General features: G+C 58.6%; 49 protein-coding genes, 2 tRNA genes and 1 pseudogene (2 of these 52 cut by a window edge). 24 read left to right on the top strand and 28 right to left on the bottom strand.

The features are described from left to right. Together GBK02_RS05570 and GBK02_RS05565 are read right to left on the bottom strand one after the other, a co-directional pair. Window positions 1-1,582 carry the 5' portion of a response regulator gene (locus GBK02_RS05570; protein ID WP_203468750.1) on the bottom strand. The gene continues 1,163 nt to the left of window position 1, outside the view, so only the first 1,582 of its 2,745 coding nucleotides appear in the window; its start codon is at window positions 1,580-1,582; its stop codon lies beyond the left edge, outside the window. Then, window positions 1,579-1,968: a hypothetical protein gene (locus GBK02_RS05565; protein WP_203468749.1), complete on the bottom strand. Its 390-nt coding sequence runs from the start codon at window positions 1,966-1,968 to the stop codon at window positions 1,579-1,581. Before GBK02_RS05565 ends, GBK02_RS05570 begins: the two co-directional genes overlap by 4 nt. Window positions 1,969-2,132: 164 nt before the next feature. On the opposite strand from GBK02_RS05565, the gene GBK02_RS05560 reads away from it, so the two are divergent. Beyond that, on the top strand, window positions 2,133-2,843 hold the full coding sequence (locus tag GBK02_RS05560) for a response regulator transcription factor (protein ID WP_203468748.1): 711 nt from the start codon (window positions 2,133-2,135) through the stop codon (window positions 2,841-2,843). A 94-nt stretch (window positions 2,844-2,937) separates the two neighbouring features. Here GBK02_RS05560 and GBK02_RS05555 read toward each other — a convergent pair whose 3' ends face one another. Then, window positions 2,938-4,800, bottom strand: coding sequence for a TolC family outer membrane protein (locus GBK02_RS05555; protein ID WP_203468747.1), 1,863 nt, complete (start codon window positions 4,798-4,800; stop codon window positions 2,938-2,940). A 325-nt stretch (window positions 4,801-5,125) separates the two neighbouring features. On the opposite strand from GBK02_RS05555, the gene GBK02_RS05550 reads away from it, so the two are divergent. The 4 genes from GBK02_RS05550 to ppk2 all read left to right on the top strand — a co-directional run bounded on the left by GBK02_RS05550 (window position 5,126) and on the right by ppk2 (window position 9,785). Beyond that, window positions 5,126-5,587 carry a PaaI family thioesterase gene (locus tag GBK02_RS05550; RefSeq protein WP_203468746.1) on the top strand — a complete coding sequence of 154 codons (462 nt, stop codon included), beginning with the start codon at window positions 5,126-5,128 and terminating at the stop codon, window positions 5,585-5,587. Window positions 5,588-5,706: 119 nt separating this feature from the next. After that, window positions 5,707-8,058 (top strand): fatty acid cis/trans isomerase, encoded by a 2,352-nt coding sequence (locus tag GBK02_RS05545; protein WP_203468745.1) that lies wholly within the window; start codon window positions 5,707-5,709, stop codon window positions 8,056-8,058. Between the two features lie 86 nt (window positions 8,059-8,144). After that, window positions 8,145-8,600, top strand: a complete 456-nt coding sequence (locus GBK02_RS05540; RefSeq protein ID WP_203469309.1) for a histidine phosphatase family protein — start codon at window positions 8,145-8,147, stop codon at window positions 8,598-8,600. A 57-nt stretch (window positions 8,601-8,657) separates the two neighbouring features. Then, window positions 8,658-9,785: a polyphosphate kinase 2 gene (gene ppk2 / locus GBK02_RS05535; RefSeq protein ID WP_203468744.1), complete on the top strand. Its 1,128-nt coding sequence runs from the start codon at window positions 8,658-8,660 to the stop codon at window positions 9,783-9,785. On the opposite strand, the gene GBK02_RS05530 is transcribed toward ppk2, so the two are convergent. From GBK02_RS05530 to aceE, 4 genes are all read right to left on the bottom strand, one after another. After that, complete coding sequence (locus GBK02_RS05530; protein ID WP_203468743.1) at window positions 9,786-10,274, bottom strand: thioesterase family protein; 489 nt, start codon at window positions 10,272-10,274, stop codon at window positions 9,786-9,788. Window positions 10,275-10,358: 84 nt separating this feature from the next. Continuing rightward, entirely contained in the window at window positions 10,359-12,128 is a 1,770-nt protein-coding gene (lpdA, locus tag GBK02_RS05525; protein ID WP_203468742.1) for a dihydrolipoyl dehydrogenase, read from the bottom strand. A 10-nt stretch (window positions 12,129-12,138) separates the two neighbouring features. Further along, complete coding sequence (aceF, locus tag GBK02_RS05520) at window positions 12,139-13,770, bottom strand: dihydrolipoyllysine-residue acetyltransferase (RefSeq protein ID WP_203468741.1); 1,632 nt, start codon at window positions 13,768-13,770, stop codon at window positions 12,139-12,141. A 12-nt stretch (window positions 13,771-13,782) separates the two neighbouring features. Beyond that, on the bottom strand, window positions 13,783-16,458 hold the full coding sequence (gene aceE / locus GBK02_RS05515) for a pyruvate dehydrogenase (acetyl-transferring), homodimeric type (protein ID WP_203468740.1): 2,676 nt from the start codon (window positions 16,456-16,458) through the stop codon (window positions 13,783-13,785). Between the two features lie 281 nt (window positions 16,459-16,739). On the opposite strand from aceE, the gene GBK02_RS05510 reads away from it, so the two are divergent. The 7 genes from GBK02_RS05510 to GBK02_RS05480 all read left to right on the top strand — a co-directional run bounded on the left by GBK02_RS05510 (window position 16,740) and on the right by GBK02_RS05480 (window position 22,926). After that, the gene (locus GBK02_RS05510) at window positions 16,740-18,611 is read left to right on the top strand and encodes a thiamine pyrophosphate-dependent enzyme (protein ID WP_203468739.1); all 1,872 of its coding nucleotides are present in this window, start codon (window positions 16,740-16,742) and stop codon (window positions 18,609-18,611) included. 2 nt (window positions 18,612-18,613) lie between these two features. After that, entirely contained in the window at window positions 18,614-19,225 is a 612-nt protein-coding gene (locus GBK02_RS05505) for an indolepyruvate oxidoreductase subunit beta (protein WP_203468738.1), read from the top strand. Between the two features lie 74 nt (window positions 19,226-19,299). Continuing rightward, window positions 19,300-20,154, top strand: a complete 855-nt coding sequence (folD, locus tag GBK02_RS05500) for a bifunctional methylenetetrahydrofolate dehydrogenase/methenyltetrahydrofolate cyclohydrolase FolD (protein ID WP_203468737.1) — start codon at window positions 19,300-19,302, stop codon at window positions 20,152-20,154. After that, window positions 20,155-20,652 (top strand): 5-(carboxyamino)imidazole ribonucleotide mutase, encoded by a 498-nt coding sequence (gene purE, locus GBK02_RS05495; RefSeq protein ID WP_203468736.1) that lies wholly within the window; start codon window positions 20,155-20,157, stop codon window positions 20,650-20,652. Between the two features lie 16 nt (window positions 20,653-20,668). Next, window positions 20,669-21,811 carry a 5-(carboxyamino)imidazole ribonucleotide synthase gene (locus GBK02_RS05490; protein WP_203469308.1) on the top strand — a complete coding sequence of 381 codons (1,143 nt, stop codon included), beginning with the start codon at window positions 20,669-20,671 and terminating at the stop codon, window positions 21,809-21,811. Further along, window positions 21,808-22,803 carry an L-threonylcarbamoyladenylate synthase gene (locus tag GBK02_RS05485; RefSeq protein ID WP_203468735.1) on the top strand — a complete coding sequence of 332 codons (996 nt, stop codon included), beginning with the start codon at window positions 21,808-21,810 and terminating at the stop codon, window positions 22,801-22,803. The genes GBK02_RS05490 and GBK02_RS05485 overlap by 4 nt, the downstream gene beginning before the upstream one ends. Before the next feature lie 47 nt (window positions 22,804-22,850). Continuing rightward, window positions 22,851-22,926 (top strand) — tRNA-Ala (locus GBK02_RS05480). Window positions 22,927-23,186: 260 nt separating this feature from the next. Here GBK02_RS05480 and GBK02_RS05475 read toward each other — a convergent pair. Further along, window positions 23,187-23,561 (bottom strand): KilA-N domain-containing protein, encoded by a 375-nt coding sequence (locus GBK02_RS05475; RefSeq protein WP_256435916.1) that lies wholly within the window; start codon window positions 23,559-23,561, stop codon window positions 23,187-23,189. 127 nt (window positions 23,562-23,688) lie between these two features. On the opposite strand from GBK02_RS05475, the gene GBK02_RS05470 reads away from it, so the two are divergent. Together GBK02_RS05470 and GBK02_RS05465 are read left to right on the top strand one after the other, a co-directional pair. After that, window positions 23,689-24,147 carry a hypothetical protein gene (locus tag GBK02_RS05470; RefSeq protein WP_203468733.1) on the top strand — a complete coding sequence of 153 codons (459 nt, stop codon included), beginning with the start codon at window positions 23,689-23,691 and terminating at the stop codon, window positions 24,145-24,147. A 383-nt stretch (window positions 24,148-24,530) separates the two neighbouring features. After that, window positions 24,531-24,794: a hypothetical protein gene (locus tag GBK02_RS05465; RefSeq protein WP_203468732.1), complete on the top strand. Its 264-nt coding sequence runs from the start codon at window positions 24,531-24,533 to the stop codon at window positions 24,792-24,794. A 104-nt stretch (window positions 24,795-24,898) separates the two neighbouring features. Here the strand turns inward: GBK02_RS05465 and GBK02_RS05460 are convergent. The 3 genes and pseudogenes from GBK02_RS05460 to GBK02_RS05450 form a co-directional block, all read right to left on the bottom strand. Continuing rightward, window positions 24,899-25,081, bottom strand: a pseudogene (locus tag GBK02_RS05460) (Bro-N domain-containing protein); the annotation flags it as partial. A gap of 133 nt (window positions 25,082-25,214) precedes the next feature. Next, complete coding sequence (locus GBK02_RS05455) at window positions 25,215-25,988, bottom strand: sulfite exporter TauE/SafE family protein (protein ID WP_203468730.1); 774 nt, start codon at window positions 25,986-25,988, stop codon at window positions 25,215-25,217. A gap of 29 nt (window positions 25,989-26,017) precedes the next feature. Further along, on the bottom strand, window positions 26,018-27,106 hold the full coding sequence (locus GBK02_RS05450) for a tartrate dehydrogenase (protein ID WP_203468729.1): 1,089 nt from the start codon (window positions 27,104-27,106) through the stop codon (window positions 26,018-26,020). Window positions 27,107-27,206: 100 nt separating this feature from the next. Between GBK02_RS05450 and GBK02_RS05445 the strand changes: the two genes are divergently transcribed. Next, window positions 27,207-28,139, top strand: a complete 933-nt coding sequence (locus tag GBK02_RS05445) for a LysR family transcriptional regulator (RefSeq protein WP_203468728.1) — start codon at window positions 27,207-27,209, stop codon at window positions 28,137-28,139. An 18-nt stretch (window positions 28,140-28,157) separates the two neighbouring features. Here GBK02_RS05445 and GBK02_RS05440 read toward each other — a convergent pair whose 3' ends face one another. Then, complete coding sequence (locus GBK02_RS05440; protein ID WP_203468727.1) at window positions 28,158-29,048, bottom strand: LysR family transcriptional regulator; 891 nt, start codon at window positions 29,046-29,048, stop codon at window positions 28,158-28,160. Continuing rightward, complete coding sequence (locus tag GBK02_RS05435; protein ID WP_203468726.1) at window positions 29,045-30,385, bottom strand: sigma-54-dependent Fis family transcriptional regulator; 1,341 nt, start codon at window positions 30,383-30,385, stop codon at window positions 29,045-29,047. The genes GBK02_RS05440 and GBK02_RS05435 overlap by 4 nt, the downstream gene beginning before the upstream one ends. Before the next feature lie 340 nt (window positions 30,386-30,725). Between GBK02_RS05435 and ccoG the strand changes: the two genes are divergently transcribed. The 3 genes from ccoG to GBK02_RS05420 are packed head-to-tail and all read left to right on the top strand — an operon-like array spanning window position 30,726 to window position 35,537. Beyond that, window positions 30,726-32,138 (top strand): cytochrome c oxidase accessory protein CcoG, encoded by a 1,413-nt coding sequence (ccoG, locus tag GBK02_RS05430; RefSeq protein ID WP_203468725.1) that lies wholly within the window; start codon window positions 30,726-30,728, stop codon window positions 32,136-32,138. A 10-nt stretch (window positions 32,139-32,148) separates the two neighbouring features. After that, on the top strand, window positions 32,149-32,400 hold the full coding sequence (locus GBK02_RS05425) for a hypothetical protein (protein WP_203468724.1): 252 nt from the start codon (window positions 32,149-32,151) through the stop codon (window positions 32,398-32,400). Next, a complete protein-coding gene (locus GBK02_RS05420) occupies window positions 32,400-35,537 on the top strand; it encodes an EAL domain-containing protein (protein ID WP_203468723.1) in 3,138 nt (1,045 codons plus the stop codon). The genes GBK02_RS05425 and GBK02_RS05420 overlap by 1 nt, the downstream gene beginning before the upstream one ends. Before the next feature lie 41 nt (window positions 35,538-35,578). Here the strand turns inward: GBK02_RS05420 and GBK02_RS05415 are convergent, their stop codons facing one another. The 6 genes from GBK02_RS05415 to GBK02_RS05390 are packed head-to-tail and all read right to left on the bottom strand — an operon-like array spanning window position 35,579 to window position 40,268. Next, on the bottom strand, window positions 35,579-35,794 hold the full coding sequence (locus GBK02_RS05415; RefSeq protein ID WP_203468722.1) for an RNA-binding S4 domain-containing protein: 216 nt from the start codon (window positions 35,792-35,794) through the stop codon (window positions 35,579-35,581). Further along, window positions 35,791-36,441: a lactate utilization protein C gene (locus GBK02_RS05410; protein WP_203468721.1), complete on the bottom strand. Its 651-nt coding sequence runs from the start codon at window positions 36,439-36,441 to the stop codon at window positions 35,791-35,793. Before GBK02_RS05410 ends, GBK02_RS05415 begins: the two co-directional genes overlap by 4 nt. After that, window positions 36,438-37,394, bottom strand: coding sequence for a D-2-hydroxyacid dehydrogenase (locus GBK02_RS05405; RefSeq protein ID WP_203468720.1), 957 nt, complete (start codon window positions 37,392-37,394; stop codon window positions 36,438-36,440). The genes GBK02_RS05410 and GBK02_RS05405 overlap by 4 nt, the downstream gene beginning before the upstream one ends. After that, window positions 37,394-38,092, bottom strand: coding sequence for an aldehyde dehydrogenase family protein (locus GBK02_RS05400; protein WP_203468719.1), 699 nt, complete (start codon window positions 38,090-38,092; stop codon window positions 37,394-37,396). The genes GBK02_RS05405 and GBK02_RS05400 overlap by 1 nt, the downstream gene beginning before the upstream one ends. A 2-nt stretch (window positions 38,093-38,094) precedes the next feature. Next, window positions 38,095-39,537 carry a LutB/LldF family L-lactate oxidation iron-sulfur protein gene (locus GBK02_RS05395; protein WP_203468718.1) on the bottom strand — a complete coding sequence of 481 codons (1,443 nt, stop codon included), beginning with the start codon at window positions 39,535-39,537 and terminating at the stop codon, window positions 38,095-38,097. Continuing rightward, a complete protein-coding gene (locus tag GBK02_RS05390; RefSeq protein WP_203468717.1) occupies window positions 39,537-40,268 on the bottom strand; it encodes a (Fe-S)-binding protein in 732 nt (243 codons plus the stop codon). The genes GBK02_RS05395 and GBK02_RS05390 overlap by 1 nt, the downstream gene beginning before the upstream one ends. A gap of 130 nt (window positions 40,269-40,398) precedes the next feature. Here GBK02_RS05390 and GBK02_RS05385 point away from each other — a divergent pair, with 130 nt between their 5' ends. Beyond that, a complete protein-coding gene (locus tag GBK02_RS05385) occupies window positions 40,399-41,127 on the top strand; it encodes an IclR family transcriptional regulator (RefSeq protein ID WP_203469307.1) in 729 nt (242 codons plus the stop codon). A gap of 44 nt (window positions 41,128-41,171) precedes the next feature. Here GBK02_RS05385 and pbpG read toward each other — a convergent pair whose 3' ends face one another. Both pbpG and GBK02_RS05375 read right to left on the bottom strand, forming a co-directional pair. Beyond that, complete coding sequence (gene pbpG / locus GBK02_RS05380; protein WP_203468716.1) at window positions 41,172-42,281, bottom strand: D-alanyl-D-alanine endopeptidase; 1,110 nt, start codon at window positions 42,279-42,281, stop codon at window positions 41,172-41,174. 103 nt (window positions 42,282-42,384) lie between these two features. Beyond that, on the bottom strand, window positions 42,385-44,664 hold the full coding sequence (locus tag GBK02_RS05375) for an NADP-dependent malic enzyme (protein ID WP_203468715.1): 2,280 nt from the start codon (window positions 44,662-44,664) through the stop codon (window positions 42,385-42,387). Between the two features lie 244 nt (window positions 44,665-44,908). Here GBK02_RS05375 and GBK02_RS05370 point away from each other — a divergent pair, with 244 nt between their 5' ends. Beyond that, window positions 44,909-46,753, top strand: a complete 1,845-nt coding sequence (locus GBK02_RS05370; RefSeq protein WP_203468714.1) for a phosphoenolpyruvate carboxykinase (GTP) — start codon at window positions 44,909-44,911, stop codon at window positions 46,751-46,753. A 60-nt stretch (window positions 46,754-46,813) separates the two neighbouring features. Beyond that, window positions 46,814-47,974: a pyridoxal phosphate-dependent aminotransferase gene (locus GBK02_RS05365; protein WP_203468713.1), complete on the top strand. Its 1,161-nt coding sequence runs from the start codon at window positions 46,814-46,816 to the stop codon at window positions 47,972-47,974. Here GBK02_RS05365 and ampD read toward each other — a convergent pair. From ampD to ispB, 7 genes are all read right to left on the bottom strand, one after another. Further along, window positions 47,951-48,520 (bottom strand): 1,6-anhydro-N-acetylmuramyl-L-alanine amidase AmpD, encoded by a 570-nt coding sequence (gene ampD / locus GBK02_RS05360; RefSeq protein WP_203468712.1) that lies wholly within the window; start codon window positions 48,518-48,520, stop codon window positions 47,951-47,953. The genes GBK02_RS05365 and ampD overlap by 24 nt on opposite strands. Then, complete coding sequence (locus GBK02_RS05355) at window positions 48,517-49,866, bottom strand: sigma-54 dependent transcriptional regulator (protein WP_203468711.1); 1,350 nt, start codon at window positions 49,864-49,866, stop codon at window positions 48,517-48,519. Before GBK02_RS05355 ends, ampD begins: the two co-directional genes overlap by 4 nt. Beyond that, window positions 49,824-51,431: a nitrogen regulation protein NR(II) gene (locus GBK02_RS05350; RefSeq protein ID WP_203468710.1), complete on the bottom strand. Its 1,608-nt coding sequence runs from the start codon at window positions 51,429-51,431 to the stop codon at window positions 49,824-49,826. Before GBK02_RS05350 ends, GBK02_RS05355 begins: the two co-directional genes overlap by 43 nt. Continuing rightward, complete coding sequence (locus GBK02_RS05345; RefSeq protein WP_203468709.1) at window positions 51,431-51,646, bottom strand: PP0621 family protein; 216 nt, start codon at window positions 51,644-51,646, stop codon at window positions 51,431-51,433. The genes GBK02_RS05350 and GBK02_RS05345 overlap by 1 nt, the downstream gene beginning before the upstream one ends. A 120-nt stretch (window positions 51,647-51,766) precedes the next feature. Continuing rightward, the gene (locus GBK02_RS05340) at window positions 51,767-53,614 is read right to left on the bottom strand and encodes an ATP-binding protein (RefSeq protein ID WP_203468708.1); all 1,848 of its coding nucleotides are present in this window, start codon (window positions 53,612-53,614) and stop codon (window positions 51,767-51,769) included. A 279-nt stretch (window positions 53,615-53,893) separates the two neighbouring features. Next, window positions 53,894-53,970, bottom strand: a tRNA-Pro gene (locus tag GBK02_RS05335). Between the two features lie 17 nt (window positions 53,971-53,987). Further along, window positions 53,988-54,956, bottom strand: a complete 969-nt coding sequence (gene ispB, locus GBK02_RS05330) for an octaprenyl diphosphate synthase (RefSeq protein WP_203468707.1) — start codon at window positions 54,954-54,956, stop codon at window positions 53,988-53,990. A 142-nt stretch (window positions 54,957-55,098) separates the two neighbouring features. Here ispB and GBK02_RS05325 point away from each other — a divergent pair, with 142 nt between their 5' ends. The 3 genes in view from GBK02_RS05325 to corA are tightly spaced (at most 2 nt apart) and all read left to right on the top strand, a layout consistent with a single transcriptional unit that may run on beyond the window. After that, entirely contained in the window at window positions 55,099-56,202 is a 1,104-nt protein-coding gene (locus tag GBK02_RS05325; RefSeq protein WP_203468706.1) for an HD domain-containing phosphohydrolase, read from the top strand. Further along, window positions 56,202-56,966 carry a tRNA cyclic N6-threonylcarbamoyladenosine(37) synthase TcdA gene (gene tcdA / locus GBK02_RS05320; RefSeq protein ID WP_203468705.1) on the top strand — a complete coding sequence of 255 codons (765 nt, stop codon included), beginning with the start codon at window positions 56,202-56,204 and terminating at the stop codon, window positions 56,964-56,966. Before GBK02_RS05325 ends, tcdA begins: the two co-directional genes overlap by 1 nt. A gap of 2 nt (window positions 56,967-56,968) precedes the next feature. After that, window positions 56,969-57,671: the 5' portion of a magnesium/cobalt transporter CorA gene (corA, locus tag GBK02_RS05315; RefSeq protein ID WP_203468704.1), read on the top strand. 362 nt of this gene lie beyond the right edge of the window; 703 of the gene's 1,065 nt are visible here — the first part of the coding sequence; the start codon lies at window positions 56,969-56,971; its stop codon lies off the right edge, out of view.

Raw genomic sequence — 57,671 nt, 5'->3', positions numbered from 1 at the left:
TGCGGTGCGTCGAATGATCATCGACCACCAGCAGACGCGCCCCGCTCATTGCGGCTTCGGGCAAGGCGGCAGGAAGGATAGGCGCAGCCGCGACAGGCAGGCACAAATCGACACCAAAACATGATCCCTGGCCAAGCAAGCTGGTCAGCCTGAAACTTCCGCCCATCATTTCAACCAGGCGCCGACAAATAGCCAGCCCCAAACCTGTCCCGCCATATTTTCGCGTCGTTGAACCATCGGCCTGGGAGAAATGCTCGAATATCTTCTCCTGTGCCTCGGGAGCAATACCAATCCCCGTATCTGACACGGTCAACGTGAATTTCAGGTGTTTTTCTGTTTGCTCAGTCAAACTCAAGCGAAGGATCACCTCGCCACGCTCGGTAAACTTGACGGCATTGCTCAGCAAATTGGCCACAATCTGGCGCAGTCGCAACGAGTCTCCGCAAACAAACGGACCATCGCCCGGCGGCAGGTCGGCCAGCAATTCGAGCCCCTTCTTCCTGGCCCCCTGGGCAAACAACTCGATCGACTCTTCAAGCACTCGCCGCAGACTGAAATCTGCAGCCTCAAGCTCCAGCTTGCCCGATTCAATTTTTGAAAAGTCGAGAATGTCGTTGATGATGCCAAGCAGGTGCTTGCCGGAACGCTCAACGGCCTCGACGAATTTCCGCTGGCTGCTGTCGAGAGGCGTGTTGAGCAACAACTCGGTCATCCCGAGTACGCCATTCATCGGGGTGCGGATTTCATGGCTCATCGTTGCCAGAAATTCGCTTTTTGCACGACTCCCCGCCTCGGCGGCGTCCTTGGCGTGCCGCAATTCGCGCGTCCGCTGTTCGACCAATTGCTCCAGGCTGCCGAGATGGGCCGCCAGCCAGTGGTCGCGCTCCTGAATCTGCTCCAGCATGCTGTTGAAGCCATGGGCCAAAACATCGAACTCGGAGATTCCGGTGGCCATCGCCCGAATGTCAGGATGACCGGTCGACGCCTGCGTCATGCAACGGGTGAACTCCTGCAACGGAGCGATCAACCGGTCAAGCTCCCGGGCCTGGAGGCGCAGGGCAAGTAGCAGGGCAATCACGAAACTGACCAGGATAAGCGCCAGATACAGCAGCAATTCGTGATAAAAATCTTCCAGATCAAGGCTCAGGCCTATCCAGCCGACCTGTTGCCCGCCGAGCTGCGCGGGGGCCATGAAGTCAAGTTTCGACCAGCCAAATTTGTAACCTGCGGGTAAATGGATCAATGTCGGTATCGAGGAGTTCTCCCCGGCTTTTTTTTCGTCCGAGAACAATACGGAACGATCCTGCCGCAGCAAGACGACGGCAGTGACATCATGCAAGGTTCGCAGGGATGCAAACGCTGCACCGACCGCAACCTGATCATTGGCCGACAAGCCAGCTGCCAGTTGCTCATTCAGGTGCGAAACATATCGCCGACCATCATCAAGCGAGCGATGGAACCCGACACCGGCAGCCGCCAACAGTACGGCAACCGAAACAAAGGCAATCGCCACGGCCAGCATGCGTAAATTGATCCGCGCCAAACGGGCTCGCAACGAAAAATGTTTTTCCAGCAAACTCACACTGAACCTCCGGTATCGTGCGCCAGCGAAACCAATGCGGCGGAAGCTGTTTTCCATGTCCCCTTGAATTCATCAAGCAGAAGCTGGCGCAAGGCATCCAGGCCATGGGCTGGCTCACCCTTCAATACGGATGTCACGGCCAACTCCAGATCAGCCGCCCGCGAGGCCAGGCGAATCGCCCCCACATTGGCCGCAGCACTGCGCAATGCATGCACCTGCTTACGCTCCTGAATCAAATCGTCACCTGCCTCGTGCCAACACGCTTCCCAATCCGCAAAATGATCGACAAACAAAGCCAGGGCTTGCTGCCACAACGCTGGCTGACCGAGCATGCGGTCAACCGCAGCGGAGACATCAAAACCATCAAGTACATCGGGCATGGACATTGGATAACCAAAATGGAGAGGGAAGGAAAAGGGCGATAAACACCGAGCAGCCGATATTATTATTCAGTCAGGCACAAGCAGAGCAGCTTTAAGATTCGTAAAATATTCCTAATGCTTTTCGTTGCATTACAATTCGCCCTTTACTCTTGGCCAAATCGAGCATCATGCGTCAGACAGCGCTCATTGTTGAAGACGATCCTGGCACACGGCACGTCCTTCGGACCACCCTGGCCTCCGCAGGAATCGAATGCCTCTTTGCCGAAAATGGTGCTGCAATGTGGCGCCAGCTGGGTGAAAACCCGGACGTTATCATTCTCGACCTAAGCCTTCCCGACGCAGATGGCATGGAACTGCTTAGACAACTGAGGCAGCAATCCGAAATTCCCGTCTTGATTCACTCGACACGTTCCGATGAAATCGAACGCATCATTGGCATAGAAATCGGCGCCGATGATTTCATGCCCAAACCTTGCAATATGCGCGAACTGCTGGCTCGAGTCCGCGGCTTGCTGCGCCGCAGTCAGGCCCGCACTGCTCTACCGACGCGCAACGATGCACGGCATATCCGTTTCGGACAATGGACGCTGGATACAGCCTCACGCGAACTGATCAATCAGGACGGCCGCCCGACACCGATCGGTGTGCCTGGCTATGCCCTGCTCTCATCCTTTCTCGACCACCCATTCGAACCCCTCTCACGCGAACATCTCTCCCGGGTCCTGAAACGCGAGCACACCCCTTACGACCGGATCATTGACGTACACGTCAGCCAGATCCGACGCATTCTTGGCAAGCAAGCCGATGGCAGCAGCTTCATCAAGACATTGCGCCTGCAAGGCTATGTCTTCATCGCACCGGTTGAAACATCCCCCTGAGAATATTTTTTCGAAACAAAGAAAAGGCCACGCAACTGCGTGGCCTTTTCTTTGAAAGCATCCGGTTCCGAAGAAAATCAGAACCGGAAACGGATCACTTGACGGACTTGCACCCACCGGTGGTGCTACCGCCGCAAGGCACCGAGCTCTCCCGGTTGATCAACCACTTGCCGCCCACCAGAATCATTTCCAGGGCTTTCTGCGTCGTGTCGTTATAGCGGTTCGACTGATAGATCTGGCGGAAGCTGACCCGCGCACGATCGGCACCTTCCATCCGAACGTTAACATCCTGCAACTCAACATTGATGTGCTCACGCGTCGAGATCCGGCTGCGACGCAATTGCGCCCAGTCTTCCCGCGACAGCCCACCATCCGGCGTGAAGGTCGGGGCATAGAAGCCGCTGTAGGCGTTGTAGTCTTTTGCTGCCCAAGCGGCGGCCCAGCCCTTGACGCGCGAAAGGACTTCGCTGTCCGCCACAGGGGCTGCCACTGGCGAGGCTGCCGGGACGAAGGGGACCGGTTTGACTTGCAGTTGGGCCATCGCACGGGCATTCAGCGCTTCACGGTCCGGGACCGGTACGCCGGCGGTTTCGTTCGGGCAGAGTTCTGCCAGGTCGACCTGGGCGAGTTCTTTCGCTTCCGGGGTCGGCGTGTCGAGCTTTTGCAGGCCCAGGTGTTCGAGGAGCGTGCCCATGCCGGCGTAGGTCCGCAGGTAGGCGAGGCTCAGGTCGGAGTCTGCATTGACGGCGTTGCGACGCGCACTGAGCAACTCGTTTTCGGTGTCGAGCAGGTCGAGCAGGGTGCGCTGACCGACGTTGAACTGGTCGCGATAGGCGTCGCGGGTCTTTTCCAGCAGGCTGACTTGTGTGGCCAGGGCGGTGGCTTGTTCGCGCAGCCGGGCGACGTCGTTGTAGGCGATGGCCAGGGTTTGCCGGGTATCGCGGCAGGCTTTTTCCCGCAGGTCGAGCGAGAGGTTCTTGCGCTCGATGTATTGCTTTTCCCGGGCTCGGTCGGCGCCGCCGTTGAAGAGGTTGAAGCTGACGACGAGTTCGCCGACGGTGTAGTTCCGTTCGCCTTTGGCGCCCAGGTAGTTGTCGGTGCTGTCAGTTCGGGCGCGCAGGTCTAGTTTGGGGGAGTAGGCGGCGCGGCGGACGTCCAGTTCGCTTTGGGCAGCTTCGGTGTTCTCGACGGCGGCGAGCAGGGTCGGGTTTTTCTTGTACAGAACGTCCAGTGCGGCTTTCTGGCTGGCGGGCAAGCCGCTGCTGACCTGGCTGGGCGGTACGATCACGCTGGGTGGCTGGCTGTTCACGATGCGCTGGTAGCGGGCCGTGACGTCGTGCAAATTAGCCGTTTCGGTGGTCAGGTTGATTTCGGCCAGGGCCAGGCGGCTGCCGGCTTGTTCAAGGTCGACCCGACGACCAACGCCTGATTGTGTGCGACGCAGCAGTTGTTCGTGGGTCGCTTTGTGCTGGACGTAGTTGTCTTCGGCCAGATTGACCAGGAAGCGGTAGCGCAGCACATCAAGGTAGGCGCGCGAGGCTTCCAGGGCAACGGCTTCCGAGGCGTCCAGCAGTTCGTAGTAACGAACCAGCCGGGCCTTGTCCAGGCGGCGAACTTCGTTGCGCGTGGCAAAGCCGTCGAACAGGATCTGGTTCAGGCTCAGGCCGTAGCCGCTGCGCGTGTATTTGTTCGTCGTGCTGCTCGGCGCCTGTTCCAGGCTTTCCCGGCCGGTCCCGGCCGTGAAATCAACCCGCGGAAAGTAGCCGCCCCGGCCGACGCCGATTTCTTCTTCCGCTGCCTTGTAGTTGTGCCACTTCGACGTCACTTCAGGACTGTTCAGCACTGCCTTCTGCGCAATCTCCTTCAACGTCCCCTGTGCCTCCGAACTCGGCGCACTGTGGCCAAGGCTGGGAAAAACAACTGAAAGGAGCAGAACGAGAAATGCATTCGGTTTCATATATGCGGACAATCCAAAAAGTCTTCAATCGAGCCAAAGGGCCTTGAACGTACCAAACAGCTAAAACCCGTCGGCAAAGAGTCGTTCAGCTAACCCCGGATGGGCTATACAGGAGGCAGTATAGGGGAGCCAAGCGCCTCATTTGTAAGAAATAGTAAAGGGCGCATGGTAACACTTGTCATAAACTCAAACGCAGAGCACTCCCTTTCAAAACCTCGAAAATTGCGATTGTCAGAATCTGCATCTTTCCTGTCTGGCTTGGCAATGGGCACCTCAGGATGACTGACCTAGCATGCATCCGGATCAACAATGAACAGGATTACCCATGCAAGCCTTTCAGGAGTATTACCCCGAGAACGTCGCACACTGCTACGGCTGCGGCCGACTGAATCACGACGGCCATCAAATCAAGACAGTCTGGGAAGGCGACGAAACGGTAACCCGCTTCCAGCCACGTCCTGAACACACCGCCATTCCGGGGTTTGTCTATGGCGGCCTGCTGGCCTCGCTGATTGACTGCCATGGCACGGGAACCGCCGCCGCAGCGATGTACCGTGCGGAAAACAGGGCAATGGATAGCTTGCCGGCCTTTCGCTTTGTCACCGGTTCGCTGCAAGTCAGCTACCTGAAACCCACGCCGCTCGGCCCGCAACTGGAGATTCGCGGACGTATCAAGGAAATCAAGGGGCGCAAAGTGGTTGTCGAAGCTACGGTCTACGCGGAAGGCATCGCCACGGCACGCGGCGAAGTCATCGCCCTGCAAATGCCCGACACTTTTACGTCATGACCTGAAGCATCACCCCGGGAGGGTGCAGGGCAAGCAGCTGCCCTCCCCTCGCATCTTTACTTCCCGCGATGAAGAAAATAGACTTTTGAGCCACTTGAACATCGACTCGAAAATCAGCCATGCGCCGCCTGCTCACGTTGTTCATCGTTCTATTGTTGGCAGGCTGTGCCACCGTCGTTGCCCTGCAGCTTGAAGATCGCTACGGTCCGGCCGATCCGGCACGCTTTGACCTACGCCCAACAGGCGCTCCGGCCTCCGCGCCGGACTATCAAAAAGATATCCAGCCAATTCTCGATCAGCGCTGTGTCACTTGCCACGCCTGCTATGACGCCCCCTGCCAACTCAACTTGACCAGTTACGCCGGCCTGACCCGTGGCGCCAACCCGGAAGTCGTCTATGCCGCCGCCCGCCTACTTGCAGCCCAGCCAACGCGGCTCGGCATTGATGCACAAAGCAATGTCGAATGGCGGCAGATGGGCTTCTTCCCGGTCCTCAACGAACGCCAACCCAGCCTTGAAGCCAATCGTGAAGCGGGCGTCATGCACCGCTTGCTGACCCTGAAACAGGAAAACCCCGGCCCCCGGATCGGACCGCAGAATGATCCGGATATTGATTTTTCACTCGATCGCAGCGCTCAGTGCGTGGCCGCCGAGGGACTCGATCTCTACACCCGCAGCCATCCAACCCGCGGCATGCCCTTCGGCCTGCCACCAATCTCCAGCGCAGAACATCGTACGCTGACCCGCTGGATCGAAGCCGGCGCCCCTTATTCCCCACCACCCCCGGTGCCACAAGCGGTACAAACCCAGGTTGCCGACTGGGAAAGCTTTCTCAACGGGGACGACCTGAAGTCACGCCTGATGGCGCGCTATATCTTCGAGCATTGGTACATCGGGCATTTCCACTTTGATGAATGGCCCGGACATTTTTTCGAACTGGTCCGCAGCAGCACGCCACCCGGTCAGCCAATTCGCCTGATCGCCACCCGTCGACCGTACGACGACCCGGCGACCGATCGTGTGTATTACCGCCTGAAGCGCATGGAAGCCACCTCGGTGGCCAAAAAGCACATGCCGCTCAAACTCGACGCCGCACGCATGGCCCGTTTGCGCGAGTGGTTCATTACGGCGGATTACCCGGTTGTCGAACTCCCCGGTTATGCCCCGGAACAAGCATCGAATCCTTTTGTCACCTTCCGTTCGCTCCCGGTCGATGCCCGCTACCGTTTCATGCTCGACGAAGCCCAGTTCACGCTGATGGGCTTCATGAAAGGGCCGGTTTGTCGCGGACAAGTCGCTCTGAATGTGATCAACGATCATTTCTGGGTGGTCTTCGTTGCCCCGGACAGCAAGGAAACAAAGCTGATGAATGCCATGCTCGATGCCGCCACCCCAGCGCTACGCCTGCCAGCCGAACATGAAAGCACAGCCGGGCTCCTCGCATGGCGCCAGTATGCAAAACTCGAAAGCCAGTATCTCGAAACAAAAAGCAACATCCTGGCGCGCTCGGCAACACGCGAATTCCTGCCCAATGTCCGTAATCTGTGGGATGGTGACGGCAAGAACCCGAATGCCGCGCTAACCGTTTTCCGCCACTTCGACAGTGCCTCGGTTGTCCGCGGCCTGGCGGGAGAGCGCCCGCAAACCACCTTGCTCCTCGGCTACCCGCTGTTCGAACGGATGCATTACTTGCTGGTTGCCGGCTTCGATGTCTATGGCAACCTCGGCCATCAGGTTGCCACCCGGCTGTACATGGATTTCCTGCGCATGGAAGGCGAACAGAATTTCCTCACCCTGCTGCCGCTCAAGGCACGCCAACCGGTACTCGACCGCTGGTATCGCGGACGCAGCGAACCCCACATCCGGTATTTTGCCGATGCAACCAGTTACTTCCCCAAGGAAAGCGGCATGCGCTATCGCAGCAAATCGCCGCTCGACGAGCTGTACCAAATCCTGCAGCAACGCATGTCGGAGATTCGTGACAGCACGCTCGATTTCAAGGCCAGCGAATGGTCGGCGATTGCTCTGGGAGCACTTCGACAACTATCGGCAACGCACGGCATCGCGGCTTCCCACATGCCTGAAAACAGCCTGCTGGCGATCACTCAGAACGATGGCCGGCTTCATGTCGTATCGCTGATTCGCAACAGCGCACACAGCAACGTCGCCGAACTTTTCAGGGAGGCGACGCGGCGCTTGCCGCAAGAAGATACGCTGCTTGCACTCGATGGCGTGGTCGGCGCCTATCCGAACGCCATTTTTGCGGTCGACGCATCGGAACTGTCATTTTTCAGCCAGGCAGTTGCCGGCCTGTCGAGTAATGAAGACTTGGTTCGCCTGACCGAACGCTTCGGCATTCGCCGGACCGATCCGCGCTTCTGGCCATTGAGCGACGCCATTCATGCCGACTGGCGCCAGAGAACGCCCAATGAGGCAGCCATTCTTGATTACAGCCGACTCGAAAATAACTGACCGGGACAGCGGGCACCAGCGATGAAATATCCCCGTAACATGAAACCTTCATCATGCGGCCTTTGACCCAGAGTACGAGCACGACCATGGATTTGTTGTTGTGGCGCCACGCTGAAGCGGAGGATGGCGAAGAAGACATGAAACGCCGGCTCACCGAGCGCGGCGAAAAGCAGGCCCGGTTGATGGCCGCGTGGATTCACGCCCACCAACCGAAGGATTTGCGCATCATCGTCAGCCCGTCGGTCCGCACTCAGCAAACAGCCGAAGCGCTCAAACTGCCTTTCGAAACCCACCGCAAGATCGGTCCGGAAGCCTGTGTATCCGAATTGATTGCCGCCTCGGGCTGGCCCAATGCCAATGGCTCGGTGCTGATCATCGGCCACCAGCCTTCACTCGGCCGCATGGCATCGCTACTGCTCGCCGGCCATGAAGCCGAATGGACGATCAAGAAAGGCGCCTTGTGGTGGCTCAGCAACCGCGTTCGACGCGGTGAAACGCAAACCGTTCTGCGCGCTGTACTCCCGGCAGAATTACTGGACTAGACAAGCGCCCCGCTTAGGCGTGAAATGAACCTTTTCCCATTAACGTCAGGAGAGGGCATGGTCACTACAAAAAAAACAAGTACGAAACCGCTGGTCGCAACGACTGCGACCGCGCCGAAAAAACCGGCAGCACGCCAGGTCAAGGCCAGGCCGGCCAACCTGGGTGACCGCCCGCCCAGCCTGAGTCAGTCGGGTATCGAATCCTTCACCGTGAAAGCTGCGGTCGACGGCGCCCAGGAGTCAAAACTCGGCGCCATGCGCGACGTCATCGCCGGCATGCCGCCGGAAGAATCCGCCGCACTGCTCAAAAACCTGCTCAAGCAGCAAGGCATCCTGACCGGCGAGCAACCGACAACGCCGGATGAAGAACTGGCCAAGGACTGGCGCGACGGCGGCTATCCGTACAAAAACCTGATGCAGCGCCGCAACTATGAGCGGCAGAAATACCGCCTGCAGGTCGAGTTGCTCAAGTTGCAAGCGTGGGTCAAGGAAACCGGGCAGAAGGTCGTCATCCTGTTCGAAGGCCGCGATGCAGCCGGCAAGGGCGGCACCATCAAGCGCTTCATGGAACACCTGAACCCACGCGGCGCACGTGTCGTCGCACTGGAAAAACCGAGCGAAATCGAACGCGGCCAATGGTACTTCCAGCGTTACGTGCAGCACCTGCCGACCAACGGCGAAATCGTGCTATTCGACCGCTCGTGGTACAACCGCTCCGGTGTCGAACGGGTAATGGGTTTCTGCTCCGACCAGGAATACGCCGAATTTGTCCGTCAGGCGCCGGAATTCGAGCGTATGCTGGCGCGCAACGGCACCCATCTGATCAAGTTCTGGTTCTCGGTCAGCCGAGAAGAGCAACGTCGTCGTTTCGGCGAACGCAAGGTACATCCGCTCAAGCAGTGGAAGTTGTCGCCGATCGACATGGCCTCACTCGACAAATGGGACGACTACACCAAGGCCAAGGAAGCGATGTTCTTCCATACCGATACCGCCGATGCGCCGTGGACGGTGATCAAGTCGAATTGCAAGAAGCGCGCACGACTCAACGCCATGCGCTATGTCCTGCACAAACTGCCTTACACCAACAAGGATACGGACCGGATCGGCAATCTCGACCCGCTGATCGTCGGCCGCGCCAACGTGGTGTATGAACGTGGCGAACAGCAGGGGCTGCCGATTCTGTAACTAGCTGATGACGTAGGAGGCGCAGCCGGTTGCAATCAACTGACCGGCATCGTTCTCCAGGGTCATCTGGACCGAAGCAATACGGCCGCCGAGACGGGTAATCCGTCCGGTGGCCGTAAATTTTTTACCGATCCCCTGATGCAGATAATCGGTTCGTAGATCGATGGTACCGATCCGGCCAAAACGATGACCGACCTGTTCGGTTGTTTCGCTGTTGAATTTTTCGGCGATGGCGACCGTTGCCGCCAGGCCGCCGACGGTGTCGAGCACCGTGGCAATTACGCCGCCGTGCAGGCGCCCATGCAGGAAGTGCCCGATCAGGTCGGGGCGCATGGCAAAACTGATTTTCGGGGCTGCCGGATCGAGCGATTCGACCTTGAAGCCGAGCAGTTCGTTGAAACAGAGCTTATGTTCGAAAACATCGCGCAGCGTAGCCTCAAGGCGGGCTTGCTCTTCAGGAGAGCGACGGGGAAGCGGAATGGAAGTCATCGCCGGTTTTTAGCATAAAAAAGGGCGACGGTGTCACCGTCGCCCAAACCGAACGCCTTGCGGCGCAGAGAAGAACCGTAAAAACTATTTCTTGCGTGGCGCCGGCACGTCGGTACAAGTACCGTGCGCCACTTCGGCCGCCATGCCCACTGTTTCGCCCAGCGTCGGGTGCGGGTGAATGGTTTTGCCGATATCGACCGAGTCGCAACCCATTTCAATGGCCAGACAAACTTCGCCGATCATGTCGCCGGCGTTCGGGCCGACAATCGCCCCGCCGATGACGCGATGCGTTTCGGCATCGAAGATCAGCTTGGTAAAGCCGTAATCGGCACCATTGGCGATGGCGCGGCCAGAGGCTGCCCACGGGAACTTGGCGGACTCGACCTTGCGGCCTTCCTTCTTGGCCTGTTCCTCGGTATAGCCAACCCATGCCACTTCCGGATGGGTGTAGGCAACGCCCGGGATCACGGTCGCGTCGAAAGCGGCCTTGTGACCAGCCGCCACTTCGGCCGCGACGTGGGCTTCATGCACGGCTTTGTGCGCCAGCATCGGGTTGCCGACGACGTCGCCGATGGCGAAGATGTGCGGCACATTGGTCCGCATCTGGGCATCGACATTGATGAAGCCACGGTCAGTAACCGCAACGCCCGCCTTGTCGGCACCGATCTTCTTGCCATTCGGCGCGCGGCCGGCGGCTTGCAGGATCATGTCGTACTTGACCGGCTCGGACGACACGCCTTCGCCTTCGAACGTCACGTAAAGACCGTCTTCCTTGGCGTCGACCGCGACAGTCTTGGTTTTCAGCATGATCTTGTCGAAGCGATGCGTATTCTGCTTTTCCCAGACCTTGACGGCATCGCGATCAGGGCCTTGCATCAGGCCATCCATCATTTCGACGACATCGACCTTGGCGCCCAGCGTCGAGTAGACGGTGGCCATTTCCAGGCCGATGATGCCGCCGCCGATGACCAGCATCTTCTGCGGCACGAAACGCAGTTCGAGCGCGCCGGTCGAATCGACAATGCGCGGGTCCTTCGGGATGAAAGGCAGATGCACCGCAGCTGAACCGGCAGCAATGATGCACTTCTGGAACTTGATGACCTTCTTGCTACCGGTCTTGTCCTGCCCCGTACCTTCGGTGACTTCAACCTCGATGTGGTGCGGGTCGAGGAAGGTGCCGAAACCGCGCACGATGTCGACCTTGCGACCCTTGGCCATACCGGCCAGACCGCCGGTCAGCTTGCCGACAACCTTGTCCTTGTGGGCGCGCAGCTTGTCGATATCGACTTGCGGCGCGGCGAAGGTAACGCCGAGATCGTTGGCATGCTCTGCCTCCTCGATCACCGCAGCAACGTGCAGCAGCGCCTTGGACGGGATGCAGCCAACGTTCAGGCAGACACCGCCGAGGGTGGCGTAACGCTCGACGATCACGGTCTTCATCCCGAGGTCGGCCGAGCGGAAAGCGGCCGAATAGCCACCGGGGCCGGCGCCGAGGACGAGCATCTCGCACTCGATGTCGGCACCGCCGGCATGGCTGCCGGCGACCGGAGCCGCCACCGGCGCAGCAGCCGGAGCCGGTGCTGCAGCCTGCGGGGCTGGCGCGGCAGCCGCCGCGCCGGTTTCCACCTTGATCAGCAGCGCGCCTTCGGCCACCTTGGCACCCAACTGGACCAGCACTTCCTTGACCACGCCTTCGACCGGGCTCGGCACATCCATCGTCGCCTTGTCGGATTCCAGCGTGACGATCGCATCGTCGACCTTGATGCTGTCGCCAACCTTGACGAACAGCTCGATGACCGGCACTTCGGCGAAATCGCCGATATCCGGCACTTTGACTTCAATGAGTTGGCTCATCGCTTTCCCCTTAGACGATCATGCGGCGCATGTCGGCCAGCAGTTCGGCGACATAGACGTTGAAGCGGGTGGCCAGCGCGCCATCGATCACGCGATGGTCGGCGGTCAGCGATAGCGGCAGGGTCAGGCGCGGCACGAATTGCTTGCCGTCCCAGACCGGCTTCATGGCCGATTTGTTGACGCCGAGGATGGCGACTTCCGGCGCATTGACGATCGGTGCGAAGTAAGTGCCACCGATGCCGCCCAGGCTGGAAATCGTGAAGCAAGCACCGGACATATCGGCCGGCTTGAGCTTGCCGTCGCGCGCTTGCTTGGCCAGTTCGCCGGATTCCTTGGCGATTTCGAAGACGCCCTTCTTGTCGGCGTTCTTGATCACCGGGACGACCAGGCCGTTCGGCGTGTCAGCGGCGAAGCCGATGTTGAAATACTTCTTCAGCACCAGGTTGTCGCCGTCGAGCGAGGCGTTGAATTCCGGAAAGCGCTGCATCGCCTTGACGCAAGCCTTGATCAGGAAGGCGAGCATGGTCAGCTTGTTGCCGGACTTCTCGTTTTCCTTGTTCAACTGAACGCGGAAGGCTTCCAGATCGGTAATATCGGCATCTTCGTGATAAGTCACGGCCGGAATCATCACCCAGTTGCGCGACAGGTTCTGGCCGGAAATCTTCTTGATGCGCGACAGCGGCTTGACCTCGATCTCGCCGAACTTGGCGAAATCAACCTTCGGCCAGGGCAACAGATCGAGCACGCCACCACCTGTCACGCCACCAGCCGCTGAAGCAACCGGACCGGAAATGGCACCGGACATGACGCCCTTGACGTATTTGGTCAGGTCTTCCTTGACGATACGGTTCTTCGGACCGGTCGCCGGCACCTTGGACAGATCGACACCGAGTTCGCGAGCATAAGCACGGACCGACGGCGAAGCATGCACCTTGGCACCGAGCGGCAGAGCCGGAGCCAGTGCCGCCGGGGCTGCTGCGGTCGACGCGGCAACCGGGGCAGAAACCGCAGCCGGAGCGGCGGCGGCAACCGGCGCAGCGGCTTGGGCGACAGGCGCGGCAGCCGGAGCCGAAGCACCGGTTTCAACCTTGATCAAAACAGCGCCTTCACCCACCTTGGAACCAAGCTGGATCAGAACTTCCTTGACCGTACCGGCCACCGTCGAAGGCACATCCATCGTCGCCTTGTCGGATTCCAGAGTAACAATCGCGTCGTCGACCTTAATCGTATCGCCAACCTTGACGAACAATTCGATGACCGGTACTTCGGCGAAATCGCCAATATCCGGCACCTTGACTTCAACCACACCGCCGCCGGCAGCAGCCGGTGCGGCGGCAGGCGCAGCCACCGGAGCCGAGGCAGCCGCCTGGGCTGCCGGCGCTGGCGCAGCAGCAGCCACACCACCGGTTTCAACCTTGATCAGCAGCGCGCCTTCGCCCACCTTGGAACCGAGCTGGACCAAAACTTCCTTGACGATGCCGTCGACCGTGGAAGGCACGTCCATCGTCGCCTTGTCGGATTCGAGGGTAACAATGGCATCGTCGACCTTGATGCTGTCGCCGACTTTGACGAACAGTTCAATGACCGGAACGCTTTCGAAGTCGCCGATATCGGGGACTGTGACTTCAATGATTTGGCTCATGTTGTCTCTCCCTTAAACGCTCAGCGGATTCGGCTTGTTCGGATCAAGGTTGTACTTGACCAGGGCGGCAGCGACGACTTCACGCTTGATTTCACCGTTGTCGGCCAGCGCCTTGAGGGCAGCCAGCGTGACCCAGTGACGATCGACTTCGAAGTGGTGACGCAGCTTCTCGCGGGTGTCCGAACGGCCGAAACCATCGGTGCCCAGCGTGACGTACGGTGCCTTGACGAACGGACGGATCTGCTCGGAGAACAGCTTGATGTAGTCGGTCGAGGCGATGACCGGGCCCTTGGCGCCAGCCAGTTTCTGTTCGACATGCGACAGCTTCGGCTCTTCCAGCGGATGCAGCAGGTTCCAGCGCTGGACGTCCTGGCCGTTGCGGGCCAGTTCGTTCATGCTCGGGCAGCCCCACAGGTCGGACTCGACACCCCAGTCGGCCTTGAGCAGGTCGGCAGCGGCGATGACTTCGCGGAAGATGGTGCCGGAACCGAGCAGTTGAACGCGCGGGCCAGCCGATTCGCCACCCTGCTTGAACAGGTACATGCCCTTGATGATATCGGCTTCGGCGCCGACCGGCATTTCCGGATGCTCGTAGTTTTCGTTCATTACCGTCAGGTAATAGAACACGTCTTCCTGCTCGGCGAACATGCGGCGCATGCCGTCCTGGGTGACCACGGCGACTTCGTACTGGAAGGTCGGGTCGTAGGAGATGCAGTTCGGAATCAGGTTGGAGAGGATCAGGCTGTGCCCGTCTTCGTGCTGCAGACCTTCGCCGTTCAGCGTGGTGCGACCGGCAGTACCGCCGATCAGGAAGCCACGGGCGCGTTGGTCGCCAGCTGCCCAGCACAGGTCGAGCACACGCTGCATGCCGAACATCGAGTAGCAGATGTAGAACGGAATGGTCTGGACGTTATGCACGGAATACGAGGTGGCGGCGGCGATCCAGTCGCTCATCGCGCCGGATTCGTTGATGCCTTCCTGCAGCACCTGGCCGGTCTTCGATTCCTTGTAGAACATCAGCTGGTCATGGTCTTCCGGCACATAGTTCTGGCCTTCCTGATTCCAGATGCCGACCGAGCGGAACATGCCTTCCATGCCGAAGGTGCGGGATTCGTCCGGCACGATGGGCACGACGTTCTTGCCGACATTTTTGTCCTTCAACATCATGTTCATGATGCGGACGATGGCCATCGTCGTGGACAATTCACGGCCTTCACCGGAAGCCTTGAGCAGGGCGGCAAAGGTGTCGAGCGCCGGAACCTGCAGCGGATCGGCCTTTCGGCGGCGCTGCGGCAGGAAACCGCCGAGGTCCATGCGACGCTGGCGCATGTACTTGTATTCCTCGGAATCTTCCGGGAAGGTCAGGTACGGCAGCTCTTCCAGCTTGTCGTCCGGTACCGGCAGGTTGAAACGATCGCGGAAACGGGCGATCTGATCCTTGTCCATCTTCTTGGTCTGGTGCGAGGTGTTCATCGCTTCGCCAGCCTGGCCCATGCCGAAACCCTTGATGGTCTTGGCCAGGATCAGGGTCGGCGCACCCTTGGTCTTGGTGGCGCGATCGTAGGCGGCAAAAATCTTGAAGATGTCGTGGCCGCCACGGTTCAGCGCCCAAACTTCATCGTCGGTCCAGTCGGCAACCAGCTCACGCAGTTCCGGCGTGTTGAAGAAATGCTCACGCACGTAGGCGCCGTTCTTGGCCTTGAAGGTTTGATACTGGCCGTCGACCAGTTCCATCATGCGTTTCTTGAGGATGCCCTTCTTGTCGCGCTGGAAGAGCGCATCCCAATGCGTGCCCCAGACCAGCTTGATGACGTTCCAGCCGGCACCGCGGAATTCGGATTCGAGTTCCTGGATGATCTTGCCGTTGCCGCGCACCGGGCCATCCAGACGCTGCAGGTTGCAGTTGATGACGAAAATCAGGTTGTCGAGCTTTTCGCGACCGGCCATGCCGATGGCGCCGAGCGATTCGACTTCGTCCGTCTCGCCGTCGCCGAGGAAGGCCCAGACCTTGCGATCACCGGCCTTGGCCAGGCCGCGCGAGTCGAGGTACTTCATGAAGCGGGCCTGGTAGATCGCCTGGATCGGGCCGAGGCCCATGGAAACGGTCGGGAACTGCCAGAAATCCGGCATCAGCCAGGGGTGCGGGTAGGACGAAATGCCCTTGCCGTCGGTTTCCTGACGGAAGTTGTCGAGCTGGCTTTCGGTCAGACGACCGAGCATGAAGGCGCGCGAGTAAACGCCCGGCACGGAGTGGCCCTGGAAGAAGATCAGGTCGCCGCCGGACGGATCATTGATGCTGCGCCAGAAATGCGAGAAGCCGACGTCGTAAAGCGCGGCAGCGGAAGCGAAGGAAGCAATATGGCCACCGACGTTGGTTTCCTTGTTGGCGCGCACGACCATGGCCATGGCGTTCCAGCGGATGTAGCTGTGAATCTTGATTTCCATGTCCGCATTGCCGGGGTATTTCGGCTGCTGATCGGCGGGAATGGTGTTGATGTATTCGGTATTGGCCGAGTAAGGCAGGTCAACGCCGGCTTCGCGGGCCTGGCCGATGACCTTTTCGATCAAGTAGTGAGCGCGCTCAGCGCCTTCCTGGGTGATGACGCCATCGAGCGCCTCCATCCATTCTTTGGTTTCCTGGGGATCTACGTCCGTCGGGTCAGGTAGGGCATTCGGCTGGTTGGCCATCTTTCGTCTCCAAAAAGGTTGGTTGTCTTCTTGTCGTGCCTGCTTAGCCCGACAACTTTAACTCTTGCTTCTTGCTGCGCGAATCCGTGTTTACACCTATGCGGTATTTCGCATTGTAAAAACAAAAATCATAATGCGCAATATTATGGATATCCCTAATGCAAAAAATCCCACCCGAAAGTGAGACAAAAAAAATCTGACAATGAGTTGCGCTGTATCAAATTGCGGCATCACCGAGTTCTTATAATCGAAAGCTTTTGTCATCGATCTCAGGAGCCTCCATGGCAGCAGTGATGCCCGCACCGGCCGCAAGCCGGTTGCTCATGTCCGGTAACGAAGCCGTCGCCCGCGCCGTCTGGGAGTCAGGCGTCAAGGTAGCCGCCGCCTACCCCGGCACCCCGTCGACCGAAATGCTCGAAGTCATTTCGACCTACCCGGACCTCTACGCCGAATGGTCGGTCAATGAAAAGGTTTCGCTGGAGGTCGCCATCGGCGCCGCCTACGCCGGATCGCGTGCCTTCTGCTGTATGAAGCATGTCGGCATGAACGTCGCCTCCGACGCGCTGATGACGCTGACCCTGACCGGCGTGATCGGCGGACTGGTCATCGCCATTGCCGACGACGTTGGCCTCTCCTCCTCGCAGAACGAGCAGGATTCGCGCTACTGGGGTCGCTTTGCCCACCTGCCCGTCCTCGAACCGGCCGATTCGCAGGAAGCCTATGCGATGACCAAGGTCGGCTTCGAGCTGTCCGAACGCTTCCAGGTCCCGGTCATCCTGCGCATGACGACGCGGATCAATCACGTCAAGTCGGTCGTCGAAGTCGGTGAGCGCGAAGCTTTCGCCGGCGCCGGCTTCAAGAAGGAACCGGCACGCTTCGTGATGGTGCCGGGCAACGCCGGCAAGCGCATTCCGCTGATGTTCAAGCGCGACAATGAACTGCGCGCCCTGGCCGAGCAATCGCCGCTCAATTTCATTGAGGACGGCAGCGACAAGCGGGTTGGCTTCATCGCCTCCGGCCCAGCCTACATGCACGTCAAGGAATCCTTCCCGAACGCACCGGTGCTCAAGCTCGGCCTGTCCTGCCCGGTACCGTTCGAAAAATGCCGCGAATTGGCGGCCCTGGTCGACCAGGTCGTTGTCGTCGAGGAGGTCGAGCCGCTGGTTGAAACCGAGCTCAAGGCCCAGGGCCTCAAGGTGCTCGGCAAAGAGATCCTGCCGCCGCAGGGCGAACTCGCCCCCAATGTGCTGCGCCCGGCCATTGCCCGTTTACTGGGTGAAAATGTGCCGGTAACGACGTCGACCGCAGCAGTCCAGATTTTCCCCCGGCCGCCGACGATGTGCGTCGCCTGCCCGCACCTCGGCGTCTATTACACCCTTTCCCAGGTCCGCAACCTGACCATTTCCGGCGATATCGGCTGTTACACGCTGGGTGCCGGCCACCCGTGGAATGCGCTCGACACCTGCGTTTCGATGGGCGCCTCGATGGGCATTGCACACGGCATGGACAAGGGGCGCGGCGAGGCCGACAAGGACAAGCGGATCGTTGCCGTGATCGGCGACTCGACTTTCCTGCACATGGGCATGCAAGGCCTGCTCGACATGGTCTACAACAAGGGCAACGTTACCGTGCTGCTGCTCGACAACCGTGCGGTCGGCATGACCGGCGGCCAGGACAATCCGGGCAACGGCCGCGACATCTACGGCGACGATGCGCCGCGCATCGACTTCGCCAAGCTGGTCGCCGCCCTGGGCGTCAAGGAAGAGCGGATTCACACGGTCAACCCGTATGAATTGCCAGTTTTGTTCAAGACCATCCGTGACGAAGTCAAAGTCCCCGAAGTCTCGGTCATCATCACCGACCAGCCTTGCGTGCTGATCAAGGACTATCACAAGCTCAAGCCCTTCGAAGTGCTCGACGACAAGTGCACCGGCTGCGGCAATTGCCTCGACGTCGGCTGCCCGGCCATCCACGTCACGCGACGCGGCAAGGAGATCAAGGCCTCCGGTCGCGAGGTCGACCTGGCCTTCGTGCGGATCGAAAGCTCGGTGTGCACCGGCTGCGGCCTCTGCGTCCAGCCCTGCGCACCGGACGCCATCGTGCATCACGTGCCGGTTTCACCGATCAAGCTGATCAAGAACTGCGGAGCCTGAAGATGAGCGAAAACACCAACATTCTCGTCGTCGGCATTGGCGGCCAGGGCGTCATGACTGCGACGGAAATCCTCGCCGAGGCAGCCATCGCCATGGGCCACGACGCCAAGAAAACCGAAGTTGCCGGCATGGCTCAGCGCGGCGGCGTCGTTTCCTCGCACCTGCGCTTCGGCCAGAAAGTGCTTTCACCGCAGATCACGCCCGGCACCGCCGAAGTCCTGCTCGGTTTCGAGTCGGCCGAAGCGCTGCGCTGGCAGCACATGCTGCGTCCCGGCGGCATCACGCTGATGAATACGGCGCGCCTCGTGCCACCGGTCGTTGAACTCGGCCTGTTCGATTACCCGACCGACCCGCTGGCCGAAATTCGCCAGATGGGCAACAAGGTCGTCGCTTTCGACGCCACCTCGATCGCCCAGGAACTCGGTGACATCCGCCTTGGCAATACCGTGATGCTCGGCGCCATTGCCGACCATCTCCCCTTCCCGGCTGAGGTTCTGCTCGACTGCGTACTCAAGCGCTTCCAGCGCAAGGGCGAGAAGCTGGTCGAGCTGAATCGCCGGGCTTTCGAAGCCGGACGCAGCGCCGTCGGGGCAGCCGAAGCAGCCTGCGCGTAATCTGGTAAAATACCCGGCTATTCAAAAGGGAAAGGCGCCCGCCTTTCCCCTTTTCATTTTTGTTGGATGCGACGATGACGGCACAAATTATCGATGGCAAGGCCCTCGCCGAGGAACTGCGCCAGAGCTTCAAGGCTCGTGTGGAGGCACTCACCGCCAAGGGACAACGCCCCGGCCTGGTGGTCATTCTGGTCGGCGCCGACCCGGCCTCCGAAGTGTATGTACGCAACAAGGTCAATGGCTGCCTGGCCATCGGCATGCACTCCGAGAAGATCACCTACGACGCCACGGTCGACCAGGCCGAAGTGCTCAAAAAAATCGCCGAACTGAACGCCGATCCGGCGATTCACGGCATTCTAGTACAACTGCCGCTGCCCAAACATTTCGATGAAGAAGCCGTGCTCGAAGCCATTGCGGCCGACAAGGATGTCGATGGTTTCCACGCCGAAAACGTCGGCGCACTGGCCCAGGGCAATCCGCGCTTCATCCCCTGCACCCCGTATGGCGTGATGAAAATGTTCGAAAAAGGCAACGTCGATCTGAACGGCAAGGAAGCCGTCGTCATCGGCCGCTCGAACATTGTCGGCAAGCCGATGGCACTGCTGCTGATCAATGCCGGCGCCACCGTCACCGTCTGCAACTCGCGCACCCGCGACCTCAAATTTCACACCAGCCGGGCCGACATTCTGGTCGCCGCGGTCGGCAAGCCGAAATTCGTCACCGGCGACATGATCAAACCGGGCGCCGTCGTCATCGACGTCGGCATCAACCGCCTGCCGGACGGCAAGCTGTGTGGTGACGTCGATTACGCCAGCTGCCTTGAAGTCGCCGGCCAGATCACCCCGGTTCCGGGCGGCGTCGGCCCGATGACCATCACCATGCTGCTGGCCAACACCATCGAAGCAGCTGAACGCAAGGCAGGCATTTAAATGAGCGACCAACAGATTTCCGTCGGCATCGTCATGGGATCGGACTCTGACTGGCCGACCATGCAGGCCGCTGCCGTCATCCTCAAGGATTTCGGCGTGGCTTTCGAAGCACGCGTCGTTTCCGCCCACCGCACCCCGGATCTGCTTTTCGAATACGCCGAAACAGCCGCCCCCCGCGGTCTCAAGGCGATCATCGCCGGGGCTGGCGGCGCTGCCCACCTGCCCGGCATGCTGGCCGCCAAGACCATCGTCCCGGTGCTCGGCGTGCCGGTTCAATCGCGTGCCCTGTCCGGCGTCGACTCGCTGCATTCCATCGTCCAGATGCCGAAGGGCATCCCGGTTGCCACCTTCGCCATCGGCGAAGCCGGTGCCGCCAATGCCGCACTGTTTGCCGTGGCCATGCTGGCGAATGAAAACCCGACGCTGAACGCCAAGCTGCAAGCCTTCCGCCAGGCCCAGACCGACAAGGTCCTGGGTATGAAACTTCCCGAAGTCTGAGCCCATGTCCTCGACCATGATTCTGCCGCCCGCCACGCTGGGCATGCTCGGAGGCGGCCAGTTGGGCCGCTTCTTCGTGACAGCTGCCCATGAAATGGGCTATCAGGTCTGGGTTCTCGACCCGGACAAGAACAGCCCGGCCGGCCAGATCGCCGAACGGCATTTCTGCGTCGATTACAACGATTACGCCGCACTGGATGAGTTTGCCGCCGGTTGCGCCGCGATCACCACCGAATTCGAGAATGTTCCGGCCGACACGCTGGATTACCTCGCCAAATTCGTACCGGTTCGCCCCTCGGCCGCGGCCGTCGGCATTTGCCAGAACCGGATTGCCGAAAAGTCTTTCCTGCGCGACAACGACCTGCCGCACGGCCCGTTTGCCGCCATTCGCAGCGAAGACGACATTCGCCACGCTGACAGCACGCTCTTCCCGGCCATCCTCAAAGTCGCCCGCTTCGGCTACGACGGCAAGGGGCAAGCCACGGTCAACAACCGTGAAGAGGCTCTTTTGGCCTTCGGCCGCTTCAAGGGCGAAGCCTGCGTTCTCGAACAGCGCCTGACACTCGATTACGAAGTCTCGGTCGTTCTGGCCCGCGATGAGCAAGGCCGCGTCGCCTGCTTCCCGACCGGCGAAAACCAGCACACCAACGGCATTCTTGACGTTTCCATCGTCCCGGCCCGGGCCTCGGCCTGCGTCCGCAGCGATGCCGAGGAAGTCGCCGCGCGCATTGCCGAAAAGCTCGGCTACATCGGCACCATGGGTGTCGAATTCTTCATCAGCCGCGGCCAGCTGATCGTCAATGAAATGGCACCGCGCCCACACAACAGCGGCCATTACACGGTCGACGCCTGCATCACCAATCAATTCGAACAGCAGGTACGCGCACTCTGTGGCTTGCCGCTGGGCGAAGCACGCGCTCACTCTGCGGCTGTCATGGTCAATCTGCTCGGCGACCTGTGGTACAACGGCGAGCACTACCGCGAACCGGACTGGGCCAGCCTGCACGCCATGCCGAATCTCAAGCTGCACCTCTACGGCAAGCACCATGCCCGACCGGGTCGCAAGATGGGCCACTTCACGGTCATCGGCGACAACGCCGAAGCCGTCCAGAAGGCTGCACTGGCAGCCCGTGCAGCCATCGGCATCAAGGGCGAATGACTCCTTCCGTAGCGGATTTCGAACGGGCCGTCGCCCTTCTCCAGAGCGGCGAACTGGTCGGCCTGCCGACTGAAACCGTTTATGGCTTGGGGGCCGACGCAGCCAATCCGGCCGCCGTTGCCAAAATCTTTGCCGCCAAGGGCCGCCCGGCCGACCACCCGCTGATCGTCCATCTGGCCGGCCATGACGCGGTCGATCATTGGGCCGAGCAAGTTCCCGCCGTTGCCTGGGAACTGATGGAAATCTTCTGGCCCGGCCCGTTGACGCTCATTCTGAAGAAGCAGGCCTGGGTTCCCGACGCCGTCACCGGCGGCCAGGACACGGTCGGCCTGCGCGTCCCCGGCCACCCTGTCGCCCTTGAACTGCTCCGCCGCTTTGCCGCCGTCGCCGGCGAGCATGCCGGCATCGCCGCCCCCTCGGCCAACCGTTTTGGCCGAATCAGCCCGACCTCGGCGGCACACGTCGCCGAAGAACTGGGCGATCGGATTCCGCTCATTCTGGACGGTGGACCGTGCAAAGTCGGCATCGAATCGACCATTGTCGACTGCTCGCGCGGGGAACCCGTCGTCCTGCGGCCCGGCCACATTTCCCCTGAACACTTGCAAGCCGTGCTCGGGCGCTGCCCGAACATTGAAACGGCAAGTGGAGCGCCACGCGTCTCCGGCTCCCTGGCCGCCCACTACGCACCGCAAACGCCGATGCGCCTGGTCGCCAGCGAGCGCCTGCTCGATTTCCTCAACGCCCAGCGCCACAAAGGCGACACCTGCGGCGTCATCAGCCACAGCCAGCCGCCACAGGCCGGCATGCCGCACCCGTGGCGCATGCTGCCCGCCGACCCGGTCGGCTACGCCCACGACCTCTACGCCGCCCTGCGCGACATGGACCACGCCAACGTCAGCCTGATCGCCGTCGAAGCCCTGCCGGCCAGTCCGGCCTGGGCAGCGGTCAGCGACCGCCTGCGCCGGGCCGTTGCCGGAGCCGGCAAGGACTGAATGCCACTTTGATCGGCCACGCGTCTGAGATAGAATTTTCAGACGTCGGGCCGATAGCTCAGCTGGGAGAGCGCCGCGTTCGCAATGCGGAGGTCGTGAGTTCGATCCTCATTCGGTCCACCAACGGAAACCTTAAGAATCAGTGAGTTAAACCACACACCAACTGATCCTTTTTACTGCCTGACTCAATATTGATCACATCCAGTGTGATCAGAGTGTGATCACGCACAAGCAACCGCCTCGCGGAGTACATGATTTATAAGATGCTCCCAGGGGGCAAGAGAGCTGCGGAAAATCCCCCCCGCACCCCCTAAATGCCACAGGTGGTTTTTACCCACAAAAATTCATGTAAGCAACTGTTATAAAATGATTTTTAACAAATCTTAAGCAACCAGAGGTAGTGCTACAGCTACAGCCTCCTCCGTAGGTACAACCACAGATGTCTGAATGTTGCCCTGGAGGATGTAGTCGATCATCAGGTCACACCACACAGTGAAGCGGACATCCAGCCATTGAGCAAACCTCACCACCATCTTCGGGGGCTGGAGGGTGCCGCCGCCTTTACCCCTCTTGGAAATCCAAATGTCCGATTTTCGGATATTAAGAATTTGAGCTAAGGCTTCCATGTACTCGTTAGCGCCAGAAAGCTCAAGGAACTTTGCCGGGCGCTTACCGTACTGAGCAGCCACCGTGGTCATGTTCATATAGCCATCCTCACGGAAGACGATGGGGAGGCCGTTGGCTTCGCCTGGAGCCACTGCGTAGCGAAGTCTTTAGTGGCACCAAAGAATGCCGAAAACCATTGCTAGACAACAGAAGGCCGGCATTGGTACTTATGTCGATTGGGTGCTATCCTCTATGCTAAACATATTAAATTAAGCAAACATGAAACTCGTAGCAATTGCAGGACTTCTCCTGGTACTGGCCGGATGCGGCGGCTCCTCCACAGTGACCCGTTTTGATGCTCCGGTCCCCTCTCCGCTTCGTAGCGTTTCACTCTCCCCGATGGATGGCAACTCACCCGAAGTAACAGGGTATGTCTCCGATGCGTTTATGGTGCAAGGCGTAGCAACGGCTGGAGGGGTTCCTGCGGGGGTTCTTAAGACGGACAACGCTGACGCTGTTGTTACCTATCTGGATGTCTGGAGATGGGACTTAGCCATGTACATGCAGTCCATCACCATCAATCTTTACAATGCTCAGACGGGGCAGCTGATGGTCTCTGGTAGGTGGAAAGACTCCTTCTTCCACACCTGGAACAGAGGAGAGGCAGTTTCAAAGGAGTTGGTAGCTGAAATGATGGCTAAGCTTGGCTTGAATCCTGTCCCTGCAAAGAGCCAATAGGAACAACGGGCCACGTCAATGGATTTCCTCTTGTCATCCACCTTTAATCGTTACGAGCAAGCACTCTTGAACGAGTGTGTGCTTATTGGCACGACGGGAATAAGCCCCTTAAATATTGGTAGGGTAAACTTCGCCACAACTTACTCAACAAGCTTTTGCGAACACGTCGCTGACCTAGTGCTTCTTTACAAACAACACTTGATTGCCAATCCGACTTCCAAGTTATCTACACAATTTCTACAGTACGAAATTTATTCTTGTCGCGGCGCTGAAATGACAAGTGAGCGCGTTCGGCATCTAATTAATCACAATGTATCAAAGTTAAATAGAGCTAGCTCTTATCGCGTTCTCAACCGATTTATAGACAACAACGTGGACTCCGCATGAATCGAGTGATCCTGAAGATTGCATTCGGAATAATTGTGGGGATGGTTATTTATCCTCCTTACGAGATGCTTGGCCTTATGGATGCAAACCATGTTGTCCAAAAGGGATATGCATTTATCTTTGATTTTCCCGTTTGTTATAACAATCCAAATAACTGCGGGTTTACTACGCGGGTTGATATGGTCAGATTGCTCCTTCAAACAATATTTTTGGTGACCATTGCTGTCATATCTGGGTATGCATTTAGAGAGAGTAAGTGATCGCCATAGGATTTTTTATGGGTGCTTACCGCTCCGTATCAAAATGAGCAACACACCGGACCAAAGGGGATAGGCTCTCATTTTCCGAGCAAGGCCAGCTTTCATTACCGCGTAGGGCACAATCCGGCCACCAGGGGCATCTGACCGACAACGTAGGCACCTGTCTTGCGGATGCTGGGGAGGACCTCATTAGCGCCCCAATCCTGGAATGCTTTAGCTTGGGGCTTGTCACTCCTCATGATGAGCTTGTAGAGGTCACTTTCGGAGATGATCTCCATATCCCTCCCGGAAGACCTAGATGAGTTCTTTTTATCTTGCGGCGCTCATCACCAGCCAGTGGGTCATACACATGGCCTTGCCGTATTGTGCTTTCAGCCCCCTTCCGCTCAACGCCCGATCACCCCGCATTGTTTGTGAAAATTAGCCGAGAAGTACGGGCTTGAGCAAAAGCCAGAGCGCCGTGATCAGAATCATCCACGCAAAGGCCAGTTTCATGGTCCGCTCCGGCAGGCGATGCGCCATCGCGACGCCGCTTGAAACGGTCAATAAGCCACCAATGGCCAGAGGCAGGCCGACTGACCAATCAACCTGCTGCGCACTGCCGTAAGTCATCAGGGCGACCATCGAACACGGCGTCACCAGCGCCAGCGAAAGGCTTTGTGCCACGCTTTGTCGCTGCCCGAAAACGCCGGTGAAAAAAGGCGTCGCGACCAAGCCGCCACCTACCCCGAGCAAGCCCATGCAGGCGCCGCCGAGCAGACCGACCAGCGGCATCCAGCGAGAATCGAGACAAGCCCGGCCTTCCTCTCCGACCGGGAGTTTTCGTTTGGCCAGCATACGTAGCGCCAGAACGATCAGGAAAACGGCAAACACACTGCGCAAAACTTCGGAATTCAGACTGGTGGCCACATAAGCGACCAGCCAGGTCGTCAACGAAGCCAGGATGCCGATTTGGGCGGCGATCCGCCAGGGCACCGGGTGACGGCGCGTGTAGCGCCACCAGCCAACGAGCAGGATGGGTACCATCATCGCCAGCGATGTTCCTTGGGCCAGCGCCTGCGCCATACCCAGCGCCAAGCCGAGAAACGGGATGGCGATGATCCCGCCGCCAATGCCGAACAGGCCGCCAAAAAAGCCTAGCGCAGCCCCAAGGGCAAGCATGGTGAGCAGTTCAGGAATCGCCAGCAGGTGCACGGTCGGACTTTCCGGAAAAAACGGGTTGATCAGGGGACAAGGGATTCCAGCGCCCGGGCAATCGCCTGCCCCGCTTCGGTGGTACTTGCCGTGCCACCCATATCCGGGGTTCGCGGGCCGTCGACCAGGACAGTTTCGATCGCCTTGACCATCGCATCGTGAGCCGCCTTGTAGCGGACATCGCCATTACCGAGAAAGTCGAGCATCATCGCTCCGGACCAGATCATGGCGATCGGATTGGCAACTCCCTGCCCGGAGATATCTGGCGCCGAGCCGTGCACCGGCTCGAACAGCGATGGAAAAGTCCGCTCCGGATTAAGGTTGGCCGACGGTGCGATACCGATGGTCCCGGTACACGCCGGCCCCAGGTCGGACAGGATATCGCCGAACAGGTTGGAGGCGACAACGACATCGAAGCGTTCGGGACTCAGCACGAAGCGGGCCGTCAGGATATCGATGTGATATTTGTCCCAACGCACATCGGCATAGTCCTTGGCCATCGTTTCGACCCGCTCATCCCAGTAGGGCATGCTGATCGCGATGCCGTTCGACTTGGTCGCCGAGGTCAGGTGTCTCTTGGGGCGCGACTGCGCCAGATCAAAGGCGAAGCGAAGGATGCGGTCGACACCCTTGCGGGTGAAAATCGACTCCTGCAAAACGGTCTCACGCTCCGTCCCTTCAAACAGACGGCCACCGACCGAGGAATACTCGCCTTCGGTATTCTCCCGAACGACGAAGAAGTCGATGTCACCCACCTTCTTGTTGGCCAACGGGCAGGGCACACCCGGCATCAGGCGCACCGGACGCAGATTGACGTACTGGTCGAAGTCGCGCCGGAACTTGATCAGCGAGCCCCACAGCGAAACATGATCAGGCACGGTGGCCGGCCAGCCGACTGCGCCGAAATAGATGGCATCGAAGCCTTTCAGCTGCTCGAACCAGTCGTCCGGCATCATCTTGCCGTGCTGCAGGTAATAGTCGCAGTTGGCCCACTCGAACGTCGTGAATTCAAGATCGATTGCGAACTTTTGGGCCGCTACCTGAAGAACGCGCAGCCCTTCGGGCATGACTTCCTGACCGATACCATCACCGGCGATCACCGCGATTTTGTGCTGCATGTCGATTTCCTCTGCCCTAAGCAAAACTCTATGGCAGTCAGCTTATAGGCCACGAAAATATTTACAATTAGTGCCAATGTGAATTCCGTGGATACGATTCGTGAACGCAAAACCTCAACTTGACGATCTACGCCTGCTCTGCGTCGTCGCACGCAACCGCAGTTTTGCCGAAACCGCCCGCGAACTGGGCGTTTCCAAGGCAGTCATCAGCAAGCGCATCGCCCTGCTTGAAGCCGCGGTCCAGGAGCGGCTGTTCCATCGCACGACGCGCAATGTCTCACTGACCGCGCAGGGCGAAATCGTTCATCAATGGGCCCAGCGTATCCAGGAAGATGTCGATCTGATGGGCGAGGCCATTTCGCGCGAGAAGGCGGCGCCGAGCGGGCTGCTGCGAATTTGCAGCAGCACCGGTTTCGGGCGTAGCCGCCTGGCGCCGGCACTCTCGCAACTGGCCAGGCAATTCCCGCAATTAGAAATCCAGCTTGAGCTCTTTGATCGCCCGGTCGACCTGGTTGATGAAGGTTTTCAGCTCGACATCCGGATCGGCCAGGTCCGCGAAGGCAACGTCATCAAACGCCGGATTGCCCGAAACCAGCGGGTACTGTGCGCGGCACCGAGCTATCTTGAATGTTATGGAATGCCGCAATCTCTCGATGAATTGAAGAACCATCGCTGCATTGCCATCCGCGAACGCGATCAGGATTTCGGGCGCTGGGAACTGGATGGGCCGGACGGCCCGGTTGCCATCAAGGTGAGTGGCCCGCTCTCTGCCAACAATGGCGAAATTGTCCGCCAGTGGGCGATCGACGGGCACGGCATCATCCTGCGGTCGACCTGGGATATCCGCCGTGAAATCGAAGCCGGCCAGTTGCTACCAGTCCTGCCTCGCTATTTCCAGCAGGCCGATGTCTGGGCGGTCTATCCATCACGACTCTCGGTCTCGGCCAAGGTCAAGGTCTGCGTTGAGTTTCTCGAACAATGGTTTGCGCAGACCGGCATGAATGAAGGCTCGCCAGGCGACCAAGCTGACTGAGCGGGGCGCAGAACCGCCTCAAACAGACTGGCAGCAATGTCGCAAATGCTCGCGCAGCAAGACCACGGTTGGCGAAAGCTGGCGGCGGTCGGCGCAGACAAGCGACAGCGGTGCCAATTCGCCCTGCCATGACGGGCAAAGCTCGACCAGCCGGCCGGCGGCAAGATCCGGCGCCACGTCGAGGCGCGACTTGTAGGCAATCCCTTGACCGGACAAGGCCCAGCGACGAACGACGTCGCCATCGTCGGCCAGCCGGTTGCCGCTGACCGCCACATTGATTTTTTCATCTCCCCGACTGAATGACCACTGCTCATGCAGTTCATCGGCCAGCCGGAAGCGCAGGCAGTTGTGTGCGGGCAAGTCGAGCGGAGATGACAAATCGCCATGCTCGGCGATATAGGCCGGTGCAGCACAAAGCACACGCCGATTGTCCGGCAGCAAGGGAACGGCTACCAACGCAGAGTCGACCGGGATACCGTAGCGAATCGCCAAATCAACCGGCTGGCGATAGATATCCGCCAGCCGGTCGGAAAAATTGAGTCGCAGGCTGACTTCGGGATAGCGCAACAAAAACTCGTCCAGCCAGGCCAGCATCAAATTGCGCCCCAGATCGGAGGGCAGCGAAATTTGCAGGCTGTCGCGAATCACTTGCCGGGCACCGGACAATTGATCCCTGGCGTTGCGCAGCTCATTCAGCGCCAAACGAGCTGCGGGCAGAAAGCGCTCCCCCTCATTGCTCAGACGCAGGCTACGTGTCGAGCGCAACAACAGCACGACGCCGACCGACGCCTCCAGACGCTTCAACGCGGCGCTGGCCACGGCAGGAGAAAGATCGAGGAAACGCGCCGCAGCCGAAAGACTGCCGCTATCTGCCGCGCGAACAAAAACCTCAAGATCGCCAAGATTCATGATGCCTCCCTTTGACTGGCCAGCCCCGCCGCCCCCTGCAGCTTCCGGTAAAGCGTCCGCTGGCTGATCCCCAGCTGCTCCGCCAGCGAGGGCAGTTCAAAACCTGGCCGGGCCTTGGCCCACGTCAGGTAGCGCCGCTCAAGATCGGCTAGCGCAACGACCTGTTCCAGCTGGAAGGCATCGCCACTGGCCGGCAAAACCGCCGGCACATCGTCATCCATTTCGGACAAATGCGGCAGGTCGACCGTGTCACCGTCAGCCATCAGCGTGGCGCGCTCGATCAGGTTGCGTAACTCACGAATATTTCCGGCGTACCGTCGGGTACTCAGCCAATCCAATGCCGCCGGCGAGAAATGCCGGCCGGTCTTGCGGTCGACCCGCTCAAGCAGCGATGCAGCAAGCAAGGGAATGTCACTGGCCCGTTCGTGCAGCGCCGGCGTCCGAATCGGGAAGGTATTGATCCGAAAATAAAGATCGCGGCGAAAACTTTCGGCCTGCACCATCGCCCGCAAATCACGGTGCGTCGCCGCAATCAACCGGAAATCGACCGGCAACCAATCCAGCCCGCCGACCCGGCGATACGTCCCCGTCTCCAGCAGACGCAACAATTTGACCTGCAAGGCAAGCGGCAACTCACCGATTTCATCGAGAAACAGCGTGCCGCCGCTGGCGGCCTCAACCAGCCCCTGTTTGCGATGGGTCGCACCAGTAAACGCACCTTTTTCGTAACCGAACAACTCGCTTTCAAAAAGCGTTTCCGTCATGCCGGCACAGTCGACCGCAACAAACGGCCCATCTTCTCGAGCACTGGCCTCGTGAATGGCATGGGCGACCAGCTCCTTGCCGGTACCGGTTTCACCAAGCAGGAGGACGGCGGCATTCGAATTGGCAACCCGCAGGACTTTCTCCAGCATCCCGATGAACGCCGGTGAACGCCCGACCAGGCCTTGTGCCGCCGGCCGGCTGCTGGCCTGACGAACGACACGCATGGTTTCGACGAAATAGGCGATCTGCCCGGCACCATCCCGAATGGGCGTGGTCTGGACATCGACATGCTCCTCGCCGCGCGGGGTGTGGTGCAGATGCAGGACGCGCTGCGGCGCACCGGCCTCCAGACTCAGTTTCAGCGGACACGATTCACCCGCCTGGTCGCAGGGCACGTCAAAGTGATGGGAAACCTCGTAACAGCAACGTCCGGTGATGCTTTTCCCGGCACCAAACTCGCGGATATACGCCGCATTTGCCGCAATGATCCGGTAATCGGCATTCATCACGATACGCGGCTCAGGCAAGCCATCGAGGAAGGAAATCAGTTCGCTGAGAAAATGTGCCGTCATGCCATTTTTGTCATCAAAGCCAAGAAATTTTGCCAATATTGACAGAAAGCCCCGAAGAACACCAAGCCCGACGCCGACAAAATACGACAAGGCATTGATCAGAAAAGACTAATTCATCCGAACTAATTCAGGCACGCATCTTGATACATGATGTTCAGGAAACCGGGGAAATACCGGCTTGGCAGGCCGCTCTCCGGCCGGAAAAGCCGGTCCCGGAAAATCTGGAACAGCCGGGCAGCATTCGATTTATAGTAAGCCCCGCAGGCCTGCTTATGCAGTCCGACTGATTCATGCCAGACACCCGGTTTCCGACTTTTTGCTTTTGACGAACAGAGGATCAATGAGCCAGCCCCCAGTCAGCCCCACCCCCGAGACGCCCGTAAAAGTCTCGTTCTACGAAAAGCGCAAAAAAATCCAGGCCAAGGGAGTCCGAGGCTATTTCGACAACTGGCGGATCGCCCTTGTCCTGTTCACCCAGATTCTTTTCTACGGCGGCCTGTGGCTTGAATGGAATGGTCGCCAGGCCATCCTGCTGCACATGGTTGAACGCAAGTTCTACATCTTCGGCATGGTTTTCTGGCCACAGGATGTGATTTACCTGGCTGCCCTGCTGATCGTTTCGGCTTATGCCCTGTTCCTGGTCACCGCCATTGCCGGACGCCTGTTTTGCGGCTATGCCTGTCCACAGACGGTCTACACCCAGATTTTCATGTGGATCGAAAACTGGGTCGAAGGCGACCGCAATGCCCGCCTGAAGCTCGACAAGGCCCCGATGGATGCCCGCAAACTGCGCCTGCGCATCACCAAGCACGGGTTGTGGCTACTTTTTTCATTGATCACCGGCTTCACCCTGGTTGGCTACTTCACGCCAGTCAAGGAACTGACCGAATCGTTCATGACCTGGAACCTCGGGCCATGGGAGACTTTCTGGATCTTTTTCTACGGCGGCTTCACCTACCTGATGGCCGGTTTCATGCGCGAGCAGGTCTGCAAGCACATGTGCCCCTACGCCCGCTTCCAGAGCGTGATGTTCGACCCGGACACGCTGATCATCACCTACGACCCGGAGCGCGGCGAAACCCGTGGCGCACGCAAGAAAGGCGTCGACGCCAAGGCTGCCGGACTGGGTGATTGCGTCGATTGCGGCCAGTGCGTTGTCGTCTGCCCAACCGGCATCGACATCCGCAACGGCCTGCAATACGAGTGCATCGGGTGCGCCGCCTGTATCGACGTTTGTGACCAGGTGATGGACAAAGTCGGCCTGCCGCGTGGCCTGGTTCGCTATTCGACTGAAAACGCCATGGCCAAGCACATGACGCGCAAGGATATTTTCAGCCACATCATCCGCCCGCGCATCCTGCTGTACACCGCCATCCTGGCACTGATCACCGGCTTGAGCGCCTGGTTCCTGGTGCACCGTATCCCACTCAAGGTCGACATTATCCGCGACCGCTCAAGTCTCGCCCGCGAAGCGGACGACGGCCGCATCGAGAATGTATTCACATTGCAGATCATGAATACAGAAGAACAGGCGCATCGCTACAAAGTTACGGTCGACGGCCTCCCTGAGATCGAAATCGATGGCGCCAATGAAGTCGAAGTACCCGCCGCGACATTGCAATCCTTCATGACCGTCGTTCGCACCGCGCCGGAGGCTGGCAAGAAGGGCGCCAACCAGATTCACTTCGAGATCGTGGCGCAGGAAGACAAGGACATTCGCGTCAGGGAAAAAGCATCGTTCATGCTACCTTGAGCAATAAGCGATGAAAAAAGGGTGGGAGTTTTATCTCCCGCCCTTTTTTATTCACCAAAAACCACTCCGCCGAAACAATGCGACTCAAAAACAAGCCAAAGCCTTGCTTGATGAATATTTACAAGACCAATACAAATCCAAACGCACACCAAAGACACAGTGTCTCAAAAGCCTAGGGCACATCAAAACAAGAAGCAGTGAATTGATTTATCATTTCCTCCACAAGGTAAAAAAATATTACCGACCACACCCGGAGGATTGATGACACAAAAGCAGAAAATTCTGCTTTCGTTCGTATTGCCTGCGCTTATCGCGCTGATCACGATTGCCATTTTTCTTGAGCATTCGCACCGGAAACTGGCGGTCGAACGCTGGCCAATCGAGCACAAGGCACTGGTTCACGCCATTGCCGAGGCGATGCAGGACAAGATCGATGAAGCCCGCGCCGTGCTTGGCTATACGGCACAGCTCCGGCAATTTGCCCATCTTGAGTCAGTCGACCGCATCGATCGCACACTCAACGGTATCCCGCCCTACCTGGAAGCCGACAAACGCAAGACACTCGATATTCTGCTCAAGAACAGCCGGGGCATTTCGGCTGTTTTCATTTTGCTGCCTAACGGCGATCACTACCTATCGCACCCGTTCAGCGTGCAAAAATCGCTGAAAAAATACAACTTATCCGATCGCGCCTACTTTCAGGAAGCGCAACAAACGAAACAACCGGCCATTTCCGATAGCCTGATCGGCGCCGACGGCAAGATGGCCGTCGTGGTCGACATTCCCTTGCTCGACGCCCAGGGAGAAATTTATGCCCACCTCGGTGCCGTCGTCCTGCTCAACAAACTGTCGGCGCTGGTCAGCCCGGAGCAAATCGCTCCCTTCGATGTCGGCCTGCTGATCGACCGCCAGGGCAAACTGATCGCTCACACGGATACCAACCAGGTCGGCCCTGAAAGCCAGTTGGTCCGCTACCGGCACCCGATGCTGTCGCTCGCCGAGGAAAGACCAGGCGAGAACCATTTCAGTCGCTGGACCGACGAAAATGGCGTCGAATGGCTGAGTTTCGTCGAACACCTCGACCGCGGCTGGAGCCTGCTCCTGCAACGCCGCCTCGACAGCGTCATCGCCGAACATGCCGATGCGGTTCGCAACAGCGTCCTGATGGTTGCGCTGATCCTGCTGCTGACCGGCGGTATAGGACTGACCGTCGCCACGATTGCAACACGGCGCTGGGAAAAAGCCGATGCCGACCTGCGCCAGGCCAGGGATGGGCTGGAAAACCGCGTACTCGAACGCACCGCCGAACTGGCTCGCAGCGAACGGCAACTGGCCGCATCGCGCGATTTTTACCTATCCGTTCTGGAGAGCTTCCCCGCCCTCATCTGGCGAGCCGGGCTGGATGCGAAATGCGACTACTTCAACCGCACCTGGCTGGAATTTACCGGCCGGACGATGGAGCAGGAAATGGGCGACGGCTGGGCCGAGGGCGTTCACCCGGATGATCTGCAGCGCTGCATCGACATTTACCTTGGCGCATTTCATCATCGCCAGAATTTTTCGATGGAATACCGCCTGCGCCGTCACGATGGCGAATACCGCTGGATCACCGACATCGGACGCCCCTTCCATGACGTTAACGGGCAATTCATCGGCTACCTCGGCACCTGCTTCGATGTTTCCGAACGCCATCAGGCGGCGGAACAACTGCGTCTCGTTGCCAGCGTCTTCTCGCACACCCACGAAGGCATCATGATCACCGATGCCAACAATGTGATCATCAACGTCAATGAAGCCTTCTGCGCCATCACCGGCTACAGCCGCAGCGATGTCATTGGCCACAGCCCGAGCATGCTCAAGTCACCGCACCAGAATGTCGAGTTTTACCGGACGATGTGGAGCGAGCTGAATGCCAACGGCTATTGGCAAGGCGAAGTCTGGAACAGGAAAAAGGGCGGTGAGTTGTATGCCGAATTACTGACCATTTCCGCCGTCTTCGGCCCGGATGGTTCGCTTAACAACTATGTCGGCATCTTTGCCGACATCACGATCCAGAAGGAACACGAGCAACGGCTCGAACACCTGGCGCACTACGACCCACTGACCGGCCTGCCGAATCGCACGCTGCTCAGTGACCGACTGCACATGTCGATTGCCCAGGCCCAACGCAACAAGCATCTGCTGGCCGTCGGCCTGCTTGATCTCGATGGTTTCAAACAGGTCAACGACAAACTCGGACACGCTGCCGGCGACCAGCTACTGATCGAGTTCTCCAACCGGATGCGAACAGAACTACGCCAGACCGACACCCTGGCTCGGCTCGGAGGCGACGAATTTGTCATTCTGCTCAATGAGCTCGGCAGCATCGATGAATGCATCGAAGCGATGCGCCGCATCATTTTCAGTACCAGCCAGCCCTACATCCTGAATGACGAAATAGCGCGCATTTCAGCCAGCATCGGGATCACGATCTACCCTGACGATGGCGCAGACCCCGATTTGCTGCTGCGCCACGCCGATCAGGCGATGTACATCGCCAAGCAAAGCGGCGGCAATCGCTATTTCATGTTCGACCCGCAAAAAGACCTGGCCGCACGGGCCGAACGTTCAGCCATCGACCGCCTGGGACAAGCCCTGCTCCAACGTGAGTTCGAACTGCACTACCAGCCCAAGGTCGATATGCGGCACGGCCTTGTTGTTGGTGCCGAAGCACTGATCCGTTGGCATCATCCGGAAAAGGGGCTGGTCATGCCGGGCAATTTCCTGCCAGGCATCGAAGGCACCGACCTGTCGATCGCCCTTGGCGAATGGGTCATCGACCAGGCGCTGCGCGACCTGAACGATTGGCTTGCGCAAGGCATCGAATTGAGCGTCAGCATCAACATCTCGCCGCGCCACCTGCAGTTGCCGGATTTTGCCCAGCGCCTGGCCGGACAAATATCGGCCTACCCGGACCTGCCGGCCCACCTGATTGAACTCGAAATTCTCGAAACCGCCGCTTTGCACGATACCGAGCACGTCGCCGAAGTTATCGCGGCCTGCCGGCGCATGGGCGTCTCATTTGCCCTGGACGATTTCGGCACCGGCTACTCTTCGCTGCTCTACCTCAAGCATCTGCCGGCCAACACGCTGAAAATCGACCAGTCCTTCGTGCGCAACATGCTGCACGATCAGGAAAACCTGGCAATCGTCAAAGGGGTAATCGGCCTCGCCGAAGCCTTCAATCGAACCGTGATTGCCGAAGGCGTCGAAACCATCGAGCACGGCGACGCACTGCTCAAGCTGGGTTGCCAATTGGCACAAGGCTACGGCATCGCCCGTCCGATGCCGATGCAGGCGCTCGCCGGCTGGATCGCCGACTGGAAACAACCGGCCAGCTGGTCACAGAACAGCCACTGAGCGACAGGCCCGTGGGACCTGTCGCGCTTTGCAGACAAAAGTTACTCAGCCACCAGGACGACGCTTTCACCGGCAAAACAGACGGTCTGACCGGGACGCAATTTGGCCCGTTTTCGACTGTCGACCGCACCATCCACTTCAACCAGTCCTTCGGCAATCGCCGCATGGGCGGCACCGCCCGACTCGCACATGCCGGTCGCCTTGAGCAATTGATCAAGCTGGATGTATTCGCCGCGGACGGCAAAAGTGGCGCTCATGGTGTTTCCTCTACAAGAATCAGATGTACCCGGCATGGGCCATGCGCGCCGAGTACGATGGTTTGTTCGATATCTCCGGTCCGTGACGGCCCTGAGATGAAATTGATCGCACGCGGCATACCGGCGGACTCCCGGCGCAACAACGCAAAGGCATCCTCCATCGTCGCAACGATGCGCCCGACCGAGACCAGGGCAATGTGCGTTTCCGGCAGCAGGCTGACCGTTGCCGGCGTCCCTGGGCTGGATAACAGCATCAGTGTTCCGGTTTCGGCAATTGCACAAAAACAGCCGGAAATTCCAACCGGATCGGCGTCGACCGCAGCACGGGCGACAACGTCCAGCCCAGCCCCGGCCCATTCGAGCGCAGCCACATCATCGGTCGCCACGGCCGCGCAGCCAAGCTGCCCGGCGTGCAAGAACGCGGCCACCGCCGCCGGCACATCAGCCAGCGCAGCAACCTGCCCAACAGTGCTCGACAGGCTTTCGGCTCGAGCCCGAAAACGGCTGGCCAGCTGATCGCCGACCACCGGCTGCGGACCTCGCACCGGATTGCTCAGGCGCGCCTCGGCAGCGGCACGGCGCTCAGCAAAATCGGGCTTGCCGACACCGGCCCGAACGCGTTCGAGAATTTCGTCGCGGGCGCTCATACGAGCTGGTTTTGCGGCTGGCCCGCAACAAAAGCTTCAATATTGGCAATCAACTGATCAGCCAGCGCCCGCATCGCCGGCTGACTCGACCAGGCGACATGCGGCGTCAACATGAAATTGGGCAAAGCCAGCAATTCGGGAAACAGCATTGGATGCCCGACTGGCGGCGGTTCGGCCGTCACCACATCAAACCCGGCACCGGCAATCCAGCCTTCACGCAAAGCCTGAATCAGGGCAGCTTCATCGACCAGCCCGCCGCGCGCGGTATTGATCAAGATGGCCGAAGATTTCATCGCCTGCAGCTCGGCAGCCGCAATCAAACTGCTTGTTTCCGCCGTTAACGGGCAGTGCAGCGAAAGCGCATCGGCCTCGGCCAGCACTGTGGCGAAGGCGGTATAACCGGGGCGCACCTGTATCGCCCCTTTGCGCTCGGCCCGCAGGACACGCATGCCGAAAGCTTCGGCCAAACGGGCGACACCGTTGCCCAGACTGCCACTGCCGACCAGACCTAGTGTTGCACCATGCAAATCCTGGATCGGATGATTGAACAGGCAGAACTGTTCGGACTGCTGCCAGGCACCGGCCTGCAGCGTCGCGCGCCAGGCCAGGAGATTGCGCGACAAGGCCAGGAGCAGCGCAAAAACATGCTCCGGTACCGTGTGTTCGGCATAACCGCGAATGTTCGAAACAACGATGCCACGACGCCGGCAGGCATCCAGATCGATATGATTGGCCCCGGTGGCCGCGACAGCGATCATTTTCAGCTCAGGCAGCGCGTCGACCGCAGCAGCATCGATCGGCACCTTGTTCGTGATGGCTATCGTTGCCCCGGCCAGACGCGCAACGACATCCGCTGCCGCCGTTTTCGGATACTCAACCCAGTCGCAGTTGAAGGCCGGACGAAAAACCTCGACCGGGATCGAAGCACGATCGAGGTAAACGATGCGCTGCATCAGTCGGCCTGGGCGCAGAAGGTCTTGCCGGCGGCGGCCGCAATCGTCGCAATCTGCTCGCCCAGGGCGGCGTGGCCGACATAGACCAGGCGATCGACCGTCGAGGCGCACAGCCCTTCAATGGCTGCCGTATCGCCATGCACCAGGTTGAGAACGCCGGCCGGCCATTCGGCGCGAGACGACAGTTCGCACAAGGCAAAAATGGCCGAGGGCGCTTTCGGGCTTGGCTTGACGACAATGGTTGCACCGGCCATCAGTGCCGGCGCAGCAACTCGGGCAAAGTTGGCCAGCGGCTGCGTCGCATCGAGCACCAGCCCGATCACGCCGGTCTCGCCCACACTGGCCCCGCGCAAGGCGTCGACCGCAGCAACGACTTCAGCACTTGCCGCCGCTTCATCCAGACCCGATTCGGCGAGCAGAAGCTTGGCAAAGTGCCCGCTGTAACGATCGAGTTCGTCGGCCAGCCTGGCCAGGCAAACCCGCCGTGCCTGCAGCCCCATGTCGGCCCAGACCGACTGCGCTGCAAGCGCCGCTCCTGCAGCTTCGGCGGCTTCGGCTGCGCCGGACAGCGGCACCCGGCGGATAGCTTCGCCGGTCGCCGGATTGCTGACTTCATAAAAGCGGTCGCCGGCGGTCAGGAATGCGTGACCGTTGATCCACAAGGGAATGGCCTTCGGGCCTTCGGGAGAAAAATCCATGTTCAGGTTCTCTTTCTTGCTGCGTAAAGTTCGTGGAATGTCTTACCATCGGGCGGCGTCAGATCGCGTCCTGCGGTCCACCCCGGCGCCAGGCCCAAAATGCGGATACGGCCGCTGTCGTCGGCCAGCCATTGCAGGTAACGCGCAGCACGACGCATCACCCAACGATACAGTGCCGGCTTGCCGGCCAGCCAAGCCCAGGCGCGCAAGGCCAGGCTTTCAGACCATGGCCGCAGGCCGCCGTCGACCTGATCCTCGCGCAGGCGATGCATCAATTTGGGCAAGGGAATGCGCACCGGACAGACGCTGCCACACTGATTGCAACCGGTCGACGCATGCGGCAAATCCAGTGCATTTTCGAGGCCGGTATATAGCGGCGTCAGCACCGAGCCCATCGGGCCGGGATAAACCCAGCCGTAGGCATGCCCACCCAGCGAAAAATAAACCGGGCAATGGTTCATGCAGGCGCCGCAACGAATACAGCGCAGCATCTCCTGATAGGCCGAACCCAGCAGCTTGGCGCGACCATTATCGACCAGGATGAAAACTGTCTTTTCCGGCCCATCCTGATCGCCCGGCTGCTTTGTCCCGGTCAACAGCGAAACATAATTCGAAATGGTTTGCCCGGTGGCCGAGCGCGGCAAAAGGCGCATCAGGGTGGCGAAATCCTCCAGGGTCGGCACAATCTTCTCGATCCCGGTAATCACGACATGTACCTTGGGCAAGGTCGTCACCATGCGACCGTTGCCCTCGTTGGTCACCAGCGAAGCCGAGCCGGTTTCGGCAATCAGGAAATTGGCGCCGGTAATCCCCATCTCGGCGCTGAGAAAATGCTGGCGCAGCACCTGGCGCGCCTCACGCGTCATGGCCGGGATATCAGCCGACGTACGTTGTTGCTCGGCCCGGCCATGCTCTCTGGCAAACAGCGCCTCGACCTCGTCGATCGTCTTATGCACCGCCGGAGCGATGATGTGCGATGGCGTTTCCCCAGCCAGCTGGATGATGTACTCACCGAGGTCGGTTTCGACCGGCTGGATGCCGGCAGCGGCAAGCGCCTCGTTGAGATGCGCCTCTTCCGACAGCATTGACTTCGATTTGGCCGCCTTGGTGACACCATGGCGACGTGCCACATCGATCACCAGATCGCAGATTTCGTCACCGTCGCGCGCCCAGAGCACCTCGGCACCACTGGCCCTGGCCCGCTCTTCGAAAATATCGAGCCAGACATCGAGATCGCTCAAAACGCGATTGCGGATCTCTTCACAAGCCGAACGCAGCCCCTCGAAATCCAGCCCATCCTCAGGCAATGCAGCAATCCCCTTGGCCCGCTTGCCGACAAACAACGGCTTGGCTTTTTGCAACGCTCGCTGCAACACCGGATTTCTGATCTTCTCTCCGGCCCGAGCCTGGAAATGCATCGCCTGCGAATGCTTGGCCGCACTCATCAATCACCGCCCCCGGCAAGGATTTCAGCAATATGCAAAACCCGCGTCGTTTCATCGCCGCGACGACGCAAACGCCCTTCGATATTCATCAGGCAGCCCAGATCGCCGCCGGCCACAACCTCCGCTCCGGCCGCCGCAATCGAATCGCATTTACGATCGACGATACGGGTCGAAACATCGCCGAACTTGACCGAGAATGCGCCGCCAAAGCCGCAGCATTCTTCGCAATCGGACATTTCCTTGAGCTCGGCTCCGGCCACTTTCATCAACAAGGTCCGTGGTTGCTGCTTGATGCCCAGCGAACGCAGTCCCTTGCATGAGTCGTGGTAAGTCACGCTGCCCGAAAAATGCGAGGCCAGACTATCCTCCTGCTTCAGCACATCGACCAGAAAGCTGGTCAACTCGTACGTTCGACCGGCGACAGCCGACGCACGCGCCGCCCAGGCCGGGTCATCGGCCAGCAAGGGCGGATAGACGTTGCGAATTTGATCGGTACACGAACCCGAGGGAATCACGACATAGTCGTAAGCTTCAAGTTCGGCAATCGCCTTCTTCGCCAGATCGACAGCCAGCTTGCGATTTCCAGCACTCCAGGCCGGTTGACCGCAGCAAGTCTGCCCCTCGGGGATAACCACTTCGCAACCGGCAGACTCAAGCAGACGCAGGGTCGCAAAGCCGACCGAGGGTCGCATCAGGTCCACCAGGCAGGTAACGTACAGAGCTAAGCGCATGCTAATATTGCGGCGCACAAGAAAATAAAGTGGCTAATGCTACTCAAACAGCACCAATAAAGGAATCCAGTTGTCAGAAGCTGCCAACGGGTCTGCAAAAACTCCCGGCTCAATCCAGGTCATCGAACGCATGATGTCGCTGCTCGACGCGCTCGCTGACGCCCCCGAAGCAACCAGCCTGAAACAACTGGCTGGCGCGACCGACCTGCATCCATCGACCGCACACCGCATTCTCGCAGCAATGTGCAATGCGCGCTTTGTCGAACGTCAAGATGCCGGCACCTATCGACTGGGCATCCGTCTTCTGGAGCTTGGCGCGATTGTCAAATCGCGCATCAATCTTCGCGAAGTCGCGCTCCCGTTCATGCAGGAACTGCACGAGTCGATCGGCGAAGCGATCAATCTTGGCGCCCGCCACGACGATGAAATCGTCTACCTTGAACGCACCTCATCCGGTCGTTCGCTGGTTCGTGTCGTTTATCTCGTCGGTGGGCGAGCCCCCTTGCACCTGACGTCGCTCGGCAAACTCTTCCTGGCGGCCGACAATCCACAAAAAATACGCGACTACGCGAAACGGACCGGCCTGCCGGGCAAGACGCCACACTCGCTGACCACGCTGGCCGCCCTGGAAAAAGAGCTTGATAAAGTTCGCCGCCACGATATTGCCTACGATGATGAAGAGGCTGAAATCGGCTTGAAGTGCCTGGCCGCGCCGATTCGCGACGATGAAGGCAATATTGTCGCAGCGCTGTCGGTCTCCGCTCCTGCGGATCGTCACGATCCGGAATGGGTTGCCAAGATCAAACAAACAGCGGATGCGGTCTCGCATGCGCTCGGCTATCTCGGCCCCAAAAAATAAGGCCGCAAACAGCGGCCTTATTTCGCAAACGCACAGTCACCCGATCAAACGCGGCGACGCTCGCTGCTCAGGCTGGCACTTTCCATCCAGCGCTTGATCCGATTCGCATCCCCAACCCGGGTCATCTTGCCAGCCGAGTCAAGCAGCACGATCACGACCGGCTTGTCAGCCACGCGCGCCTGCATGACCAAGCAACGCCCGGCTTCGGAGATATAGCCGGTTTTCGACACCCCGATTTCCCAGCTATCGCTGCGCACCAGCGGATTGGTCGTTCCGAAGTTATGAACCCGGCCATTCAATTCCACCTTGGCTTCAGCAGTCGTCGAATAACTACGAATTTCCGGATAACGCGCCGCAGCGGTCACCATGCGAGCCAGGTCATGGGCGGTTGATACATTGTTGCTCGACAACCCGGTCGGCTCTTCAAAACGCGAGTTGTACATACCCAAAGCTTGCGCCTTCTTGTTCATCGCCGTCACAAATGCCCGCAGGCCGCCGGGATAATGGCGCCCCAGCGTATGTGCAGCACGATTCTCTGAGGACATCAGCGCCAGCAGCATGGCGGTTTCGCGCGTCATCGTGGTGCCGACCGGCAAGCGCGAACGCGTACCCTTCAAGCTATCGACATCTTCCTCGCCAATCGAAATGACTTCCTGCAAGTCTAGCTTGGCATCAAGCACGACCATGGCGGTCATCAGCTTCGAAATCGAAGCGATTGGAACCACGGCATCCGGCTGCTTTTCCAGCACGGCATGCCCGGTGCTCTGATCAATCACCAGAGCCGATGAGGAATAAAGAGCCAGGCGACCAGGGTCGATATCGGCCATCGAGACACGGCGCACCGGCTTTTTAGGTGCATCGTACGCGGCATGAACGGTTTTCTTCCCGGATTTAGCCGCAACAGACTTACCAGAAGAGGCCGCAGGCCGCACAGGAGCCGCCGCTACTTTATGTGTCGTTTTGCCATGAGAACTCTTGGCGGCCAGCCTGGATGATGGCTTGGCGGCAACAGTCGTTTTCTTGCCAGCAGATGCCGCAACCTTTTTGGTCGGCGCATGCGCATTTTTGGCGGTGCTGGACGCCAGCAGCGAGGTATTAACCCCGAAGGACAACAGGGCGCCCAAGAGTAGGGCAACCTTCAGTTTTTGCTTCATTCACGATCTCCTGCCAATACCGGGAAATTTTAGCCCAGTTTAGCAGGAGAGTGTGAATTTTCAATAAAAATAAGCAGATACAACAACAACTTAAAGCAACAATTTATACAGCATCAACCACTGTAAGCGCTGTCATATTGACGATGCGACGAACCGTTGCCGTTGGCGTCAGGATGTTGACCGGCTTCGCCGCCCCGAGCAGGATCGGACCAACGGTCAGGTTGTCGCCCGCCGCCACTTTGAGCAGGTTGAACGAAATATTCGCTGCATCCAGTGTCGGCATGACCAGCAGATTGGCCTGCCCCTTGAGCCGGGAGTTCGGGAAGGCGGCAAGACGAATTTCTTCATCCAGCGCCGCATCGCCGTGCATTTCACCCTCTACTTCAAGTTCGGGAGCCCGTTGCTGCAACTGCGCCAGGACATCACGCATCTTGACCGAGGTCGGCGTATCTTCGGTACCAAATGTTGAGTGCGACAACAATGCAACCTTCGGCTGAATACCGAAATTGCGGATTTCCTCTGCGGCCAGCAAGGCCATGTCGGTCAGATGCTCGGCCGTCGGGTCGTAATTGACGTAGGTATCGCCGATGAATACGGTACGCCCAGGCAACATCAGCAAATTCATGGCGTAGTAGCGATCCAGATCACCCCGCGTACCGATGACGCTCTGCACATACTCACGGTGCGTTTCGTGGCGCCCGAAAGTCCCGCAAATCAAGCCATCGGCATAGCCAAGGTGAACCATCAAGGCACCGTACAAAGTATTGCGCCGACGAACCTCACGACGCGCATAGTCCGGAGAGACACCTTTACGCTCCATCAAGCCGTGATAGGTTTTCCAGAACTCCTCATAATGCTCATCGAAGAACGCACAGTTTTCCGAATGAACGACTTCGAAGTCCTCACCCTCGCGAATCCGCAGCCCCGCCACTTCGATCCGGCGATTGATTTCGGCGTGACGACCGATCAGCACGGGCCAGGCAATGCCTTCATCACGAACCACCTGAACCGCACGCAGCACGCGCTCATCTTCACCTTCGGCAAAGACAATGCGCTTGGGCGCCATCTTGGCCTGGGAGAAAACCGGCTTCATGATCATGCCGGAGTGGTACACAAATTCGTTCAAGCCCTGGATGTAGGCATCCCAATCCTTGATCGGACGAGTTGCCACACCGGAGTCCATCCCTGCCTTGGCGACAGCCGGCGCGATCTTGACGATCAAGCGCGGGTCAAACGGTTTTGGAATCAGGTATTCAGGACCAAAAGCAGAAACTTTTTCTCCGTAAGCCGAAGCTACCACTTCCGATTGCTCAGCCCGGGCCAACTCGGCAATAGCTTTCACCGCGGCCATTTTCATTTCTTCGGTGATCGTCGTCGCACCGACATCCAAAGCACCGCGGAAAATGAACGGGAAACAGAGAACGTTGTTGACCTGATTCGGATAGTCGGAGCGACCGGTGCAAATGATGGCATCGCTGCGCACCTTGGTCACTTCGGCCGGCATGATCTCCGGCGTAGGATTGGCCAGGGCGAGAATCAGCGGATTGGCCGCCATTTTGGCAACCATCTCGCCCTTGAGTACGCCACCGGCAGACAGGCCGAGGAACACATCGGCATCGGCAATTGCTTCACCCAGCGAACGCTGATCGGTCACCTTGGCGTAACGCGCCTTGATCTCGTCCATTTCTTCGACGCGACCTTCGTATACCAGGCCCTTGATATCGGTCACCCAGATATTTTCAATTGGCGCACCGAGCATGACCAACAAATCAAGACAGGCAAGCGCGGCAGCGCCCGCCCCTGAGGTCACGATTTTTACTTTGGAAAGATCTTTTCCGATCAGGTGCAGGCCATTCAGAACCGCAGCACCGACAACGATGGCCGTGCCATGCTGATCATCGTGGAACACGGGGATTTTCATCCGTTCCCGCAGTTTTTTCTCGATATAGAAACACTCTGGCGCCTTGATATCCTCAAGGTTGATCCCGCCAAAAGTCGGCTCAAGCGAGGCAATCGTGTCGATCAGCTTGTCCGGGTCGCGCTCGTCGATTTCCAGATCGAACACATCGATATTGGCAAATTTTTTGAACAGAACGCCCTTGCCTTCCATGACCGGCTTGGCCGCCAGCGGCCCGATGGCGCCGAGACCAAGAACGGCCGTCCCGTTGGTAATCACACCGACCAGATTGGCACGCGAAGTCAGGGTGCTGACTTCGGCCGGATCAGCGACGATTTCTTCGCAAGCGAAGGCCACGCCCGGCGAATAGGCCATCGACAAATCGTACTGGTTGGTGAGCTGCTTGATGGGTGTCACCGCAATCTTGCCCGGCTTCGGGTGGCGATGATAGTAAAGCGCGGCTTCGCGCAGTTGCCTAGGATCCATGTCTACCTCCGTTTTATATTGTGAAACGTGATTTCGAATCGCGGAACATAATATCATGCCTTTTTGCCATTTCCACCCCCGGATATCACTTAGAAGTGTAAAGTCAAGTAGATGTTTACCCTGACTTGATGCATAATTACGGGCTTCCCAGCCGACGGCCCCTCGCCGCTCTAAGTCTTGGTGGCAGCTCCCGGCGACTGGCGTGAAACTTAGCTATTTCAGTAACTTAGAGAGAGACACCGCCATGACCGCACCGCTGAATGCACCTGACTACGTCAAACATGAAGCCCTGAAGAAATGGGTTGCAGACATTGCTGCACTGACCCAGCCTGACCGTATTCACTGGGCCGATGGATCGCAGGAAGAGTATGACCGCCTGTGTGCCGAAATGGTAGAGGCCGGCACCCTGATCAAGCTCAACGAAGCCAAGCGCCCGAATTCCTACCTGGCTTTCTCCGATCCGTCCGACGTCGCCCGTGTCGAAGACCGCACTTACATCTGCTCCGCCAAGAAAGAAGACGCCGGCCCGACCAATAACTGGGAAGAGCCTGCCGTCATGCGCGAAACCCTGAACGGTCTGTTCAAGGGCTGCATGAAGGGCCGTACGATGTACGTCATCCCGTTCTCGATGGGCCCGCTCGGTTCGCCGATCGCCCACATCGGTTTCGAAATCACCGACTCCGCCTACGTCGTCACCAACATGCGCACGATGACCCGCATGGGCAAGGCCGTTTTCGACGTGCTCGGTACCGATGGCGAATTCGTGCCCTGCATCCACACTGTCGGCGCCCCGCTTGAGCCGGGCCAGCAAGACAGCAAGTGGCCGTGCAACCCGACCGTCAAATACATCGTGCACTACCCGGAAACCCGCGAAATCTGGTCCTACGGTTCCGGCTACGGCGGCAACGCCCTACTCGGCAAGAAGTGCTTCGCCCTGCGCATCGCCTCCAACATGGCACGCGAACAAGGCTGGCTGGCCGAACACATGCTGATCCTCGGCGTCGAATCGCCGGAAGGAGAAAAGTCCTACGTCGCTGCCGCCTTCCCGTCGGCCTGCGGCAAGACCAACTTCGCCATGCTGATCCCGCCGAAGACCCTGGACGGCTGGAAGATCACCACCATCGGCGACGACATTGCCTGGATCAAGCCGCGCCAGGACAAGGATGGTGTTACCCGCTTCTACGCCATCAACCCGGAAGCCGGTTTCTTCGGCGTCGCTCCGGGCACCAGCGAAAAGACCAACTTCAACGCCTTGGCCACCCTCAAGGAAAACATCATCTTCACCAACGTCGCACTGACCGACGACGGCGATGTGTGGTGGGAAGGCCTGACCAAGGAAGCACCGGCTCACCTGATCGACTGGCAAGGCAATGACTGGACGCCGGAAGATGGCAAGGCCGGCAAGAAGGCCGCCCACGCCAACTCCCGCTTCACCGCTCCGGCCAATCAGTGCCCGTCGGTTGACGAAGCCTGGGAAGATCCCGCCGGTGTGCCGATTTCTGCCTTCATTTTCGGCGGCCGCCGCGCCACCACCGTGCCGCTCGTGTACCAGGCTTTCAACTGGAACTACGGCGTTTACATGGCCGCCACGCTCGGTTCCGAAACCACGGCTGCCGCTTTCGGCCAGCAGGGTGTCGTGCGTCGCGACCCATTCGCCATGCTGCCCTTCTGCGGCTACCACATGGGCGATTACTTCAACCACTGGCTGAAGATGGGCAAGACCGTCGATGCCACGCCGAAGATTTTCTGTGTTAACTGGTTCCGCATGGATGCCGATGGCAACTTCATGTGGCCGGGCTTCGGCGACAACATGCGCGTCCTGAAGTGGATCGTTCAGCGTTGCAAGGGCACCGTTGCAGCCAAGGAAACCGCTCTGGGCTGGATGCCGAAGTTTGAGGACATCGACTGGACCGGCATCAACATTTCCAAGGGTGAATTCGATGCGCTGACCACGATCGATGCCGATGCATGGCGCTCCGAGCTGGCTGGCCACAAGGAATGGTTCGACAAGATGGGCGAAAAACTGCCGCGCGAGTTCACCCTCAAGCGCGAGCTGTTCGAAATGGCCCTGTTCAAAGACGCAGTTTGATTGAACGCCTGATTTAAGCTAACGGCCACCTGCGGGTGGCCGTTTGTTTTGGAGAATCGCATGTACCGCCCAGCCCAACGCCTGGCCGACATTTCCCCGTTCCACGTGGTCGAACTACTGACCCGGGCTCGACAACTGGAAGCCGAAGGTCGCGACATCATTCACATGGAAGTCGGCGAACCCGACTTTCCGACGCCCGAACCGATTGCCCGCGCCGCCGTGGCTGCGATTGAACAAGGCCGCACCCTGTACACCCAGGCGCTCGGCCTGCCCGAGTTGCGCGAAGCGATTTCCGGCTTCTACCGTGAACGCTACGGGGCCGATGTGCCAGCCTCCAGAATCGCCGTCACCAATGGCGCATCCGGCGCATTAAACCTTGCATTTGCCTGTCTGGCCGACCCGGGCAGCGAATGGCTGCTGACAGACCCTGGCTACCCGTGCAACCGGCATATTTTGCGAGCCTACGAAGGTCGACCGCGCAATATCCCGGTTGGCCCTGAAAACAATTTCCAGCCGACGCCGGAATTGCTCCGTAAACACTGGTCGACCGCGACACGCGGCCTGCTCGTCGCCTCACCGGCCAACCCGACCGGCACCCTGTTGACGCGCTCCGAAATCGAAGCCCTTGCCGCTGTCTGCCGGGAGCAAAAAGGGCACTTTCTGGTGGACGAGATTTATCACGGGCTGACCTATGAAGGCGATGCACCTACCGCCTGTGCCGCGGGGGACGATATCTGGGTAATCAACAGTTTTTCGAAATATTTCCAGATGACCGGCTGGCGACTGGGCTGGATGGTCATTCCCCAAGCTTATGTCAGGGATGTCGAAAAACTGGCGCAGAACCTGGTGCTCTGCCCGTCCACACCCGCGCAATACGGCGCACTGGCTGCATTCGAACCGGAAACCATTGCCCTGCTCGAAACCCGCCGTGCCGAATTCCGCCGGCGCCGCGACTTTCTCGCCCCGGCGCTGGAAGCCATTGGCTTTCGCATTACAGCTCGCCCGGAAGGTGCGTTCTATCTGTATTGCGACTGTTCCGCCTTATGCGAAGACAGCTTTGCCCTAGCCCGCGACCTGCTGGAAACGGCAGGCGTTGCGGCCACTCCCGGGCTTGATTTTGGTTCGCACGAACCGGCGAAGCATATCCGCTTCGCCTACACGACAGAGATCGAACGACTTGCTGAAGCAGCGCAGCGTCTAAAAACTTATTTCAGCCGGTAAGATCAGATCAGGATAGCGCCGGGCAAGCTCGGCCCAATCAAAGAATGGCCCTGGATCGGTTTTCCGCTCCGGGGCTACGTGACAATGCCCGGCAATCTCGGTAATTGGATAGCGCTGACGCAACGCCTCGATCAACGCGCCGAGCGCAGCGTATTGCTCCGCTGGATACGCCTGAAAATCGGAGCCTTCAAGCTCGATACCAACGGAGAAATCGTTGCAATTCTCCCGTCCCGACCAGGTTGACCGGCCGGCATGCCAGGCTCGCTGGTCGCAGCCGACAAACTGGATCACAGTTCCATCACGTCGGACAAAAAAATGGGCCGATACCTGCAACGGCGCAATTTGAGCAAAATAGGGATGGGCCTGCGGATCAAGCTGATTGGTGAAAAACTGCTCAACCCAGGGACCGCCAAAGTGATCCGGGGGCAAGCTGATGTTATGCACGACAATCAGCGAAACATCCCCGGAATCAGGCCGCTCTCCGAAATTCGGGGAGTAAACGTGACGAACCCCACTCAGCCAGCCACCGGGAGCCCAGTCGCTCATTCGATCCCCAAGCGTTCCAGGCGGTAGCGCATGGAACGGAAAGTCACACCGAGCAAACGGGCAGCCGCCGTTCGGTTGCCCTCTGTTGTTTGCAAGGCTTCGAGAATAGCCTGGCGCTCAAGCCGATTCAGATAAGCATCCAGCGTCTCACTGCCTCGCCCGCCACTCTCTTCAACCAAATCCTCCGGTTCAAGATGAAGATCATCCACTTCGATTTGCTCTCCCGAGCAAAGTGCGGTGGCCCGCTCGAGGATATTCTCCAGTTCACGAACATTTCCCGGGAACGGATAAAACTCCAAGGCTCGCAACGCAGCTGCAGACAAAAACGGATGAGTTGCACCGAACAACCGCTGCAAAATGGCAGCAACCAGCGGAGCAATATCTTCGGCTCGCTCGCGCAAAGGAGGCATGCGCAGCTCGATCACGTTCAGGCGGTAATAAAGATCCTGGCGGAAAGCACCCCGGTCGACACAATCGCGCAGATTTTTGTGCGTCGCACAGACAATGCGGACATCGACAGGCTCTTCGAGTGTGTTGCCCACTTTGCGCACACGTTTTTCCTGAATGGCGCGCAACAACTTGACCTGCATGGCCAACGGCAAATCAGCCACTTCGTCAAGAAACAACGTCCCGCCATTGGCCGCCTGGAAAAAACCGTCACGGTCGGTTTCTGCCCCAGTGAACGCGCCCTTGCGATAACCGAAGAATTCGCTCTCCATCAGCATTTCCGGGATTGCGCCGCAGTTGACCGGGACAAAGGCCCCGGCATGCCGGGCACTGCGGGCATGGATCAGGCGAGCGGCCAGTTCCTTGCCACTACCGGACTCACCCGAAATGTAGATCGGCGCCTGGCTGCGGGCCAATTTGTCGATCATTGTCCGGACGTGCTGCATGCAGGGCGAATTGCCCACCAAGGCAAGCAACGGATCATCTCCACGCACCGCCTCGGGCAGGCGCAGGGCCGATTTGACCAAGGCCCGCAACTGATCCAGGCCAACCGGTTTGGTCAGGTAATCAAACGCACCGGCCTTGAGTGCCGCGACTGCATTTTCTGCGCTCCCGAAAGCAGTAATCACGGCAACCGGCAGTCGACCGTGGTGCTCGGCAATGTGCTGGACAATTTCCAGCCCCTCGCCATCAGGCAGACGCATATCGGTCAGGCAGAGATTAAAGGCCCCCGATTCGAGTGCCTTTTTCGCCTCACCGACCGAGCCGACACATACCGTAGCCAAGCCCATGCGCAATAGCGTCAGATCGATCAGCTCACGGATATCCGGCTCGTCATCAACCACCAAAACCCGGTTCAACGCATCAGCGGACCGTCGCTCACTTCGGGCAAGTGACACCAATCATTTCTCCCTGCAAGAATAAAATGGCCGCCGGACGATGTGCCGACCAGTTCAAGTGTCGCACCATTGGCGGCCGACAACTCGCGCGCGATGAACAGACCCAAGCCCGTACCGGCATGGTGAGTCGTGAAAAAAGGCTCGAATATCTGCTCACGAACCGAATCAGAGATGCCGGGACCATCATCGATGACATGCAATTCTACCCGCCCTTCCTGGCTACCGCGCCGTGTGAGCAGGCGAACAGCACCTTCGCCGCGGCTCGAGTGCCGCAAGGCGTTGCTCACCAGGTTCCAGAGAATCTGATCAAGGTGCGAGCGATCAAAGCACAAGGTCAAAGGCTCATCGAAAATGGCAACGACAACACTGGGCGCCAGACTTTCCGCCGCTGAAAACTGCTCGAGAAAAGCGGCACAAAATTCTTCAAGTACCAGATTTTGCGGCTCCGCACGCTGCTGGCGCCCCAAACCCAGGACATCCTGAACAATGCGATCCAGGCGAACCACATTGTCATTCAAAATACGTAAAAGGCGATCTTGCACGGCGCCGCGCTGTTCCTCGCGCAACAACTCACCAGCATGCCCGATGGCCGACAGCGGATTGCGGATTTCATGGGCAATACTCGCGGTCAACCGCCCCAGAGAGGCCAATTTCAATTGCTGGGCACGCGCCTTGATACGCCCAACATCTTCGAGGAAAACGAGCACCTCGCCATCGGAACTGCTTGTCCGCTCAAAACGGGCCTGCAACTCGCAACCATCGCTTCCGCCAAACTGGACGGAGTCAGAGCCTCCCACCAGCCAGGCCTGAAGCGCTTCAGCCAATGCTGGCACCAGCGCCGCAAGCATTGGCGCCGTATCCGGAGCAATCCCCAGCATGTTCGCGGCCACCGGATTACTCTGCCCGACCACGCCCTCCTGTCCGACAATCAACACGCCATCCTGCATTCGCTCGACCACACGCCGGCTGATACGAATCTGATTCTCCAGCGCCTCGCCACGACGCCTGGCCAGATCCTCGTTAGCCATCACACGTTGTCCCAACAAGCGCGCCAGAATCGCGGTCGCAAAAAAACCCGCCGAAAGGAATCCTCCCTGGACAACGGATGCCAGTTCAAAATACCCCTCGACAAGCCCGTAAAGCTGGGTCAACAACACCGCCAGCGTGGCCAGCGCGGCATAGAACAACACCAACCGCCCTCGTCCGACCAAACTGGCTGCCGCCAGAGAGATCAGCAGCAAGACGCCGAGACCGCTCCCGACGCCTCCCGCCTCATACATGAACAAACTGACCACCACCGCATCGATGGCCACCTGGATCGAGAGCTGGAAATTGAAGCGCCGTTGCCAGTGGATCGACAGCAACAAGCCACCGACGATACTCAGGGCATAGATTGCATCAAGCGCCAGCAAGGCGGCTGAGGGCGAAAAATGAAGTCGGCCAGTCCAGTCATAGGGCACCAGCAGAGCCAGAAAGAACAGGCCGGCGAGTACCAGTCGATACAGGTTGAAATACTGGAAGGAGCGCCAATTGGCCTCCCAGGTCGAGGACAGCCAGTCGGACATCAGCGTCCGTCGGCCTGACGGTGAGCCTGGCAGCAGAAACTGCGGTCATTGTCGACAAGCGCTTCACTGGCCGGCAGATAGACGCCGCAGTGGGCACAATTGACCATCTGTTCAGGAGCCCGCCCTTGAACCGGCTGGTCCGATGGCTGTGTATTGCGCTTCTTCCACACCCACCAAATCACGCCCAAAAACGCAAAAAGGAACAGGTATTTCATTACAACCTCACACAGGAAAGGGCGTTACACCAGGATGGGCGATACGACGATAGCCCACCAGCTTCGCCCAATCCTCTGCATTTTGCAACCACCCGGCAAGACTCGGGGCATGCAGAAAAACTAATTGAGCTGACCTTCAAGCGCCGACAACAACTGGGGAAAGTCGACCGGCTTGAAAAGCACGGTCCAGCCGGAAGATTCCGCGATCTTGATCCGCTCGGGCAATGTTTCGCCAGTCAGGATGACAGCCCTGATGGGATGCATTGCTTGTCGCTGAATGGTTTTCAACATCTCGACACCATCCATGCCTGGCAGCCGAAAATCAGAAAGGTAGATATCTGCGCCAGCAATATCACTGGCCGACAAAGCAAGCTCAGCGGAAGCATAGGAAGAAACGCTAATACCCTTGGCCCTGAGCGCAATATCAACCGCACTCGCCAGTAAAGCATCATCCTCGACCACCACAACCCGACGCCCGAGCCAGCAGGACTCGACGGCAGACTCGCTAACCGCTGCGGGCAGCAACTCCCGAACGGGCAGCAAAGCCTCGTCGGCCAAAGGGAGTGCAAATTCGAAAACCGATCCCTTCCCGTGGCGAGAACGGCAAATCACCTCTGTCCCCAGCAACTTGGCCAGGCGTTTGACAATCGACAATCCCAGCCCCAACCCCTTGGCACGATCACGTGCCTGGTTCCCGATCTGAAAATACTCATCGTAAATTTTTCGGGTATTTTCAGCCGAAATACCAATCCCGGTATCCCAGATCTGAATGATCGCACGATCACCCCGGCGGCGAATACCAACCAGAATCCCGCCTGTGTCGGTGTATTTCAGCGCATTCCCAATCAAGTTATTGAGCATGCTGAGCAGCAACTTGGCATCGGTAAAAACAGCCAGCCGCCGAAAGGGGAAATAAAGCTTGAAGCGCAACCCCTTGTCCAGCGCCAGAGAACTGAATTCAGCATCAATCTGGCGAAATAAAGCCTCGACATCGATCGTATCCGGAACAGGCTTGATGCGACCGGCATCCAACTTTGAAATATCCAGAAGGGCATTCAATAAGTCGCCCAAAGAGGTCAGCGAAAGTGACAGATAGTGACTCAAGCGCTGCTGCTCTTCATTGAGGCCCGTGCCTTTGAGAACACTGTGGAATAAATTGATTGCTTGCAAAGGTTGGCGTAAATCGTGGCTCGCCGCAGCCAGGAATTCACTCTTGACCTGATTCAAGCGGGTCGCTTCCTCCTGTGCCAGTTTCAACTCGTGGGTCCGAGCCTCAACCAGCTGCTCGAGATTGTTTTGATGTTCAACCAAAGCCTGTTCGGCCTGACTACGCGCCAGATCACGGCGCTTCAATCCCTCCAGCAAGCTGCCGAAGCGCTCATCAAGCAGTTGAATTTCATCGACAGCCCGCGGGACAGGTTTTGAAGCCAGCGCCAGCTCAGGCAAAGCATCGGTAATCGCCTGTTCGGTACGTGAAGTCAAATGCTCGATCGGCCCAATCACCGTCCGCCGCAACAGCCAGCGCAACGAAAAACACATGACGATGAAGATCAGTAGCATGGTAATCAGGTGATCGCGCAGGCTGGCAGCCTGCAATGCATCCCGATCATGACTGGAAAAAATAACCCGTATTTTCCCAATACCAGGTGCATCGCTATCCCGCCAGCGGATTTCCGAAACAAATTCAGGCCCAGCCGCATCGGGATTGCCAAAGCGAGCCACACCCTGGCCATGGTGAGTCACTTCAACAAACAGGATGCTGTCGTTTTTTTTCCCTGCGACGGCAATCGCATACTCAAGTGCGGGGTAATCCAGACTGATCAATTGCTCAATGGCAAATGCCCCCAGTGAGTCGACCAGATTCTGGCTTTGCTTCTCGAACAGACGCTCAAGAGAAGCGCGCTGATCGATTGAAAAATACGCGGTGGCCAGCAGCAGTGCGATACCGACAGCGGTCGTTGCCCCCATGAGAATTCGCGCAGAAAGGGATCGCCCTGGCCCGAAAATTTGTTCGAAGCGGTTAAACAGCCTGTTCGATCTCACTGGCAAAAGCCCTTTGAGTTTTATTTCCCGGAACAATCCGGCGGCATGCGAAAACGGACAAAAATTGCCGTCCGCATAAAACGCTGAAATATATCACAGCGCAAAGAGCCGTCCCTGGAATTCCAAGGTTTCAGGAAGATCTCAAAATACTGACCGGAAATAGAAAAACCCACGTAACTCTTGCGAATTACGTGGGTTCCTAATTGGTCGGAGTGACAGGATTCGAACTTGCGACCCCTGCGTCCCGAACGCAGTGCTCTACCAGGCTGAGCTACACTCCGAATGCAACTGAAAGAATCTAATGATTTCTCTCAACTGCGAAGGAGGACAATTGTAGCAGAGCTTCCTTAAAAGGTGAAGCCCCCAAGCAAAAAATTGATGATCTTGCGAGTTCGGCTTCCTGACGCGCCCGTGCCCTGGCATGATCCAAAGCTCCGCTGGCACGGATCGCTTCGAGAACAGCCGGGAAATCATCACGGCCACCTTCTTCAATCGCCTTGCGAACATTGGCCGAATGCTGCGGTGAACCATGCTGCATGGCATAAATCAACGGCAACGTCGGCTTACCCTCAGCCAGATCATCACCAAGATGCTTGCCTGTATCGGCTTCCTGCCCCGAATAATCGAGCACATCGTCGATCAACTGGAAGGCTGTTCCCAAGTGCATGCCATAAGCCGCCAGCGCTTTCTCCACCTCGGGAGTTGCCTGACCCAAAATGGCGCCCAGTTGGGCTGCCGCCTCGAAAAGCTTGGCCGTTTTGTAATGGATGACCTGCATGTAACGCGCCTCGTCGACATCTGCGTCGTGGCAATTCATCAACTGCAGGACTTCGCCTTCGGCGATTACATTCGTGGCGTCGGACAGCACTTGCATGACGCGCATGTTATCCACCGAGACCATCATCTGGAATGCGCGCGAATAGAGGAAATCTCCGACCAGAACGCTGGCTGCATTGCCGAACATGGCATTTGCCGTATCCCTGCCGCGCCTCAGCGCTGACTCATCGACCACGTCGTCATGCAAAAGCGTGGCCGTGTGAATGAATTCAACCACGGCCGCCATTTCATGATGACGCGTCCCTTGATAACCCATGGCACCGGCAGCCAGCAACACCAAGGCCGGCCGCATGCGTTTGCCGCCGCTGTTGATGATGTATTCGGACACCTGGCTGACCAGTGCCACATCGGAATGCAGGCGATCGCGGATAACCGCATCCACGGACTTCATGTCGGGCCCGATCAGGGCGTAAAGCTGTTCCAGTGTCACAGTAAGGGCGATTCTCTTGGGAAGCCCGAAATCTTAGGTGCCATGAAGGGGGGAGTCAAGGCCGCCGGCGCTTCCACCCTCTTATTTATCAGCGCTTTGGGATAAACTCGACACCTGAAAATCGAACAACAGGGAGGCAGAGATGGATATCCGCTTGATCATTGCACCGGTCGTTCAGGACCGCGATGCGCTTGAGGAGTTTGCCGAAGTACTGACGGATCGCGCACCGGAAGTTGAACGCAATGTAGCACGCCTCAAAAAGACGCCAGCAGATCGCGAGATTACGGCGGAACTGTTCAGGGCCATCCACAACATCAAGGGCGACGCCTCCCTTTGCAAGTTCGAGTTGGGGGTCGCCATTGCCCATCCGATTGAAACAATGATGGCCCGGTTTCGGGAAGGCGAAATTCTGTTTTCCGATTTGCTTTCAGAACTGATCCTGCTTGCCGTCGACCGACTTGAACTGGCTACTGATGCCCTGCTGTCGGGCAAGTCGGTGGATCATCTTCAACTACTCGCCCTGATCCAGGGACTAGAAAAGCTTGCGCTATCGAGTGCAGACAGTGTTGACGCTCATTGCGCAGAATTAATTGAAGCAGTGACCGGCTTTCCTCCGGTCATTGCCAATATATCAAGCCGTGCTCCACGAGTCGCCACGCCCAAACCTGAACAAAAAAACGCCACCTCGGATTTGCATTTTTTCCGCTCCCTGGCCTTGCAGTTGGAAAGTCGTTCGCCGCTCTTCAAGGGACGAACGATGCGGATTCTTCGTCTCGCACTGGAAACCAACAAGGCAGGCGGAGATGCGGTTGACCCGGTCCAACTCGAGGCGGCCGTTTATCTCCACGACATCGGGATGATGCTCCTGCCTGAAGCAGTCTGGCTGAAAATGGGCAAGATGACTGCAGATGACAAACTATCCCTGCGCAACCACCCGGGCTACGCGGCAGGGTTGTTGCAGCGCATGCCCGGCTGGGAGGCTGCAGCGGAGATGGTTGCACAGCATCATGAAATGCCGGACGCCGGAGGCTACCCCAACAAGTTGGCGGCCAATGATATTTGTCCCGGCGCCAAAATCATTGCCATCGTCGACGCCTTTGAGGCCGTCATGCTCAAACACATTCATCGCGGCAAAAATCGTTCGGTACTACGGGCGATCGCGGAAATCAACGCTTGCGACAATCAGTTTGCGCCGGAATGGATCGCACCGTTCAACGCAGTCATTCGCAAAACGGTCGAAGCTTGATGTCGATCGATCATGATCGCCGCTTCGGTGGCGTGGCACGACTGTATGGAGAAGAAGGCGCACACCGGCTGCGCCAGGCACACGTCTGCATCGTCGGCATTGGCGGCGTTGGTTCGTGGAGTGCCGAAGCACTCGCCAGAACAGGTATCGGGCAGATTACCGTGGTCGACCTCGACATGGTGGCCGAATCGAATACCAACCGGCAGATTCATGCACTCGGCGACATTTATGGCAAAGCCAAGGTCGACGCCATGGCTGAGCGCATTCAGGCCATCAACCCTGAATGCAAAGTCACGTGCATTGAAGACTTTGTCACGGTTGAGAACATGGCCCAAATTCTCTTGCCGCACTTTTCCGTCATCATTGATGCCATTGATCAGGTCCGCATCAAAACGGCCATGGTCGCCTTTTGCAGGGACAACAAGCAATCGATTATCGTTGCTGGTGCGGCCGGGGGGCAGACTGACCCAACGAAAATTCAAGTCGCCGACCTGAGTCAGACCATTCAGGATCCTTTGCTTGCGAAGGTTCGCTCAGGATTGCGTCGGGATCATGGTTTTCCTCGTGCCGGCGGCAAGAAATTTGGCGTTCCCGCCATTTTCTCAACAGAGCCGCTGCGCTACCCGGAGAGCACGGACAGTTGCGCAACGACACCAGGCCCTAGCGGACTCAACTGCGCCGGGTTTGGATCATCCGTTTGCGTTACATCGGTATTCGGTATGGCGGCGGCCGCTCAAGCTATTGAACTTATCATCGGCCAGTGAAAGTGAAGAAACCGAAAAAACTGCGCTCAAGCAAGGCTGGATTTCCTCCCGGCTCCCTGATTCATATCGGGGAAATCAAGATGCCGGAAACCAGCTTCACCCTGATCGACTACGACGACCAGGGGCTGGCCGAACGCCCCTTGGGCAGCAGCCACGATTTCGCGACGGCCCCGCGCCCGTTCAAACTCCGCTGGGCCAATATTTACGGCATCCAGAAAGCAGATGACCTGAAAGAAATCGGTCAAACATTCAACCTGCATCCACTCGTTCAGGAAGATATTCTGAACAATGCTCAACGTCAAAAAATCGATGCGTACGACGACTACCTTTACCTGGTTCTGCACCGATATGAATTAAAAAATCCCAAGCTGGAGTTGATGCAGGATCAAATCAGCCTTGTACTCGGGCATGATTTTGTCCTCAGTTTTCAGGAGCGACAATCCCGGACCTTTGAGCCAGTCCGCCAACGGATTCGGACAGAGCACTCAAGCCTGCGCAAGGGGGGAGCTGACACACTGGCTTATTCCCTGATTGATGCAGTGGTCGACAGCTATTTTGCCGTGATCGAACAACTGGACGATCACGCGGAACAGCTGGAAATGGATATCTTGTCACACGCCAAGCCATCGACACTTGAAGCAATCCACCAGTTCAAGCGGACGGTATCCCAACTGCGTCGCAACCTTCAGCCGTTGCGGGAAATTC

Source organism: Dechloromonas sp. TW-R-39-2 (assembly GCF_016864195.1).
GTDB lineage: Bacteria > Pseudomonadota > Gammaproteobacteria > Burkholderiales > Rhodocyclaceae > Azonexus.
This window is presented reverse-complemented; position numbering and strand designations above follow the sequence as displayed.

Bases quoted from the DNA above. Each gene is read 5' to 3' on its own strand.
- GBK02_RS05565 (WP_203468749.1), bottom strand. From the start codon at position 1,968: ATGTCCATGCCCGATGTACTTGATGGTTTTGATGTCTCCGCTGCGGTT.
- GBK02_RS05560 (WP_203468748.1), top strand. From the start codon at position 2,133: ATGCGTCAGACAGCGCTCATTGTTGAAGACGATCCTGGCACACGGCAC.
- GBK02_RS05555 (WP_203468747.1), bottom strand. From the start codon at position 4,800: ATGAAACCGAATGCATTTCTCGTTCTGCTCCTTTCAGTTGTTTTTCCC.
- GBK02_RS05550 (WP_203468746.1), top strand. From the start codon at position 5,126: ATGCAAGCCTTTCAGGAGTATTACCCCGAGAACGTCGCACACTGCTAC.
- GBK02_RS05545 (WP_203468745.1), top strand. From the start codon at position 5,707: ATGCGCCGCCTGCTCACGTTGTTCATCGTTCTATTGTTGGCAGGCTGT.
- GBK02_RS05540 (WP_203469309.1), top strand. From the start codon at position 8,145: ATGGATTTGTTGTTGTGGCGCCACGCTGAAGCGGAGGATGGCGAAGAA.
- ppk2 (WP_203468744.1), top strand. From the start codon at position 8,658: ATGGTCACTACAAAAAAAACAAGTACGAAACCGCTGGTCGCAACGACT.
- GBK02_RS05530 (WP_203468743.1), bottom strand. From the start codon at position 10,274: ATGACTTCCATTCCGCTTCCCCGTCGCTCTCCTGAAGAGCAAGCCCGC.
- lpdA (WP_203468742.1), bottom strand. From the start codon at position 12,128: ATGAGCCAACTCATTGAAGTCAAAGTGCCGGATATCGGCGATTTCGCC.
- aceF (WP_203468741.1), bottom strand. From the start codon at position 13,770: ATGAGCCAAATCATTGAAGTCACAGTCCCCGATATCGGCGACTTCGAA.
- aceE (WP_203468740.1), bottom strand. From the start codon at position 16,458: ATGGCCAACCAGCCGAATGCCCTACCTGACCCGACGGACGTAGATCCC.
- GBK02_RS05510 (WP_203468739.1), top strand. From the start codon at position 16,740: ATGGCAGCAGTGATGCCCGCACCGGCCGCAAGCCGGTTGCTCATGTCC.
- GBK02_RS05505 (WP_203468738.1), top strand. From the start codon at position 18,614: ATGAGCGAAAACACCAACATTCTCGTCGTCGGCATTGGCGGCCAGGGC.
- folD (WP_203468737.1), top strand. From the start codon at position 19,300: ATGACGGCACAAATTATCGATGGCAAGGCCCTCGCCGAGGAACTGCGC.
- purE (WP_203468736.1), top strand. From the start codon at position 20,155: ATGAGCGACCAACAGATTTCCGTCGGCATCGTCATGGGATCGGACTCT.
- GBK02_RS05490 (WP_203469308.1), top strand. From the start codon at position 20,669: ATGATTCTGCCGCCCGCCACGCTGGGCATGCTCGGAGGCGGCCAGTTG.
- GBK02_RS05485 (WP_203468735.1), top strand. From the start codon at position 21,808: ATGACTCCTTCCGTAGCGGATTTCGAACGGGCCGTCGCCCTTCTCCAG.
- GBK02_RS05470 (WP_203468733.1), top strand. From the start codon at position 23,689: ATGAAACTCGTAGCAATTGCAGGACTTCTCCTGGTACTGGCCGGATGC.
- GBK02_RS05465 (WP_203468732.1), top strand. From the start codon at position 24,531: ATGAATCGAGTGATCCTGAAGATTGCATTCGGAATAATTGTGGGGATG.
- GBK02_RS05450 (WP_203468729.1), bottom strand. From the start codon at position 27,106: ATGCAGCACAAAATCGCGGTGATCGCCGGTGATGGTATCGGTCAGGAA.
- GBK02_RS05440 (WP_203468727.1), bottom strand. From the start codon at position 29,048: ATGAATCTTGGCGATCTTGAGGTTTTTGTTCGCGCGGCAGATAGCGGC.
- GBK02_RS05435 (WP_203468726.1), bottom strand. From the start codon at position 30,385: ATGACGGCACATTTTCTCAGCGAACTGATTTCCTTCCTCGATGGCTTG.
- ccoG (WP_203468725.1), top strand. From the start codon at position 30,726: ATGAGCCAGCCCCCAGTCAGCCCCACCCCCGAGACGCCCGTAAAAGTC.
- GBK02_RS05425 (WP_203468724.1), top strand. From the start codon at position 32,149: ATGAAAAAAGGGTGGGAGTTTTATCTCCCGCCCTTTTTTATTCACCAA.
- GBK02_RS05420 (WP_203468723.1), top strand. From the start codon at position 32,400: ATGACACAAAAGCAGAAAATTCTGCTTTCGTTCGTATTGCCTGCGCTT.
- GBK02_RS05415 (WP_203468722.1), bottom strand. From the start codon at position 35,794: ATGAGCGCCACTTTTGCCGTCCGCGGCGAATACATCCAGCTTGATCAA.
- GBK02_RS05410 (WP_203468721.1), bottom strand. From the start codon at position 36,441: ATGAGCGCCCGCGACGAAATTCTCGAACGCGTTCGGGCCGGTGTCGGC.
- GBK02_RS05405 (WP_203468720.1), bottom strand. From the start codon at position 37,394: ATGCAGCGCATCGTTTACCTCGATCGTGCTTCGATCCCGGTCGAGGTT.
- GBK02_RS05400 (WP_203468719.1), bottom strand. From the start codon at position 38,092: ATGGATTTTTCTCCCGAAGGCCCGAAGGCCATTCCCTTGTGGATCAAC.
- GBK02_RS05395 (WP_203468718.1), bottom strand. From the start codon at position 39,537: ATGAGTGCGGCCAAGCATTCGCAGGCGATGCATTTCCAGGCTCGGGCC.
- GBK02_RS05390 (WP_203468717.1), bottom strand. From the start codon at position 40,268: ATGCGCTTAGCTCTGTACGTTACCTGCCTGGTGGACCTGATGCGACCC.
- GBK02_RS05385 (WP_203469307.1), top strand. From the start codon at position 40,399: ATGATGTCGCTGCTCGACGCGCTCGCTGACGCCCCCGAAGCAACCAGC.
- pbpG (WP_203468716.1), bottom strand. From the start codon at position 42,281: ATGAAGCAAAAACTGAAGGTTGCCCTACTCTTGGGCGCCCTGTTGTCC.
- GBK02_RS05375 (WP_203468715.1), bottom strand. From the start codon at position 44,664: ATGGATCCTAGGCAACTGCGCGAAGCCGCGCTTTACTATCATCGCCAC.
- GBK02_RS05370 (WP_203468714.1), top strand. From the start codon at position 44,909: ATGACCGCACCGCTGAATGCACCTGACTACGTCAAACATGAAGCCCTG.
- GBK02_RS05365 (WP_203468713.1), top strand. From the start codon at position 46,814: ATGTACCGCCCAGCCCAACGCCTGGCCGACATTTCCCCGTTCCACGTG.
- ampD (WP_203468712.1), bottom strand. From the start codon at position 48,520: ATGAGCGACTGGGCTCCCGGTGGCTGGCTGAGTGGGGTTCGTCACGTT.
- GBK02_RS05350 (WP_203468710.1), bottom strand. From the start codon at position 51,431: ATGTCCGACTGGCTGTCCTCGACCTGGGAGGCCAATTGGCGCTCCTTC.
- GBK02_RS05345 (WP_203468709.1), bottom strand. From the start codon at position 51,646: ATGAAATACCTGTTCCTTTTTGCGTTTTTGGGCGTGATTTGGTGGGTG.
- GBK02_RS05340 (WP_203468708.1), bottom strand. From the start codon at position 53,614: ATGGGGGCAACGACCGCTGTCGGTATCGCACTGCTGCTGGCCACCGCG.
- GBK02_RS05325 (WP_203468706.1), top strand. From the start codon at position 55,099: ATGGATATCCGCTTGATCATTGCACCGGTCGTTCAGGACCGCGATGCG.
- tcdA (WP_203468705.1), top strand. From the start codon at position 56,202: ATGTCGATCGATCATGATCGCCGCTTCGGTGGCGTGGCACGACTGTAT.